The sequence below is a fragment of the Streptosporangium sp. NPDC004631 genome (assembly GCF_053601935.1).
Genome location: NZ_JBSGCR010000025.1, coordinates 1 through 55809, shown reverse-complemented (window position 1 = coordinate 55809; position 55809 = coordinate 1). Strand labels below are relative to the sequence as shown.

The following is a 55809-nucleotide window of genomic DNA, read 5'->3' as shown; positions in this document are numbered from 1 at the left end:
CGCTCGAAGTTGCGCTTGAGCTGCCGCCCTTTTTCGTTCCGGTACCGGACCTGCCAGCGCGCCCCTTGACCGTGCTTGGCGGTCGGCACGCGCTTGTGCTCGGAACACTTCGCCTCTCCGGGATCGGGGTGGGACTTGTGCCACCGGTCGTAGACGGTCATGCCTGCTCCCGCACCCAGGCACGCACATCCTCGGGGAGGTAACGCAGATGCTTGCCGACCCGATGGGCGGGCGGTCCGATCCTCCTGCACCGCCACTGGTAGAGGGTCCCGGCCGGTACTCCGAGATAGGCGGCGACCTCGTCCACCGTCCAGAGGCGTTCGAGCGTCTTCATCGGCGCCCTCCGGGGTCATCCAGAGGAACACCTGTTAATGCGGCGAGAAGGAGCGCGTCACCGGCGGACAGGCCCTTGCCCGCGTACTCCCAGTGAGCGATCACGAGGACGGTGTCGTCGTCGAGCAGGGGCAGGCGGCCGGTGGTGGTCTGGTCGGTGCGGGCGTGGTCGCGGCGTTCGTCGCGGATGGCGCCCATGGTGGTGGAGTAGTGCCGGGACCGGGTGGAGAAGTGGCCGCGGAATCCGAGCATGTGGGCCCACTGGGTCAGGCGCAGGTCGGCCAGTTCGTCGAGGTCACCCAGGCGCATGCATTCGGCGATGAGGCGGCGCGGGTGGTCGCGCAGGCCGAAGGCGGTCAGGTCGTCGAGGGGGTTGATGCGCCGATCCAGGGTGCCGACGCATTCGGCGGCCTTGGTGGCGTATTTGGCGATGTAGCCGGCCACCGCCTGGTCCGACAGCTCACCGTCCATGCTGATCTCGCGGACGTCGAGCTGCCGCCCCCACCGCAGAATCCGGGCGGGTTCGTCGGTGGTGACGGGGGTGGTCGCGGTGACGGCGTGGGCGGCGTGCCGTACGGCGTCGGCCAGCATCTCAGCAGTGGCCCAGGCCGGAGGTGGAGAGTCCGGCCCGTCGGGGCCGTCGAGGCGGATGACGGCGTGGAAGTGCACCACCCCGCGCCGCTGGTACTCGGCGACCTTGGCAAACGAGATCGTGCACTGTTCGCGCAGTTCCCGCAGCGTCAGCCCGGCGGCTTTGGCGATGCGGCGGCGCAGGGCGTCGGTGAAGTACTTCCACAACTGCGGGGCCAGCGCGTTGAACAGCACGCTGCCGGTGTAGTCGTAGCAGTCCGGGCACAGTGGTTCGCCCAGACAGGACTCCTCGGCGCCGTGGCGGACGGTACAGGATATGACCCGCCCGTGCGGGCAGGTTTCGGCGTCGCGGCGGGCGTGGCAGGGCAGGGCCTTGCCGTTCTTCTCCCGGCGGGTGTGCACGGCGCCGAAGGAAGGGGCGGTGAGGGTGACGAACAGGCACGGGTGCGCGGTCACCGAGGCCGGGACGCCTTTGCCGCCGATGAGTCCTGCGCGGATGAGGTGGTAGGTGTCGGCCCGGTAGACCTCGGCGCAGGCCGGGCAGCGGGAGGCCCGCCGGGTCTTGCACGGCAGCCGAAGGACGCCGTCGGGTTCGCCTGCGGTGGTGTAGGAGTGCAGGAGCCGGCCGGTGGCGCGGTCGACGTGCAGGACACGGCCCCGCAGGTGAATGGGCTGGCGGCAGCCACCGGTGGCGCGGAGCCGGGCGGCCCAGCGGGGGTAATTGCGGTCGTTGAGGCGGGTGATCATGCCTGCGACAGCGTGCGGATCAGGGCGGTTTGCGGGCAAGATGGTCTTCTCCTTTCACTCGTTGGGGTGAGGGGGATGGCCCCCGACCTGGCGGGCGTCTTGGCGGATGTACGGCCAGGCCGGGGGCGCCGACGGCCTTCAGCAGAAGCCGAGGCCGTCGCAGTGGGTGCAGGTGGTGCCATGGCTGTCGCTTCCGGTGCCGCCGCAGGTGCAGCACCGCCACCACCGGGGCGGGACCTCAGCCGAGGTCACCGGCTCCTCGGGCGACTCAGAACTCATGACGCGGCTCGGGGATCTCGGGGCCGGCGGTGTTGAGGATGGCGGTCCACTCGACGTGGACGGGGCCGAAGCAGCGCGAGACCGTGTAGTGGCCCAGCGGCAGCAGCCGCGGGTCCACGACGGTGCCGCACAGCGCGGCGATCCGGTCGATCTCGGCGCGCAGCTCCTCGTCGGTGGCCTGCTCGGGGTAGTAGGTGATGATCGCCGGGTCGGTCGGGACGGGCACGGCGGGGTTGGCCTGGAGGAAGGCGGCCAGGTCCCGCAGGCCGTCGATGAAGGCGGTGCGGCGCTGGGTGTCGGTGGACATGGATGGGTTCTCCTTTTTCACGGGGCGTCCGGCGCGGTGCGCAGGGTGCGCAGCAGGTCGGAGGCCAGTTGGTGGGACACACCCAGACGGGCGCGCAGCGTGTCGCGGCTGATGGGCCTGCTGTGCGCGGTCTGGTATTCCTCGGCCACGCGCCGGGCGTAGTCGAGGAGCTCTGAGGACGGCCCGTCCTGCTCACCCGGTTCAGCGGGAGCAGGTTCGGGGACGACGTCCGGGACGGAGGACCGAACCGGGGACGGCTCGGGCTCCGGTTCGGGACGAGGGGCCGAGGTGCGGCGTTCCAGCATGGAGACCGCGATCAGGAACGCCCCTGCCGGAGTGGCGGCGGTGATCCATCCCCAGGGGGACGGTTCGGCCTGGTTGAGGTTGGCGGCCAGCGACAGGACGACCCCGAAGACGAGGACGAGGGTGGGCCAGGAGATCGGGCCGTCCGTCCTGCGGCCGGTGTGCTTGTCACGTTGGCGTTCGCGGGCGGCCATGACGCAGGTCAGGTCGACGCACACCGCCACCGCCCAGGCCATCCACCCCGTCTGACCGTGTTCGGCGGCGGTGTCGCGGATGTGGGTGAACGATCCGGCACCCGCGATCGCGGCCAGGGCCAGGATCGGCCCGGCGTCCAGCAGCCGGCGGATGAGGCGTCGCATCGTGTCCCCCTTTCCTGTAGGTGGGTTAGGCAGTGAGGAGTTCGTCCAGGTCGGCGGGGTCGAACGCGGTCGCCGGAGCGTGGCCGGTGATCTCCGCCCAGGCCGGGGTGAGATCGGCGTACATCCGGGCGGCGTGTTCGGTGGCGGCTTCGGAGACGTGGAAGGAGCGGGCGCGGTACCACTGGCCGTCCTGAGAGGCCACGATCGCCACCCCCGGCGTCTCGGACGGGATCGCCCGCGCCGACGTCAGCGCGGCCGGGTCGAGGTCGCCGAGCGTCATGGTCGCGGTCTCCGGGTCGTTGACCCGGTGGCAGATCCGCCCCGAGCACTGGGCGCGCAGCGCCGTCACTCCTGGGCCGAGGTCGGAGCCGATGCGCTGGCCGCAGCAGAACAGGTAGATCCCGAACGCCCGCCCAAGCTGAGCCACCCGCAGCAGGGCGGTGGAGGTGCGGGCGATCTCGTCTTTCTCGGACTTGTCGGCCATCAGGTACAGCTCGGCCAGCTCATCCACCAGGACCACGACCGGCACCGGCCGTACCGCCGGGGGCAGTTGCCAGAGGTTGCGGGCGCCCGCCGTACGGCACAGCCCCATCCGTTCCAGCATGAGCGCCACCAGGTCATCGAGCAGGCCACTCGCCTCGGTGCGGGTGGTGGCCAGCGCCGACAGCCGGGGCGTGTAGGGGGTGAACTCCACCCCGCCTTTGAGGTCGATGCCGACCAGCGCCACCGGTTGCGGGGCCAGACCGACGAGCAGGGCGTTGGCCAGGTTCGACTTGCCGGACTGGGTGGCTCCGGCGTTGAGCCAGTGCGGCACGGTCCGGAAGTCGATCACCCACGGTGTGCCGGTCTCCAACCTGCCCACGGTGACCGTGAGCAGCTCGGCCGAGGCGGGAAGGTGGTCGACGCGCACCAGCGGGTCACGGATGGTCGCGGCCAGCACGACCCGTCCGGGGCGCGGGGAGGACACCCGTACAGCGTGCACGCCCCAGGAGTGCGCGAGCCGTTCGGCGACCTCGGTGTAGTCGGCCGGGATCTGGCCTTCCAGCAGGTGGACGGTGACGCGCCAGCCGTGCCGGGTCGGCAGCGGGAACCGCATCCAGGGGGTGGTGTCGACGGCGATGCGGCGGAAGCGGCGCCGTACCTTCACGGTGCCGGTGGAGACCAGGGCGCCGGGGGTGAGGGTGAAGGCCCAGCGGGCGCGCTTCTTGGTCAGCCCGCACCCCAGGGCGACCTTGCGCCAGGAGCACCGCACGCCGAGCGCGGTGAGCGGGTAGCCGGCCACCGGCCAGAACGACCGGGGATGAAACCGCCGCCAGGCCGCCAGGACGGCCAGCGCGCAGGCCGCGACGAGCAGCAGCCGCAGCAGGTCAGGCATCGTCGCCCCCGCCGCTTGGTCTGCCGGAGACGGGGACGATGGAGGCGGCCTTGTAGCTGATGCCCCACCGGGGGCCGTTGCTGCTCGGGATCTCCCAGGCGTAGCCGACCATGCCGGTCGGGACGACGTCCTGACCGGGAGCGATGGGCGGTTCTCCGGAGGTTCCCACCTTGACCAGTTCGATCCGGCCCAGCTCGTCCTCGGCGAGCAGGACGGACTCGTAGACCTTGTTGCCCTCCTTGTCGGTCTTGATCTTTCCGGTCTCCTGGTCGACGACGCGGGGGCGGGCGGCTTTGACGCAGGTGAAGCGGAGCCGGTGGACGTCGACGGGGATCGGGATGTTGCGCATGGATGGACCTCCTTGTTCGTCTCGGTCAACATAGTCAACCTAGTTAGCTTGGATGTCAACGTTCTCATGGTTGGCCTGGTCGCGTGTCTGTGCTGAACTAGAGACACCCACGACCGAAGAAGAGGGCGGATGGTCAAGAACACCGGGCGGCCCGGCTACCTGCAGATCGCCGACGACCTGCGCGACCGGATCCGGCGCGGCACCCTCGCGCCCGGCGAGGCGCTGCCCTCCACCACCCAGCTCGCGACCGCCTACGACGCCTCGCTGAGCGTGGTGAAACTCGCCGTCGGCGTGCTACGCAACGAAGGGCTGGTCATCGGCCAGCAGGGCAAGGGCGTGTTCGTCCGCGAGGACGCCGCCCCCGTCCCGCCGGCCTCTGATGAGCTGGCCGAGATCCGCGCCACCCTGCGCGACCTGTCGGCCCGCCTGGAACGGGTGGAGTCGAAGCTCTCCGACGAGTAGCGCGCTCATCCGCGCACGTGACAGCCGGTGACCCGACGGGCCAGGCCCGCCGCCCGGCTCGGCGGCGTCGCACCCAGATGCATCCGCCGGTCCTCCTGGCGCATCCCGACCAGGACGAGCACGTAGCCGACGAACACCACCGCACCCAGCACCAGGCCGACGATCAGCGGGATCACGGTCGCGTTCACGTCCAGATCACCCCCGCCTCAGCGCTGCCGTAGGGGCGGTTGGCCGGACGCCGCACCTGACCGCGCCGCCGGTTCGTCCTACGCCGAGCCACCTGACGGCGGGTCCACCGGTCCCGCGCCCGGCACTTGCGGCAGGCGAACCGCCCCTCCTCCAGCGTCGCGCCGCACGCGCAGGCGGGCGTCTCGTCGATCGGCCGGATGTCGTTGATCACTGCTGTCTCTCCTCTCGTCGCTGCCGGTGATGCCTTGCGATACCGAGAGTGCGACGAAGAGTCAGGACGTGATCACTACAGGATGGGACATGTAGCAGACGTCCGGTCTACGATTGCCACGTCCCTGGACGTCCCGGCTTTCAGGCAGGTGAGATGGCGAACGAGCGGTTACGGGTAGCCCTCCTCGAACACGGCACCACCGTCGACGCGCTGGCCGAAACCGTCCAGGTCGACGCCAAAACCGTGGAGCGGTGGATCACCCAGGGCCGCATACCGTACCGAAAGCACCGATTCGCGGTCGCCAGACTCCTCGGCGTGGAGGAGTCCTACCTGTGGCCGGACGCGCTGACCCCCGCCCAGGCCGCAGCCGTCTCCGAAAGCGAGATCGTCACCGTCTACCCGCACCGCTGGGCCGTCCCCAAGGACGCCTGGGGACGTCTGTTCTCAGCGGCCCGGGAAGAGATCGACGTGCTGGTCTACAGCGGCATCTTCATCGCCCAGGACACCGGCATCGTGCGCACCTTCGCCGAGAAAGCCGACGCGGGCGTACGGGTGCGCATCCTGCTCGGCGATCCCGACTGTGCGGAGGTCGCCCAGCGCGGCGCGGACGAGGGCGTCAACGACGGCCTGGCGGCCCAGATCAGGACGGCGCTCTTCCTCTACCGGTCACTGCGCCGACGCGAGGGCGTGGAGATCCGGCTTCATGACACCATCCTGTACAACTCCATCTACCGCGCCGACGACCAGCTTCTCGTCAACACCCACGTGTACGGCAAGGCCGCCTACGACGCGCCGGTCATGCACCTGCGCAAGGTCACCGGCGGCGACATGGTCTCGACCTACACCAGCAGTTTCGAGGCCGTCTGGGAGCGGGCTGTCCCGGTAGAGTCCTGACCCATGACGGCCCGCCGGATCGACTTCTACGATGACCCCGCCGCCCCCACCCCCAACAGCCTTGTTCCCTCGGTCAACGTCATCGTCGTCAACGACATCGGCGACATCCTGATGATCCGCCGTACCGACAACGACAACTGGGCCGTGCCCGGCGGCGCTATCGACCTCGGCGAGTCCCTGCCGCAGGCCGCCGTCCGGGAGACGCTGGAGGAGACCGGCGTCACGTGCGAGATCACTGGCCTGGCCGGCACCTACACCGACCCCAAACACGTGATCCTCTACACCTCCGACGGCGAGGCCCGCCAGGAGTTCTCCATCGTCCTCACCGCCCGCCCCATCAGCGGGAAGCCGACCCCTAGCGACGAGGCCCGCGAAGTCCGCTGGGTCCCCCGCGACCAGATCGACTCCCTGACCATGGACCGGTCGATGCGGCTACGGCTCGGCCACTTCCTCGGCGGCGCTGCCGGGCCGTACATCGGGTGAACGTTCCCGCGCCAGCGAGCAGTACTACGGTGTGAGGTACTCGCACGTTCCCCTCTCCTGGAAGATGGTCTTATGACCGAGCGCACCCTTACCGATGAGCTGTATGAGGCCGAGCGCCGTCTGCAGGCGGCGATGCTCGCCTCAGACGTCGAGGAACTCGACCGGCTCCTCGATGAGCGGCTCGTCTTCACCGGCCCGCCGGACGGCGCCTGCCACCCGCAGGCCAAGCAACTCGACCTGGACAACCACCGCTCCCGCCGACAGGTGATGACCAAGCTCGTCCAGGACGAGCTCACCGTGGTCGTGGCGGGCACCACCGGCGTCACCTGCTTCCTGGGCCTGCTGGAGGGCACGTTCGCGGGAGAGCCGTTCGCCTCGCAGCTGCGCTACACCCGCACCTGGGTCCACACCGGCGAGCACGGCTGGCGCATCCTGGCCGCCCACGCCAGCCTGGCATAACCTTCACTGCCCCGCGTCCAGCGCGGCCTGCACGGCGTGCACGGCCGCGGTGATGCACGGAGTCGCCTTGGTGATCGACCGGCTGACCAGATGCTCCGGGCCGTACCGGGAGTGGATCTCCAGCAGCCGGGCCTGCGCCTCGACCGGCAGGCCGTCCGGGCTGGTGGTCATGTCGCAGTAGGTCAGCGCCTCGACCAGTTCGGGGCGTTCCTTGTCGAACTCGGCGTTCAGCACGTCCAGCAGGCCGCGCTCGGCCGCCTCGTACTCGGCGCACGTGTGGTGAGCTACCAGCCGGGCGATCGTGTCATCGGCCCGGTGCACGTCGCGCAGGTAGCGGGCGCCGTCCAGCGCGTGGGAGCCCGTGTCGACCAGCGCCGGGGAGTATCCGATGTCGTGCAGCCAGGCCGCCGCGGTCAGCAGGTCGGCCTCCGCGCCGAGGATCGGCGTCAGCGACACCGCCCGCGCTGCCACTCCCTGGGTGTGCGCCCACCGGCGCGGCAGTGGTTCTTCCAGCAGTTGCCGGGCCAGGTCATGAGCCCATTCGGCTTGTCCCATGCGCTTCACCATAGAAACCGTCTTTCGAACCCTTCCAGAGATGAAGGCCAGACGTCCTAGGACGTCTCAAAGCCCCACAGGGCGGACGAAACGTCCCTTGCCATGCTTTGTCACGATCAGCCCCTCACCCTCCAGCTCGGCGAGGGCCTGCCGGACGGTGTTGCGGGATGCCCGGTATTGCCGCCGCAGCGCGCTCTCGCTCGGCAACACCGCCCCCGCCGACAGGGCACCGGTGCTGATCTGCTCACGCAGGTCGGCGGCGATCGCCTGGTAGCGGTACAGCGCGGCCCGGCGTTCAGAACCCTTCACCCGGCGTCCCGCGCCGGGCATCGTGTCGATCAGCCCTTCGGCCTCCAGAACGGCCAGCGCGCGCCGGACCGTGCTGCGGGCCACGTGGAAACGCTGGGCCAGCGCCGCCTCCGAGGGCAGGGCACCGGCCGGGGGATAGTGACCGGAGGCGATCTGCGCGCGGAGCCGTTCGGCGATCCGGTCGTAGATGCGCCTGCCGGTCAGCCACCCGTCGGTGTCGTCGGTCATCCGTCGTCAGCGGCCGTGCGCACCGTGGATGTTGCCCAGGTTGATGCTGAGCGTGCCCTGCTCGCCCTCGCGCCAGCCGCGCCGCACGGCGGCGGCGATGTCCTCGGCGGCCATCGGCAGGTGGATAGTGGAGGTGCGCTCGTCGGGCAGGTCGCCCCAGTAGAACCAGTAAAAGACGACCTGGACGTAGACGCGGCGGGTGCGCGCGTTGTGGTCGGTGATCTCCAGGCAGGGCTGGTCGTTGTGGTCGGCCGTCAGGAAGGTCGGCACGTGCAGCGCGGTGAGGTGACCGCGCAGTTTGGTCAGCAGGTCCCGCTGGTGGGCGATGATCTTCTCTCTGGACATGGGGGTGCTCCCGTCGGCTCACAGGAGCCCGGCGGGGGTGCCGGGCTCGGTGCCAGCGAGTTTTCTGTCCAGGACCGGACACGGGCACCACGACTTGAGGGACGTCTAGGGACGTCTTATGTTAGCGTCGCCGGTACCGACCTGCTCCGGGAGGGAACCAGCCCCGTGAACGAGAACCTCCGCCACGCCCTCATCCGCGCCCGCCTGCAACCCCTCGACGTGGCCACCCACCTGACCGTCGACCCCAAAACCGTCACCCGCTGGCTGGCCGGCCGCACCCCCCACCCCCGCCACCGCCTCGCCGTCGCCGACCTCCTCCACGCCGACGAGAACGACCTATGGCCCGAAAACGCCCGCCGCCGCCAGGGGGCATCGACCGAGATCAAGGCCGTCTACCCACACCGCTGGGCCGTACCCGCCGACATCTGGCGCACCTTCTTCGACTCCGCCCAGGCTGAGATCGGCATCCTCGTCTACAGCGGCCTGTTCCTCGCCGAAGACGCCGGCCTCCTCCGCATCCTCACCCAGAAAGCAGCCGCCGGAGCGCGGGTGCGCATCCTGCTCGGCGACCCTGCCAGCCCCCACGTCGCCACCCGCGGAACAGACGAAGGCGTCGGAGCCGACGTCATGATCTCCCGGACCAGGAACGCCCTCACCCTCTACCACCCCCTCGGCAACGTGGACGGGATCGAGATCCGGCTCCACGACACGATCCTGTACAACTCCATCTACCGCGCCGACAACGACCTCTTGGTCAACCTCCACGCCTACGGCACCCGAGCCCCCGAAGCCCCCGTCATCTACCTCACCCGCAACGACCCCAACAGCACCGCCACCACCTACCTCGACAGCTTCGAACGCGTCTGGACCAGCGCAACACCCGCAGCTCAGAGCGCCTGACAACACGCAGACCAAGATCGAAAGAAACTTATCTACCCGTCATCAAGCCGCCGCCCGCTGGGCGGCGGGTGGCCGGGCGGCTCGGGCGGGCGTGCGGCCTCTTCGGGCCGGTCCCGCCCGACCGCCCCGCCGCTCAAGCGGATACAGGCCAATGACGCATAGAAGCTGATCTGCAGCACAGCAAACCGCAGGTCAGGCACGCGTTCAGCGAAGGGGCTTTTGGCGTTGAGGTGGTCGGGGCGGAGAGTTGCGCGGCATCACTCGTAATCGAAGCCTAAGGAATGGAACAGACTCGTGAGATCGAATTGGGTCGCTAGGTTGAGCCTGCTCCTGCGAGAATCCGATCATGACTTTACCGGAACCACAGTTCGGCGAACGGATGATCGCATGGCCGAACATCTGGTCAGGACTTTACCCAGAGGACCCTTGCGATCCCCATGACGACCATGGTGCTTTCACCATGCAGAGGCTTAGAGGTCTCGTGCTGGCTCAGGCAGCCGAAGTAGAGGATGTCCTCAAAGCCATCTTGAGTCATCTCGATCAGACGAGCGGTCGCAGGCGGAGGACCGCAGGGCAAATTCTGCGATCAATTGAGGCAGGCCTCGATCCAGACGACAGGGACTTTTGGATCGACGAGTTAGACCTCTTTGACCGAGCGATCAAATGTCGGAACCACATTGCACACAATCGCGTCGACATCGGATCGGTGTGGACAGACTATGCAACCGGTGGGGGCGAGTGGACGCCAGTCGTGAGCACCATTGGGGGAGAATTATATGATGAGGTAGATCTCTTGCGTGATCTCAACCTTCAACAGTTGGCTACGCGAGATGCCGTCAGACTGTTCCATTATCTATCGAGTAGAGGCGCTGCCGACACTGAAGCTGACGACGAAGGAGAATAAGCTTGGTCAATTATGCGCACTCGGATAATTCTGCAGATTATGTTCCGGGTTTTATCCTTCATCTGAGGATCAAGGTCGAACGGCATGAAATAAATTGGCTGGGGCCGTGACGATCGCTCACTTCGGTGCTCACTGTTGATAGCTAGGGCGATCGCTGCCGCGGACCGACTTCGTCGGTCCTTGCCATCAGCTTCGAGGGTTGAGATCCGTTATACCGCCTCGCGGTTCTACACCTGCTCGGCGGCCGGGCATGCGGCCTGGGGGCAGTTCCGGCTGTGAGCAGATTTGGCTGTGTACCTTTATGAGACGCCGAAAGGTTCTACGGTGTGCTCATGGAACTGCTTTCGCGATACGGGATGCCCGGCAACGTCGTCCTGCAGGAAGGCTGGAGCAGCGGGTGCAAAGATACCACTGAGACGAGCCATCCTACGTCCTTAACACCAGAGGCGTTGCCGAGTGTCACGCCTTGAGGGCGGTGAGGTACAAGCGGGTTCCCGCTGCGCAGGGTGCGAACTTAGAAGGTTTCCAAGGGGAGCGGCTGGCCAGTCTGTTCGCACAGCGCGTTCAGTTCCGTCGGTGCGAAAACCAAACTGAGCATGATGTAGGTGCCTTCGACGATGTATCGTCGTCTGGGCTCTCTCCGGTCTCTCATACACGAAATGGCCAACATTTATGGACGCGAACTCCAGGCGGAAAATTGTCCGCAATTACATCGCCACGCTAGATGGCGCCAACTTTCAAGCTATGTGTGACCGGCTCGCCGCATTACTCTATCCAGGTGATTATCAGCCAGTACGAGTAGCTGGCGCCCATGGGGACACTAAAAATGACGGGTACTGCCCCAAAGCGCGCACGTTCTTCGCTGCTCATGCCACGCGAGGAGAATCGGCTAAAAAAACGAAGGCGAAGATTCAAAGCGACCTCGAGGGTTGCCTCGCCCAGCACCGGGACGTAAGGACTTGGCGCTACCTGACTAACGATACGCTCACTGGCGAAGTAGACCAGTTCATTGATAATCAACTGCGGCCTGTACACCCTGGCGTCGCCATTGAAATATGGGGGCATGAGCGCCTCACAGACGAAATCTGCAGTCTTCCCCTCAGCGCAATCGAGCAAGTAACTGACATAAATCTAGCGACCGTCATAACAGCCAGCGCCGGCCATAGCCGATTACCGGCGGAAGCCTGGGCGATGAGTCAGGGCTGGCCGCCACTCAACTACGGCAACTCCATCGACTGCCGATCAATTGAGAACCGGAATCCGTTGGAGCTAGGAGTACACGCTGCAGTCCTACCTGCCTCTCATACATATGCTGATAACAAGAGCGATGAAATAGGCCTTACCCCTTATTTCGAGCGTGACCACGACCGCAAGCTGAGAAGAGAACTCGGGCGTGCCATAGATCTCCACCGATCAATTATGGTCGTTTTTGTGGGCGGGTCGACTGTAGGTAAAACGCGTGCGCTATTCGAAACATTACGCACAGTTCCAATTGTGCGCTCATGGCCGATGATTTGTCCCGCGGATACGGATGAATTGAGTTATCTTCTTAAGAATTTACACTTAATTTCAAGCCAAACAAGTGAACCTCCTCACGGCGTGGTGTGGTGGTTAGATGAAACTCAACGATTCTTGTATGGGCACAACAGCTCGCAAGTGGCAAATGTCCTTACGCGCCTTCTGGCGACAGAGTCGAATTTTCAACACGTCATAGCTGGGACACTGTGGCGAGAACCGTACTTCTCCGAACTCACCGCACAAGGTGTTTCTCCGGACACGCACTCTGCCGCCCGCACTCTACTGACGGGACCGCACACCCGTGTAATAAGTGTTCCTGGCCACTTTACTGCCGAACAATGCGAGAGCCTCGCTGAACACTATTCAGACGACCAAAGGCTACTGGCAGCTTTTTCAAGCGCCGGAGATACGGGCAACGTCATTCAAAATCTGGCTGGCGGCCCTGAACTACTCTCGGCATACCTTGAGCAAAGCATATTCACAGCGAGTGAGATAGCCATAACAACTGCGGCACTAGATGCTAGCCGCCTTGGACATCGCCAGCCTTTGCCGATCCGGCTCCTTCAACAGGCAGCAGAAGGATATCTTAAGCCCCAGCATCGACCTCTAGAAGAGGACTGGTCAAGGACAGACGTCATGGCCCTCATTAAGGGGGCAAGACTCGATGGCAGCCGCACCGATATTCGAAAAACGCTTACAGCGATCACTCCATATAAACTGCAGGTCGGTGGCAAGGAACTAGCCTGTAGGCCAGCCGACTATCTCGATCATCAGATGCGGCGAATCCGCGAGGAGAAGACTGGTCCTCCTTCGCTATGGGATGCCTTACTCACTCACACATACGATGGCGATGATTTGAGCAGCCTAGGTGAGGCAGCACATCGTTTTGGATTATATCGATACGCAATTGCACTGTGGCGTCGCGCCGTACAGGCCAGCACTCCACGTGCAGCACTGCATATTCTACGCGTTCTCAAGATCGTGAATCCTGATGCGATCCATGATGCGGCTATGTGGGTTTCAGAAAATGCTTCTCTGATAGATGCTTGCGATAGTTCTCAGCTTCTCAATGAGCTACACGCACTGCAGGATAGCGATGCCCTACAAATTATGCTAGGCCGCCGTCCATCCCTTCAGGTGGAGCTCCATCACGGATATGACATTGCCGTATTGCTAGAAGCCTTCATGACCGTCGGAGCCAAACTGGAAGTTGAAACACTACTCACACGCAGTCCTAATGAATTCATCGATGTAGCAGATGGTGCTGGCGTTGCAAGCCTTCTACGCACATACAGAAAATTAAGCGTCCAGGAGGCGCTTGAGGACTTATCTATTCGCGCAGCGAAAGCCGTCTCATTCAGCGAACCCACGAGCATCGCTGATCTGATCGAAGCTTTTCAGGAGGTAGGGGCGCAAAGCGCATTAGCGCACCTACTCAATCGCAACCCGGCTGAACATGTGATACTGACAGAAGCCTTTGGGATTAGCTACTTATTACAGTCATTTATGAGTATCGGTGCGCAGCGCGAGGCTGATTTTCTGATCGGCCGTCGACCCGGCAGACATGTCTCTTTAGAGGATGCGAACGCGCTCAGCATACTCCTGGCAGCTTGTCCAGCTATCGGAGCCGACTCTATCTCAAACGATATATTGGCACGCGACCCAAGCAAGCATGTGGAGCTTGATGCTTACGGTGTCGCGCAACTACTACACGCGCTACGAGCACTTGGTGCGAAGAATGAGATCAGAAACCTTATCGCACGCGATCCAGAGCGACACGCTTCATCCCATGATAGCTACGGATTCACACACCTCCTCGAGGCTCTCCACTTGGTGGGGGCAAACGAGGCCGTCGCCGAAATGCTATCCCAAAGGCCTGGGCGGCGTATGCCCCTAGATGACTGCTATAAGATCGCCAGCCTGATAGGCGCTGCATTTAAGGTCGAATCGGTGGACCTACTAACCGATATTCTGCGGCGCAACCCAATCGACCACGTGTCTTGCGAAGACATAAGAGCTGTAGTAGTGCTGTTGCGCGTATTGAATGAACACGATCTCAAAGACTTTGCCTCCTCCCTTGCTCGTAAGGCCGTAGATGTCGTTCCACTTACTGACGGCGAGATCGTCATACCACTTTTCCATGCCATCCATGACACGGGCGATAGCGACGCACTGCAGCGGTTGTGCGTGCGCAATCTTACCGAGCACCTAGTGGCAAATAATGGCCGCGAAATCGCGCGCTTTTTGCGCACACTTAAGCAGATAAATGCAAAATCCATTGTTAATGACGTGTTACAGCGTGATCCGGCACGGCATGTCATCTCCAATGACCCGCATGGCGCGTGCGACCTCCTTAAAGCCTTCCACGAGATAGGAGCGCATGCAGAGTTCGCCTCACTTGCAGGCCAACTTCTGAACCATGATCTCCTCAGGGATAGTAGGTTCGCGCACGATGTGCTCTCCACCTTGAGTGAGTGCGGCCAGCAGCATACCGCTTTCGAGGTGTCCAGCCGAATCGCTCAACAGGTTAGTGTCAGCGATATAGGCGCTGTTAGATGCATGCTGTCGGTCTTCAGGGATATTGACGCTGACCAGGCGCTTGAAACCCTAATAGGTCGTATACCGATTCAGCAGCTGGAAGCCGAAAGCAGTGCCATTACAGGGCTTATAGAAGACCTAAAAGCGTCTGGATTCTCAAAAGAAGCCTCTGTGCTCGCTGTTCGGGCGGCACAAAGCGGCAATATTGAGGACGCCTATGCGATATCTCACCTTTTGATTACATTTCGCAGACTTGGGGCACAAAAGGCCATAGATGTCCTACTTGCACGTAGGCCAGCGGCACACTTTGACATTAGCGACAGCTACGCGGCTGCTCACCTGATTCGCACGTTGGGTTCGGTAGGGAATGGGAGCCACGTCGCGGAGATCCTAAACCGAGGTGCTGTAAGGCATATTAACGTTACGGATCCTGGAGTGGTTGCAGAAATGCTGGATGCGCTATACACAGTCAACGCGTATGGTGCTGTTGAGGAACTTCTTCGCCGAGACCCGGCCCGGCATGCCGGCCTCAAAAGCGGTTGGCTCGTTGCCCGTCTTGTCGAAGTGTTACAGGAAGTAGGAGCGGGCGAATCAGCAGAGGCCCTGTTGGACCGTCATCCTGAACGTCATACGATTTTCGAGAACGAGTTGTCGGTCAGTGACCTTCTGCGTGTTCTATGGCAATCCGATAGGATCCAGGCGACATCCACTCTGATCATTCGGGCGATGCAACATGCTGGCCACGATGAAGCTACAGCTGTTACTTTCATACTTGAAGCACTGGCAGAGGCGGATTCCGACGATGATGTTCCAACATACATTTTTGACCACATCGCCGAACGAGTGATCAGCGATGAGGCGCATAAGGCCAGCATCGCTGCCGCGAGCAATGCGCGCGTCGAGCACGGAGACGATGACGAGGAAGCTCATCACCCTACTCAAGGTGATGTACCTCCGCGTCTTGGGCGTAACCCGGATGGCACGGCGTCGGCGTACTGGGATTGGAGTAGCACCCAGTAGTCGCGTGTACGGGGCAGGCGGCGACCAGTCGGGGCTCGGTCGGCCGGGAGACAACTGCGGCGACCCAATGGCCGGATCGATATGCCGATGGTCTGGCAACACCGGCTCGATAGCCTCTAACAGCCCCCCTGACCAGAGGCGGTCCGTGTCGTCATGACGCGCTCCAGGCGATGGAGATCCTGCACAGTGAGTGCTGATCAAGAGGCTGCGCCGCGCTTTGCAGGGAAGGCTGGTACAGCAACACCGTCTTACGTGATCACACTCCATCGAACCGCATCTACCGCCTGACCAGGGCGTGAGCCCTCCAGCCTGAGACCTGCCATTGACTCGTAGTGAAAGGGTCTCGGGGGCGAATTCCGAAGGCGGCTCCCAGAGGAAAGGCCCTCCTGAGTGATCCGGGAGGAGCTTTTCGATCTACGTCCAGCAGTGCCAGCCCATGGTGACGACCTTGGAGGTGTTCAAGAACGCTCAGCTCACCTGAGGGCCACTCGGTGGATCGGGGATCGTGACGGGCTTTCCCTTACTATCGACGACCTTGGCGGTGGCTGCGGGGATGACTTCGACCCGAAGGATTTCCCATGGCGAGGGCTCGGCTTGAGTTGGTCCGCCTGTCAGCAACATATGGCGTACCCATGCACCGACCAGATAGTCGTTTTCGGCGAGGCGGCTGATGTAGTACCCGAAGAGCTTTGCCGCATCTCGCTGCTCCCTGATGGTGTCGAGTTCACTCGCGATGTCGAGGTAATCCTTGATCATATCGAGGAACTCGATCGTCAAATCTTCTGCGGCTTCGGGCTGATGGTCGGCGTAGGCGTACTCGAAGGCTTTTGCCCTGAGGAGCATCTCCCAAAGAGTGTTCCCTGTGGTGATCGGCGTCAGGAGACGCGGTCGTGGAAAGCTGGGATCTGGGACAAGGCGAACAGGGCCGCCATCGGGATTGCCCAGGTGCGCGATCCACTCGCGATGCGACTTCTTGATCTCGTTTAGGCGTTCAACGGTGAATGTCGCGATCTGGTCGTCAATCTGCTTGTGGTGCTCGCTGCACAACAGCAGGAGGTTTGAGTGGTGGTCTATGAGCTCCTCGCCCAAGCCGCCGGCTCTTGGCCCGGAAGCCCCGCGGGCGATGATGTGGCACTCTTCGCCGAAGATCGATGGATCGTCTGTCTTGCTACCTGGAGTCAGGACCTGGCGTCGACAGATGGCGCAACGACCACCCGACTCCACCCAAATGATCTTCCGGGTCCGCTCTGAGATCGCCATGGGGAAGAGCCTAGATTTCACTACCTCGCAGCGCGGTGAGGTAGCAGGATTACCTGAGATCTCCACGTGTGCTGGTCGACTCTTCCACTAGGCCCAGCCTTCGGAGAGCCTGCGAGACCTTCCGCCTGCTCCCTGGCGACAGTCGGTTCACACAGCGGTGGGGGAGGGGCGCGTCTGACGACATGGGCCCTGGGGGCACATCGGGGGCACATGGCGTTGGAAGACGGTGGAGAGCGATGGCAGAGGACGGCAGTGTCCTCGCAGGTCAGATAGTGGATCGCTGAGAGAGTCGCAGGTCAGGGGCGGGCGGAATTAGAACCCGGCCTACAGACCGACTCGTCCGCCTTCCCTCTCTGACCTGCGGCGGAGCTTCTCGCCCTTACGGCAACGTCCCTCGCCTCTGACGATCCGGTGTGGAGCGGTCGCGTAGCGGGAGTCGTGAGCCGACGAGCGATCTGCCGTATCGATCAGTGGATGGGCGATAATTCGATCATGACGTACATGTCCATCGTGCCTGAGCACACCTGCTACATCGCTCCAGCAGCCGGAGGTGTCATCAGCCCGTCATGGTGCAGTTCGGCGTTCGAGGATACGCTCTGCTCGCTTTCGCCGGACATCACCGAAGAGCAGGTCGCCAGTCCCGAGTTACTTCTCTACCGGGACCACAAACTGGAGATCTACTTCGTCCCGTTCGACTGGGTGAACGCCAATGCCCGTGTAATGCTTGTCGGCCTCACACCGGGCCGCCAGCAGATGCATCTGGCTGTGCGGACCGCTGTCCGGGCCCTACGGAGCGGCAGGACCCTCGACGAGGCGCTCAAGGAAGCGGACGAGACGGGAAGCTTCGCTGGTTCCATGCGTACCAACATGATCTCGATGTTGGACGGGATCGGACTCCATGACGCGCTTGGACTTGACAGCACAGCCGGGCTGTTCGCGGACCGCTCCGATCTCCTCGCGAGCACATCGGCCATCTGCCACGCCGTATTCGTTCAGGGAGCGAACTACTCAGGATCTCCTGCGGTTGATCGACACCCTGTGCTTACCGCGTTCGCTCGTCAGGTCCTCGACAAGAACCTCGAAATGGTCCCTGATGCCCTTGTGATCCCCTTGGGCAAGGCGGCGAGTACGGCCGTCGGGCTCACAGCCGTCTCGCGAGAGCGAGTTCTTTCCGGTTTCCCGCACCCCTCCGGGGCCAATGGGCATCGGGCGCGTCTGTACGCTGAAAGGCGCGACGAGATGGCTCGGAGAATCCGCGAATGGGCGAGGTTCTTCTGATCAGAAAACTGGAAGGTCGAACAAAGTCGCGGAATCGTCCGGCGCTCATGCGAAACAGGGGCGCTCTCATCCTTACCTGGTGGGTTCGCTGCAGGCGAGCCGTTCCAGGAAGTCAACTTCGCTGATGACCTCGATGCCGTGACCTTTGGCGAGGAGCTCTTCAGCCTTCTTGCTCTTACCGCTTCGATCGTCGCCTGGCCGGAGCCTGACGGGATCCTGGGTACCAATCACCAAGATGTCGGTCTTACGGGTCACGCCGGCCGCGGGCTGGCCACCAACATCGGCAAGGCGATCATGAGCTTCCTGCCGGGGCATGCTGAGCAGTGTGCCGGTGAAGCAGACTGTCAGTCCATAGAACGGTCCGTCGGGGTCCGCGTCGCGATTCGCTCCTGGCAAGGGGGCGCGTGCGTTGCCATGGGTGCTCTGAGACCCCGACCAGGAGCCCGCCGCAAGTCGCCCCATGTGGATTTTACGGCTGGCGAGCAGGTCATGGAGCGTCGTGACCCCGTGAACACGTAGGGCGCCGATCACGATGTCGGCGGCGGCACGCGCGTCGGCACTCGCCTCGTGATGATTGAGAATCGTGCTGCCCGCGGCCTCGACTGCGTAAGGCAGACCATAGGAGGGGAGGGACCAGGTCTGTCTTGCGATGACGAGGGAGCAGGCATAGTCGATGTCGGGCCAGACGATGCCCGATGCGGTGCAGGCCTCCCGGATGACCCCGAGGTCGAAGGCGGCATTGTGGGCGACCAATGGCCTTCCGTCCGCGAACTCGAGAATTTTCTGGAAGCTCTCCTCCCAGGTGGGCGCGCCCTGCACACTGCTCTCACTGATGCCGTGGAGCCTGACGTTGAAGGGGGCGAACCAGGCGTATTTCGCGGGTGGCTGAATCAGGGTGGTGAGAGTCTCAGTGATTCTGCCCGCCTCGACACCTACCATGCCGACACCGCACGGACTGCCACGGTGTGAATTCGCGGTCTCGAAGTCGATCGCAACCCACGAATCGCTCATCTCGCTCCTCGGGACTTTGCGGGAGATGGACTTATCTTTGATCTTGGATGCTTCCGATCGTGTCGATATCGGCCTCCGACGAAACGGCGAGGTTTGCTGGAGGATACGAAGATGACGCCTCACGGGGGGCTTTGGTTCACAAGCAGAGTGAATTGGAGTGTGTGTGGGTGCCGGACGAAAACTTACACATCGCTGGTATTCCGCAGGTCAGTGATGATGTAGCTCGTCGCTGACCTTTTATCCCGCTTCGAACGCGGGGTCGATTGTGCCTCCCACGAGGGCGTGAGGGTGAGCGCGTCACTAATTCATGGGATATGTCGGATAAGTCATTAATGCCCATATTGGATGGGTTTGGGGTGTGGTGATCGCTTGGCTACGGCCAATACACGCGCCGCAGGTCAACACGACGTGTGCGCTACACACCCGGCCCACGATTTGGTCGCGAGACGGGGCCCGAGAAGAGGCTGGATTGGGAAGTAGTCCCAGATGGCTGAGAAACACGGCGCGGAACACCCAGGTCTACGAGAGGAGCCGAGAACGGCAAGAGGCGAAGGCTCGGGTGGATGTCCGTCTTCTCAGGTGACATTCTTTTGGATCATTGCGGGCGTTGTAAACCGATCAGACCAGGTGGCTGTCCTCCTGTGGCATGTGTTGTGAAGAGCACACGGTCGAGGAGGACGCCCATGATGGAGTACAGGTTCAACTCGGCTCCCGGATGGCCGGTTCCGCCCGTGGGCTGGCGGCCTCCTCAAGGGTGGCGGCCGGATCCGGCGTGGCCGCCGGCGCCGCCCGGCTGGCAGTTCTGGGTGCCCGTACAGGCACCGCCTCCTGCTCCCGTGCCTCAGGTGCCGTCACAACCCGTTCCCGCCCCGGCGCCTGTGCTGCCGGAGCGGAGCGGCGGAGGGCTGTTCGGCGGGAAGAAGAGGCTGGAGGCGGAGAACGCCGAGCTTCGGGCCTGGATCGAGCGGCTGGGCGGCATGGACGCCATGGGCGTCTCCGCGCTGACCGAGAAGTTGCGTGCTGAGCAGGGGCGGTTGCAGACGGCCGTCGCGGACGCCATGCGGCGGCTGCACGAGGTCGAGCGGCAGATCGTGCAGACCGAGGAGACCGTGCTGTTGCAGGAGGCCGGGGTCTATGACTACCGGCATCCGTTGAGCGACGCGGTGGCCTACAAGGAGCGGCTGGCGGAGGTCAGGGCTCGGATCAAGGCGATGGCCAGGGGCGGCAAGGCGGTGCTGGGTTCCACGGGCTGGCAGGTCAACGGGTCGGCGGCCGAGGGGCGCCGGATGGTGCGTGACTTCTCCAAGCTGATGTTGCGTGCCTACAACGCCGAGGCCGACAACTGTGTGCGCACGATGCGTCCGTACAAGCTGCAGTCGGCCGTCGACCGGTTGGAGAAGGCCGTGGAGATGATCGTCAAGCTTGGCAAGACGATGGACATCCACGTCGGTGGCGACTATCACCGGCTGCGGGTTTATGAGCTGGAGCTGACCGCCGACTACCTGGCCAAGCAGGAGGAGGAGAAGGAGCGTACCCGTGCCCAGCGCGAGCGGCAGCGTGAGGAGGAGGCCGCGCGGCGGGAGTTCGAGCGGGAGAAGGCCCGGCTCCGTAAGGAGGAGGCCCATTACCGTTCTGCGCTGTCCAAGCTGATTGCCAAGGGCGATGAGGCCGGGGCGGAGGAGCTGAAGGCGAAGCTGGAGGAGATCGGCGCCGCGGTCAGTGACGTCGAGGCGCGCGAGGCCAACGTCCGGGCCGGCTACGTGTACGTCATCTCCAATGTGGGCGCGTTCGGCGAGGACGTCGTCAAGATCGGCATGACCCGCCGCCTGGAACCCGAGGATCGGGTGCGGGAGCTGGGGGATGCCTCGGTGCCGTTCAGGTTCGACACGCACGCGCTGATCTTCAGTGACGACGCGGTCGGGCTGGAGGGGCGGTTGCACGCCGCGTTGAACGACCGGCGGGTCAACCGGGTCAACCCGCGCAGGGAGTTCTTCCGGGCCACGCCCGCGGAGGTCAGGGATCTGCTGGAGCAGATCGCGGGCCAGCATTTGCTGGAGTACCGGGACACCCCCGAGGCGCTGGAGTGGCGTCAGTCGGTTCACGCGACGGCGGCAGTGGGGGATGGGGAGTCGCACGTCTGACGGCATGGGGCCCGGGGGCACATTGGGGGAACATGGCGTTGGAGGACGGTGGAGAGCAGAGGCAGAGGGCGGCAGTGTTCTCGCAGGTCAGTAGATCGCTGAGTGAGTCGCAGGTCAGGGGCGTGGTCTTGCCCGCACTGCCCGGCGCCATCCGCGACCTGACCGCGGCCCGCGGAGCCGGCCCGATCGGCTCTCGGGCCAGCGCTGGCGCCACCGTCCGTGACTGTCGCACAGGCAGAAGGATGCCAACCGCGCCCACGCCCGCATCCGCGCCATCGGCGAGCGCGCCGTCGCGACCCTGAAGACCTGGAAGATGCTGACCAAGCTGCGCTGCCGCCCACGTCGCATCACCCCGATCGTGCAGGTGATCCTCGTCTTGCAGCTTCTTGAAGAGGGGCGTTACCCAGGATGAAAAGGCTCACTCTGGAAGATCTATTGCGGGTCCGGGGCGTCGGCTTAGAACTCCTAACGAAATGATCTCCGAGGCTGATCCGTCAAGCATCAAGTGACATCGGACATGGTCGGATCACTCCGGGACTGATGATCCGGGGTGCGGGGCGGTTCGGCCGAAGCTCTGGCAAGGCGGCGACGAGTTGTGGGCGGTGCACGCTGAGCCGCGAAGAACTTAAATGCGTCGACAGCGCCCCTCGGCACCCGGCACAGTGGCCACCCGTGACGAGCAGTGAACTGTGGACCCGTGCGACCGCCGACCGCTACGACGCCGAGGAGGCCGAAGCGTCCTCGGCTGCCGTTCTCGGACCGACCCTCGCCTTCCTCGCCGAGCTCGCCGGAGACGGCCGGGCGCTGGAGTTCGCCATCGGAACCGGACGGGTGGGAGTCCCGCTTCGGGAACGCGGCGTGCCGGTGGTGGGCATCGAACTGTCCGAGCACATGGCAGCGGTGCTGCGGCGCAAGGTCGACGAGGGCACCCTCCCGGTAGTCATCGGGGACATGGCCACCACCGTCGTTCCCGGCGGGTTCACCCTGGTCTACCTCGTTTACAACACCATCACGAACCTGCTCACGCAGGATGAGCAGGTCGAGTGCTTCCGCAACGCCGCACGGCATCTGGAGCCCGGCGGCCGGTTCGTCATCGAGCTGGGTGTGCCGCCGCTGCGGCTCCTGCCGCCCGGCCAGGTCGCGGTGCCGTTCGACGTCTCTCAGCAGCATCTCGGCTTCGACACCTTCGACCTGGTCGAGCAGATGCTCGTCTCGCACCACTTCACCCGCGACGGCGACGACGGCCACTACCGCCGCGAAAACTCCCGGCACCGGTACGCCTGGCCGGCGGAGCTCGACCTGATGGCGCGGATCGCTGGGCTCGAGCTGGAACGTCGCGTTGCGGACTGGGACGGGTCTCCGTTCACCCAGGACTCCGCGAAGCACGTCTCCGTGTGGCGCAAGCCAGCCTGAGGTCGGCCACCGGGCCGTCAACGTTGGCCGTGCCTGTCTTGAACTTCTATCGGGAGTTCAGGCGTCGCCAGCAGGTCATGCCCGAGCCGAAGCCGAGTTCCTGCGGCAGATGCCCCCAGGTGATCCCGGTGTGCAGGACGAACAGGATGCCCTGGAACACCAGCCGGTCCGGATGCCGCTTTCGCCCGGGGTGCCGGGGCCGACGTTCCACCTTCGGTAGCAGCCGCTCGATCACCGCCCACAGCTCGTGGTCGACTTCCCACGGCTTCGACCGAGCCACTCCGACCCCCGGATCGTCAGTCCCGGAGTGATCCAACCACCTCGAAGATCATTTCTTTAGGAGTTCCCAGTGTCGTCCGACCATCAGCGAGGCAGGTGAGGGCCTGATCCCGCTGATCTTGCCAGCCGCTACGCGGACTGCTGGAGTTCCCGCAGGGAGTTCTTGATCGCCTGGAGTTCACCCATCAGACGATCCACCGCGGCATCCAGGACGAGGACCGGGTCCTGGGCTGACCAGAACCGGAGCGTTCGCTCCAACTCCTCCTGCCAGAAGGTGGTGTCGTCCTCGACCTTGAGTTTGAGGTTCCGGGCGAGCTCGGCAAAGCCCGGGCCTGGCTCATGCGAGCTCTCGGAGACGACCAGCGCCGAGAGCATCGGTCGGCCGTGCTCGACCTCATACGTGCTGACGTGGCCGAGGGCCGGGAACATCGCCCGGAAGGGGGGTCGGCTCATCCCGGTGTTGATCCCGTCCGGGTCAATCATGAGGCCGAGCGCCTTGTAGCTCAGACAGGCATCCAGGGGCTGCGCCGGGTCGGCAGCCCGACTCCGATCCAGTAGTGCACGGTGGATCGCCTGCTCATCCGGCCCAAGTGTGATCATGAAGACTCCTCGTGGGGAGGTGGCCCGTAGGCCAGGAGGTCCGGAGACGGTGCCACCTGTGGGCGGTGAGCCGACAGTAGGGCCTTAGGCCTGGTCGGCGCCGGGGTTCGGAAGAACGGAAGTCGAGTCCGCCGTCCGGCACGACTGTTCATCATCTGCTCCCTGAGGGCGCGACAATGTGATCAACGATTCTGGATGGTGGAAGCGTCTCCCTCGGGCCTCACCTGTCGTCCGCGACCTGGGCGTGCAGATGCACGTCGTGCCATCCGTCCTGGTGGAGGAGCGCGCTGCGCAGGGTGCCTTCCAGGGAGAAGCCGAGCTTGTCCGCCACCCGGCACGAGGCGGTGTTGGCGACCGAGTGGTGGAGTTCCAGCCGGTGAATTCCCGTCTCGAAAGCCCAGCGGGCGACCTGTTCGGCGGCGCGGGGCGCGACGCCGAGACCGCGTGCGGCGGGCAGCATCCAGTAGGTGAGCTGGGCGATGCCCGCGGCGAGGCTGATGGCGCGCAGTGAGACACGCCCGAGCACTTCGGCGGCACGGGTGACGGCCCAGCAGGCGTCCCTTTCGGCCTGCCAGCGGTCAGGCCACTGGCCGATCCAGGCCAGTGCCTCCCTCTCGGAGGTCATGACCTGCCGGTGCCAGCGCTGAATGGCCGGATCACTGAAGGCTTGGAGTACGGCGGGGGCGTCGCAGGGAAGCCAGGGCCGCAAGGTCAGTTCGTCGGCCCTGAGGACCGGCTGGGCGTTCCTGTTGATGCGACCGGCGAGGACGACCGGTGAGACAGAAGGAGACACCGTCCCATGATGCCTTGAGATTGATCAAGCCGGCCTCTGGTTCTCCGACAGCGGGATGCCGTAACGGCGAATGGAACGGGCCAGGCGGTCGGCGTTGTCGTGCGGCGGGTTTTCGAGCGGAGGGCGCGCTGTGGCGGGGGCCGCTGGGGCCTGGAGAGGGTGATGGCGACGGGGCGTCGGCCGGGCGATGAAGGCCGGGGAAGGCGTATTGGTAATTGTGCACATTCGGCGATTGAACCTTTGGCGCTGAGGCTCCCGTACCCCTGTTCGTCCGCAAGATACTGAGAAACGGGAGAGCATCATGTCCGTCAAGACTCGCGTGGCCACCGCGGCGGCGATCATCGGCGTCACCGGCGCCCTCGGTTTCGGCCTGGCCCCCTCTGCCGGCGCCTCCGCCGCGCAGAACGTGACCGTCACGGTCACCCACAAGGCCAACTACGACGCCACGATCTGCGTCACCGACAACCTCGGCGGCACATGCCGGGAGGTGGCCAGGGGCAAGAGCCGGTCATTCAGCGTGCAGCCGCAGCGCGGCACGCCGGTCAACGTTCGCGTGGTCGCGCGGAGCGGCGGCGTCAACGAGGTCTCGGTCGTGACCGGAGGCTCGTCCCTGAGGTTCGAGACGGCCGGCAGCAAGGCCAAGCCGTCCCTCAGGCGCAGGTAACGGGCGGAGAGTCTCGCTACGTCTCCTTGATCCCGGGGATCGTCGCAGCGGTGGGTCCCCGGGACACGGAAGCCCTCTCCGTCGGACTTCTGTGAGACACATGACAGACGAGTGCTTTTGATCTGAAGCAGGGCGAGACGGGATGGGATAGGCGGCGGCGTTCGGTCTGCGGGATGTGATGTTCGGGATCCGCGAGGATCGGTCGTCGAGGAGCCGTAAGCGCCCGAGCCGCGAGTGACAAGCCCCCGTGAATCCGCCCGTACGGCAGGGCATGGCGACAGGCCCCCTTGGCCAACGCGGCAGGGCGTGGGCGAGCGGGACCCTTTGAGCCGGCGTGGCAGGGCGCGGGTGGCAGGTTCTTCTGAGCCGTGCGGCAGGGCAATGGGTGTACGGGGGGCCACGCGGAGCGGGGATCAACCGCCGGATGGGGGATCGGTGGCGCGGTGGAGGTAACCCATCGGGTGGACGTGTCGGGGCGGTACCGCTTGCCGGGGTGCCGCCCCGGCCGCTTTCTGTGATGAGGGTCGAAGACGGAAGGGGGGACCGGAGGTCCGGAGCCGGTCGAAGCGGCCGGTGAAGGGCGGGTGAGAGGGGGTTTCGCTCTTCACCGGGAGCCGTGGCCCCGCCGGGCCGACCGTGGGGGGTGGTCGGCGGATGCGTTCGGAAGGTGACCGGGAGTGTTCGCGGCCCGCCGATCGGGGCGTTGGCGAGTACACTGGAGATACCGCGGACTTTCCGCACGCTGACGGTCGAGTTGGTGTCGCCCCCGGTTTTTCACCATGACGGCCCCGCATGTGGGCCGAGAGGGGCCGGCGATCATGACGCCGAACCAGTTCCTCATCCCGCAGCCGCCTCTCGCCGCCCCGCCGGTCGAGCCGCCCACCCTACGGCTCCGCCTCGATCGCACGCCGCGCCGCGCCGCCCGCCGTGAGCTGTGCTCGGGCCGAGCCTCGGCCGTTCAGCCGTCCTGACCGATCACTTCCGCGCGACGACTCCGCTCGGCCGCGCAACCCCGACAATTCTCGAACAACGGAGTTTCACCATGAACCCTGCCCCGACTCTGGATATTCGCCCGGGCCTCACCGGCCCGGCGAACTCCGTCGGCTCCGCCCCTGACATTCTCGCGCTCGTCGGCGAGATGGACATCGCCACCACGTCCGTCCTGCGTGAACGGCTCAACGCCGCGCTGAGCGCGACCACGGGACCTCATCAGCAGCTGATCATCGACCTTTCCGGGGTGTCCTTCTGCGACGCCTCCGGGCTGGCCCTCCTGGTCGGTACATACCGCCGTGCCCGGATCGCCGGCGTCTCCCTCCGTCTGGCAGGCCCTCAGCCCCAGATGATGAAGGTCCTGCGCCTCACCGGCCTGGACCGAGGTCTGACCATCTATCCCACCCTCGCCGCGGCCATCGCGTGGCGCCGGCAGGGGAGCGGCAGGTCGCCGCAGCGCGGCGGCTGGGTTGGGCACGCCCGGGTCGGCGGAGATTCGGTGACGGGCGCCATCACCTGGCTCCGAGTCCCGGCCCGAGCCGCCGTACCGGCCCTGCCCGCCGCTTTCGGCAAGGCGAATCCGGTGCCGCCCACTGCTCAGGACCGTCTCGCACCGTGCTGACGAGGTAGGTCCCGTTCCGCGGGAAGGTCGCGGACGGTCAGAGGGTTGAGCTGGGCGAAGAATCGACGGCCGGGTGTGGCCGCGGGGTGGTGTTTACGTGTGGCGGATCGCCCATGCCGCCGCGTCCCAGACGCGGTCCCGCCGTGGGGGTACGAGTTCGATCCACCTCGACCTCGCCGGGGGCCTTGAGTCGAACGTCTCAAGGTCCGCCGCCCTCTCTGCCCGACAGGATCCACCGTCATCTCCGGCCGAACAGTGCGGGGGTCACCCGGACAGGACGGGGTGGTCCAGGCCGACGCCCCGGGCGGCGACTTGCGGCGCCATATACTCTCAGTTGCAAATCATGTGCAATAGAGGGGTGTGGCATGGCGGTGGTGCTCGGGATCGAGACGTCGTGTGACGAGACCGGGGTCGGCATCGTCGCCGACGGCCTGCCTGCCGGGGAGGCGCTCGCCTCCAGCATGGAGGAGCACGCGCGGTTCGGCGGGGTGGTGCCGGAGATCGCCGCGCGGGCCCATCTCGAATCGCTGGTGCCGTGCGTGAGAAAGGCGTTCGCCGACTCCGGGCTGACCCCCTCCGACGTGGACGCGATCGCGGTCACCGCGGGTCCGGGACTGGCCACCGCGCTGCAGACCGGAGTGGCCGCGGCCAAGGCGTTCGCGCTGGCCTGGAATGTGCCGCTGTACGGTGTGCACCACCTGGCCGGGCACGTCGCGGCCGACACCCTGGAGCATGGCCCGCTGCCCGTCCGGTGCGTCGCGCTGATCGTCTCAGGCGGTCACACCTCGCTGCTGCTCCTGGACGACCTGGCCCGTGACCCCATCGTGCACCTGGGCGACACCCGTGACGACGCGGCGGGGGAGGCGTTCGACAAGGTCGCCCGGCTGCTCGGCCTGCCGTACCCCGGAGGTCCCGCCGTGAGCCGGGTGGCGCTGGAGGGGGATCCGCGCGCGATCGCCTTTCCCCGCGCCATGCCCGGCGGCTACGCCTTCTCCTTCTCCGGGCTGAAGGCGGCCGTGGCCCGGCACGTGGAGCGCGGGCCGGTCTCGGTGGCAGACGTGGCGGCGTCCTTCCAGGAGGCGGTGGTGGACGTGCTGACCCGCAAGGCCGTCGCCGCCTGCCGTGACCACGGTGTCGGCACGCTGGTCGTCGTCGGAGGGGTGGCCGCCAACGCCCGCCTGCGAGAGCTGGCCGCCGAACGCTGCGCCCGGGCGGGAGTGGAGCTGAGGATCCCGTCGCCCAGGCTGTGCACCGACAACGGTGCGATGATCGCCGCCGTCGGTGGCCTGCTGCACGAGGCCGGAGAGCCGGCCTGCTCGCTCACCCTGTCCGTGGACCCGTCGGCGCCGCTGCTGCGCGCCGCCCTCCCGCGGAAGGACTGACGCCCGCGTACAGCGGGGGCGTACGGCTCCGGCGGTCTCGCCGCTCACCTGCTCGACACCCGCGCACGGCGCAGGCCGGCGCCAGGCCCGGCGCCAGGCCCGGCGCCAGGCCCGGCGCCAGGTCCGGCGCCAGGTCCGGGCCGACCTGCCCGGCACCCGCGCGCGGCGCGGCGGGTGGCTCCGGCTCAGCCGCCCTGGGACCAGACACCCTCCCAGCCGGAGCATCTGCCGGTGATCCGGACGGACGTGCCGCGGCAGACCTTGGCCTGGGAGGACAGCATGTATCCGGCGTTCACCCGAAAGGAGAGGGTGGACGACCGGGAGCAGTTCTTGAAGGTCGCCACGCGGTACCTCCCCCGATCCGTGAGCCATTTGATCTTCAGCCACGAGCAGGTGCGCGCGCCTCCGGCGTCGTACAGGTCGCCGGAGATCCGCAGGCCCGATCCGGTGCTCTTGATGACGCCCCCGGCCCAGCCCTTGGTGTCCGTGGAGGTGGTCGGTCCCCAGTGCCAGGTTTCGGCCGTGGCCGTCCCGGCTGTCGCGGCGGATGTCCCCGAGGCGGTCACGGCGGCGGAGGCCGTCGCCGCCGGCAGGCCGAGCCCCAGGGTGGTGGCGATGGTGAGTCCGAGCAGGGGGCGAAGGGCGCCACGCATGATTCTCTCTCCCGAAGACGGTGCTTTTCCGGTGCACATCTGCACATCGCAGGACTTTTGTGCACATCAAGAGATAGATCAGCGGGCTTGCAGACGGCTTGGGATCGCTTGCAACGTGGGATCGTCTGCGACGACCTGACCGTGTGGTCCGGCCTCAGCGGGAGGCGGCCGGGGTGTCCTCTCCGGCGGGACGGCCGCCGAGTCCGGTGGGACGGGGGCCGAGCTTGCCCGCGGGGGCCGGGGAGAGTCCCTCCAACGCCATCGCGATGGCGGGGATCTGCCCGAGCGCGTCGTGTACGACCGGGTCGGTGGTCATGAGGAACGCCAGGTGGTGGATGGCGTGCGCGACGACGCTCTCGACGCCGAGATCCTTGGGGGAGGGAGTGGCCGGGGTGTCGCCCCTGGCCACCCGGACGGCGGGCAGTTCGACGGCGGGGGTCTGGACGGCGGGGTCGGGGCAGACCGCGTAGGTCAGCACGACCTGCCCCTCGGGCCGGTAGCGCCAGCTGGTGGAGTGGACCACGGTGGACGACGCTCCGCACGGGATACCGCAGACCCGGCGGGCGGCCTCGTCCGGGCTCTCCCCCCGCAGGAGCGGGGTGACGAGCCGCCGGTAGGACCAGCCGCCATCCAGATTCACCCGAAGAGGCAGAACCTCTACCGAAATCGGGGCCAGAGGGGCAGTCTGGTCTCTCACATCACGTCCCGTTGTGCTCGGATCGGCCTCTCCATCTGCGAACAGTATGCAGGAGCGCCTCTCTCGCATCAGCGGTATTGCCGCGAAGCCCTTCCCATGTATGGCTTGAGCCGTCGGGGACACACAACGGAGAGGTGGAACGCGATGCCGGAAAGGCCCGGGATGCTGGTGCTGATGGGGTCGGGCGAGACGAGCCCGACCATGGTTGAGGTTCACCGCTCGGTCGCCCGGCGGCTCGGCCCCCGGCCCAGGGCGGTGCTGCTCGACACCCCCTACGCATTCCAGGAGAACGTCGCGGACATCTCCTCCCGGGCACGGCGATACTTCGCCCGCAGCGTCGGCCTGACCGTCGAGGTCCGGGCCGAGATCGGCGAGGCGGACTGGGTGTTCTCCGGCCCCGGCAGCCCGACCTTCGCGCTCGACCGCTGGACGGCGACCCCGGTGGCGGGCGCGCTACGGGCCCGCGTCCGCACCGGGGGCGGGGTGACGGTCCTGGCCTCGGCCGCGGCCTGTACGGCGGGCATCGCGGCGATCCCGGTCTACGAGATCTACAAGGTGGGGGCCGAGCCGCACTGGCGCGACGGCCTGGATCTGCTCGGCCCCCTCGGCGTCAGGGCCGTGGTGATCCCGCACTACGACAACGCCGAGGGTGGCACCCACGACACGCGCTACTGCTATCTCGGGGAGCGGCGGCTGGCCGCCATGGAGCGTGAGCTGCCTCCGGGCGCGGCGGTGCTCGGCATCGACGAGCACACGGCCGTCCTGTTCGACCTGCGCACCGGGGCCGTTCAGGTGGCGGGGCGCGGCGGCCTGACGGTGCGCCGCCTGGACCGGCAGACGGTGCTCCCCACAGGGACGGTGTCCAGCCTGGCCGAACTCCGCCGCCTGGCCGAGGGGGGCGACGCCGGATCTCTCCCGGTGCCCTCCCCGGCCGCGACGCCGTCCCTCCCCGGCCGGATGCCGCTCGGCGAGGTCGTCCGTACGTGTGAGCGACGCTTCGACGCCGCCCTCGGCGAACACGACGGCGCCGCCGCCACGCAGGCCGTACTCGACCTGGAGGCGGAGATCACCGGCTGGGCCGCCGACACCGAGGAGGACGAGGGCGGAGTCGACCAGGCCCGCGAGGCGCTCCGGCATCTGATCATCAGGCTTGGAAGCCTGGCCGGCCTCGGGGACCCCCGTGATCGGTTCGCCCCCCTGGTGGAACCCCTGCTCGCGCTCCGCGCTCGCCTGCGGCAGCGGGGCGGATACGAGGTCGCCGACGCGCTGCGCCGGGCACTCGCCGCCGGAGGCGTGGCGGTGGAGGACACCCCGCACGGCCACCGCTGGACCGTCCGCCCCCGCTCCGGCGCGCGCCCCGCCGGATGACCGGCGCCTGGTCGGCCGTTTCCGGCCCGTCCAGTCCCCATCGAGCGGGCTACGCCCACTCCGCCAGCAGCCTGGCCTCCTTCTCCGGGTCGATGCCGTGCCCGCCGATGCCGTGCTTGCCGAAGGAACGCTCCGCCTCGGGGATGTCGCGGAGCCAGGCCCAGGTGTCGCGGACCGTCTCGGCGACGGGACGCCCACGCAGCCCGGCCGCGTGGGCCTTCGCCGACGAGGGCAGCCAGACGCCGGCGGAGCCGGGGTCGTCGGGAGCCCAGAGCGGCAGCTCGGTCCAGGGCCGGACCTCCCGCTCCAGCAGGAACCGGTCCTTCACCCAGACGAACTCGGCGTCGGAGCCCGTCACGGTGCGGCACTCCGCCAGCCAGTCGCCGTAAGTGATGTTGCCCTGTACCCCGCTGGTGAAGAACCGGTCGTTCACCCCCGCCTCCGCCTGGGTCAGGGTGAAGGCGGCGATGTCGCGCGCGTCGATGACCTGCATCGCCACGTCCGGGCTGCCGGGGGCGAGGACCCGCCCGCCCCTGGCGATCCGGGTGAGCCACCAGGGCAGCCGGCCGACGTTCTCATGCGGGCCCAGGATGAGACCCGGCTCGATGATCAGGGCGTTGCCGTCGAAGCCCTGCTCCACCGCGCGCTCGCAGCCCGCCTTGAGCGTGCCGTAGTCTCCGTCCTCGGGTCCGGCGTCCGGGGCGCACTCGAATCGGGGTGAGCTCTCGTCGGCCGGTGCTCCCGGCCAGTCGGCGCAGGCCGAGATGCTGGAGATGAACGCGTAGGTGCGCGCCCTGCCGTTCAGGGCGCGCACCGACGCGCCGACCACCCGGGGGACGTATCCACAGACGTCGACCACGGCGTCCCACTCCCGGCCGTCGACGAGGCGGGTCAGGTCCTCGGAGACCTCTCGGTCTCCCCTGACCGCCTCGACGCCGGGCAGGTCGACGCCGCTCCTGCCCCGGTTGAACGTGGTGACCTCGTGCCCGCGCCGCAGCGCCTCCTCGACGATCGCCCGGCCGAGGAAGACCGAGCCGCCGATAACCAGAGTTCTCATGGGGCCTCATTGTTCGCTCCACCCCCGAGGGACACCATGAGCTTTCACCCGTGGCGGAAGCGGTCCGCTCAGAGCGGATTGAGCGTGACCGGCGGCTGCCGCAGGACGTGGATCCTGGCGGTGGCGATGTCGAAGTAGAGGCCCACCAACTCCAGGCGTCCCGCACGGACGAGCCGGTCCACCCGCCGGTGGGTCCGCAGGTTCTCCAGCTGCTGGATCACGTTGACCCGGCAGAGGCGATCCAGCCGGCCGTCGTCGGTGCCGTCGCTCTCGGTGGTGACGAAACGCGCCAGACTGTGGTGGCCGTGGCGCAGCCACCTGCCGAGCGCGGGCAGATCCGTTTCCTTCTCGTCACCGCTGAGCAGCGCGGCCATGGCCCCGCAGCCGGAGTGACCGCAGACCGTGATGGTCCGGATGTTGAGCGCGCCGGTGGCGTACTCGATCGCGGCCGTCACCGAGTCGTCCGGCGGCACCGAGCCCTGGCGGGGGACCAGGTTGCCGATGTTCCTCACGGTGAACAGGTCTCCGGGGCCGCTGGCGGTGATCAGGTTGGGCACGATCCGGGAGTCCGCGCAGGTGATGAAGAGGTGTGAGGGTTCCTGTTTACGGGCCATCGCGTGCAGGAACGGGCGGACCAGCGGAGCCGTACGCCGGTGGAACTCCCGCGCCCCGGCGAGCAGATCCGGTATGGCGGGATCATGCTGTTCCGGCACCGGCCGGGCGGGTGCGGCGAGGCAGGTGTCCGTCGCCGTGTGGCCGGTCGATACGGTGGGCTCCTCCTCACCCGGCGCGTGCCGGACCGGGACGTCGGAGTCCAGGACCGCGAAGCCGGGAACACGGAGATCCTGGCCCGGGGGAGCGTGGGCCTGGGTGCCGTGGACCGGCGGACTCGGGAGCGTCGGCCGTCCCCGCCCCCGGTGGGCCCAGGGCAGCCACCAGCGGTCCGGTGCCCTGGGCGGTGACTTGGCGGGGAACATCCGGGAGCCGCTGGCGGCCATGGCGTACCACTCGTCGTGGATCTCGTCGATGTCCACGGTGCCGCCGCCTCGCTCGTGGTCGTGCCGCCAGGTGTGGATGGCCTCGAAGGCCGCGTTGTCCATGAAGTCGATGTTCAGATCCAGCTCCACCGCGGCCCCGGCCGGGATGGCGTGCAGTTCCGAGGTGATCCTGGGCACGCCCAGGAAGGTCAGCGAACCGCCGATCAGCACGTGCCAGCGCCCGTCGGACTCGGGCCTGGCCCGTATGGTCACCCAGGTGAGGCGGCGCAGCGCCGACAGCGCGGCGAGGCCGAGGCCGAACAGGATGCCCTCGGCGAGTCCCATCAGCACGACTCCGGCCATGGTGACGAGGTAGATCGGTATCTCCCCGTGGCCGCGCAGGTTACGGAGATGTCCCATGTTGACCATCTGGACGCCGATGAAGATCAGCAGGGCGGCCAGAGCCTCCATCGGGATCAGCGCGATCATCCATCCCAGGAAGACGGCGAACACGAGGATCCAGACACCGTGCAGGACCGTGGACCAGCGGCTGCGGGCTCCGGCGCGGATGTTGGTGGTGCTGCGCACGACGACCCCGGCGATCGGCAGCCCGCCCATCGCGCCGCTCACCAGGTTGGCCACGCCCTGGGCGGTGAGCTCCCGATCCAGATCGGACCTGCGGCCGTCGTGCAGCTTGTCGGTGGCCACCGCGCAGAGCAGCGACTCCACCCCGGCCAGCAGCGCCACGAGCATCACCGACGTGATGATCCCGTGCCAGTCGCCCTGAGGCCAGACCGGCGTGACCCACTCGCCCAGGTCCGTCGGCAGCTCGACCCGGGTGACGTCCCAGCTGAACGCCATGGCGGCCACCGAGGCGACGAGCAGGGCGGCCAGCGGTGCCGGGACGGCCCGGAACGGCTGGGGCAGGCGGGTCCAGCCGATCAGGACCGCGATGGTGAGCAGGCCGGCGAAGACCGCGTGGCTGTGGTTGTCGACGATCTGCCCGGGCAGTTCGACCAGGTTCTCGACCGCGGAGCGCTGTGGTCTGCCGCCGAGCACCACGTGCAGTTGGGCCAGCGCGATCACCACCCCGACCCCGGCCAGCATGCCGTGGACCACGGCCGGGGAGACCGCCAGCGCCGCCCGGGCGACCCGGGCCGCTCCCAGAAGGAGCTGGAGGACCCCCGCCAGCAGGGTTATGGTGCAGGTCGCCCGCCAGCCGTATGTCGCGACCAGCTCGGCGACCACCAGGGCGAGTCCCGCGGCGGGCCCGCTCACCTGCGCCACGGAGCCGCCCAGCAGGCCCGCCACCACGCCGCCGATCACACCCGCGGTGAGCCCGGCCACCAGTGGTGCTCCCGAGGCGACCGCGATGCCCAGTGAGAGGGGCACCGCCACCAGGAAGACCACCAGGGAGGCGGGCAGGTCGTGCCGCAGCACAGACGTGATGTTGCTTGTAGTGATCTCTCTGTCGCTCTTCGTGTCCGTCCCCATGAAGGAGACGGTATGTCGTCGAAGCCTCGCCGTTAAGTGATTACCGAACCCTTTTTACAGAGGCCGGAGGGAAATCAGCGGTAATAATCGGGATAGTCCGGATCCTGCGCCCGGTGATGGTTGCCCCGGGAGCTCCCGCGCCCCGACCCGTCAGGGGTGGCGGCCACTTCGGGGCCGTTGCCGTAGAGGTCGTCGTAGGTCGGCCAGGCCGGGGTGCCGCCCTCGACACCGCCGGAGGCGGGCTCCGGCCAGGCCGCGGGGGAGGCGGGCGTGGCCGGGGCGGGATCGTAGCCGTAGCCTCCGGCGGGCCTGGGAGCCGTCCGCGGGCGCTCGTCACGGGGCGAGACGGTCCTGGAAGGGCCGGTAGGGGTGGAGACCGCCGGGGTCGGGCCGGTGACGTCGTCGTCGATGGTGGCCCAGCCGGAGCTCACCTCGTAGGAGGCGGAGGCGGCGGGCGGCCCGTTGTACACCGGGGTCTGGTACGAGTCGTAGGACGGCGCCGGATCGTCCAGTATGTCGGCGGTGTTCGCCGTCTGCCAGCCTCCGGAGGCGGGGGAGGTGGCCCGGGCCCAGGGGTTGTCGGAGACGGGCTTGGGCGGCTCGGGCGCGGCGCCGGCGCCGTACGGTGCCGCGAGTGGGCCGGCACCCGGCGCGGCGGGAAAGCCGCCGCTGGTGGTGGGGCCCATCGGGGGGAGCGCTCCCGAGCCGGGGACCGGGGCGGGAGCCCTGCCGGTCGTGCCTCGGGCGGGGGCGGGGCCCCGGGCGGGCGTCGAACCGGTGCCGCGCGGGTAGGAGCCGCTCAGCGGGTCGTTCAGCGGGTCGGGGCGCGCCGAGGGCAGCGGGTCGGGGCGGGAGGGGGCGCCGGTGGCGGGGGTGCGCCCACCGCCCCGGCGGGAGCTCGACCGCGGGGTACGACCCTCGCCGAAGGCGCCGGGCGTGGGTGCCGCGAAGGTGACCGTCTTCTGCTCGGCGAGCGGGGCGGAGGTGGGAACCGGGTTCGGCTGAACCGGCTCGACCAGGTCGGCCAGGCCCGGGGGTGGCGAGGCGGAGGCTGCGGCCGCAGCGGGCCGGGGCGTCGCGGACGGCGGCACGGGTGCCGAGGCGGGCACGGACCGGGACGGCTGCGGCCTGGTCGGCAGCGGCGCCTGCATGGTCACCGCGTCGGCGTCGGCCTTCGGGGATCGGTCGTTCCGCCCTGTGGGGCGGCTCGCGCCCATCCGGGCCGCCAGGGACCCTCCGAAACCGCCCTCGTCGGCCTGGAGCCGCGTCCAGTAGTCGTCGTCGTAGTCGTCGGCCTCGCCGAACTCGTTCACGCCGCGTTTACCGCGTGAACCCGCGGGCCGGGGCTGCCGGGGCGGCTTGGGCTCGTCGAACGGGGTCAGGTCAGGGCTGAAGTGGTTCATCTTCGGCTCACGCGTCGCGAAGTCGTCGATGGACAGAGCAGGCGTCTGCGCCTCCTTCTCCGCCATCTCGCGCAGGCGTTCCGCGGGGAGTGCGCTCTCCCTGCGGCTCATCGACCGCATTCCCAGTGCCACGACGACGAGCACGAGGAGCACGACGGCGACCAGGCTTACTACGACCGCGATCATTGCACCACCCTCAAGGCCATGGCCTTCCAGCGGCGCCGGTGAGGTCGCGCGGCCATCGACGCGACCTGCCCCCTTGCATCACCTGCGCTCGGACATTGGATCTGATTGTGTCGGACCACTATGAGCGTTGTCACACCCTAAGTGAAGAATCGGTAACCATTACTACCTCCGGTGTTTGGCCTGTCACTGGATGTGGGTCGTATCGAGGCGTCCCCAGGCGATCGTCTTCTCCGCGATGCTCTTCAAGGTCCTGTCGAGGGAGGCGCCCTTGGCGAGGTCGACCTTGGAGTCGAGAGCGTAGACGGTGAAACGATAGTTCTCCCGGGGGCGGCACGGAGGGGCGTATCCCACCTTGCCGCTGGTCGTTCTCCCCTCCACGGCCCCCACAGGGACGCTGCTCTCGGCCACCTCGTTGGTGCGCGGGTCGATGTCGAACACGACCCAGTTCACCTCTCCACCGGTGCGTGAGTTGCCGTCGACCACGATCGCGACCGACTTGGTGCTGTCCGGAACACCCGACCAGCGCAGCGGCGGGTTGCCCACCGACCCCTCACACGAGTAGTCGGACGGCAGGAGGGCCCCGTCTCGCAGCCGGGGACTCGAAACGCTGATCGGCTCCAGGTGCAGCCGGTCGGCGGATGTGTAGTTGCCCACCATCCCGCAGCCTGAGGATACGACGACGAACGCCGCGGCCAGTGCCGTTCCGACGGCCTGCCGCGGGCGGCGCGTAGACGTGTTCGGCTGCCCCATGCCCGATGATGCTACGCGGGTCTGGAAGATGCGCCGACCGGATCGCAAGGTTCCATGGCGGGGAAATATGTGGGAATCGGACAGAATCGGAAGATGGAGAGAGTGAGGTTGGACACGTAGATCGGCTTCGCGGTCCTCGGCGGTCCGAGGATCCGCCGCCGGGGTGGAGGCGCGGAGGTCGGGGGCCGCCCGTCTCTGCCTGCTGCTTCTCGGCGCCCGCCGGGCCTGTGCCGCCCGCCCGGCCGCCGCGTCCGGTGGAAAGAGCGCCTCTCGTCCGGCCCTCCGGGGGACCGCCGCGGAGTTTCCGCGCGAAACTGTGATCCGCGGGGAACACCCGCTTTAAGACTCCAGCGGGTGGAGAGACCGGCGCCCCGGCGGCCTACCCGCCGCCCAGCTCCCGGTAGGGCCTTCTGAGCAGGTCGACGAGCGGGATGTGCCGCACCTTCACCGGCGGCGGTTCCAGCATCCGCAGCAGCAGGTCCGACGGGGCCGCCGCGTCCGGCCCGGGCCGCAGCCGGCTCAGCGAGACGCCGGGAGAGTAGAAGTCGGCCGTCCGCTCCTCGAACGGCACGTCCCCGGTCCGGGCCGGCTCCATGTCAGCTCACCGCCAGGGGACCGAGCCGCAACAGCTCGCGCAGCCGCTCGGTGGACAGGCCCGCGATCCAGTCCTCGCCGGTGCCGACCACCCTCTCGGCGAGCGACCTCTTCCCCTCGATCATCTCGTCGATCCGCTCCTCCAGCGTGTCCAGGCAGATGAACTTTCTGACCTGGACGTTCTTCGTCTGGCCGATCCGGAAGGCCCGGTCGGTCGCCTGGTCCTCCACCGCGGGATTCCACCACCGGTCCACGTGGATCACGTGGCCCGCGGCGGTCAGGTTGAGGCCGGTGCCCGCGGTCTTCAACGACAGCAGGAACAGCATCGGCTCCTCATCACGCTGGAACCGCTCCACCAGCTCCTCACGCCTGCTCTTCGACAGCCCGCCGTGCAGCCACAGCACCGGCCGGTCCAGCAGGGCGGCCAGGTAGGGCTGGAGGAGGGAGCCGAACTCGGTGTACTGGGTGAAGATCAGCGCCTTGTCCCCCTCCTCGACGATCTCCGCGGCCAGTTCCTCCAGCCTGGCCAGCTTCCCCGAGCGGCCGGCCAGTCGCGAGCCGTCCTTGAGCAGGTGGGCGGGGTGGTTGCAGATCTGCTTGAGCCGGGTCATCGTGGCCATCACGTTGCCGCGCCGCTCGATGCCGTGGAAGCCGTCGATCCTGTGCAGCATGTCGTTCACCACGGACTCGTACAGTTCGGCCTGCTCCGGGGTGAGCGTGCACCAGACCTTCATCTCCAGCTTCTCCGGAAGGTCGGAGATGATGGATCGGTCGGTCTTGAGCCGCCGCAGCACGAACGGGCCGGTGGCCCGTTTCAGCGCCGCGGTGGCGTCCTCGTCACGCCGGAGCTCGATCGGCTCCTGGTGACGCCTCCGGAACCGCACGGCGGGACCGAGCAGCCCGGGATTGCAGAACTCCATGATCGACCAGAGGTCGGAGAGGTGGTTCTCCACCGGGGTGCCGGTCAGCGCCAGCCGGGTCCTGGCCGGAATCGACCGTACCGCCCGCGACTGCAGCGTCGCACTGTTCTTGATCGCCTGAGCCTCGTCGCAGACCACCCTCTCCCACTCCAGGGCGGCCAGCGCCCCCAGGTCGCGCAGCACCGTGCCGTAGGTGGTGACGACCAGGTCGGCCCCCCCGTACGGCCGAGGCCAGCTCGTCGTCCCGCTTACGGGTGCCGCCGTGGTGGACGTGGACCCGCAGGGAGGGGGCGAACCTGGCCGCCTCCTTCTGCCAGTTGCCGACCAGTGACATCGGGCAGACCAGCAGCGTCGGGCCGGGCCTGCCGCTCTCCCGCTCCGACAGCAGCAGGGAGAGGGTGGAGACGGTCTTCCCCAGTCCCATGTCGTCGGCCAGGACGCCGCCCAGCCCCAGCCCGGACAGGAAGCTCAGCCAGGACAGGCCGCGCTCCTGGTAGGGGCGGAGCGTCCCCCGCAGGTCCCGGGGTACGCGGACCGGGGTGAGGCGGCGGTCGGCCTCGCCGGACAGGAGGTCGCCGAGAAGGCCGTCGGCGTCCACCGCGATCAGCGGCAGCTCCTCGTCGCCCCCCTCCACGACCTCGCGGATCACCTCGCCCACGGTCCTGTCTCCCCCGCCGTGCCGCTCGACGACCGCCAGCGCCGCCTTGAGCTGCCGATCGTCCAGCTCCACCCACCGGCCCTGGACCTGGATCAGCGGAATCCCGAGCCCGGCCAGCCCGGCCAACTCCGCCGGGGTGATCGTGTGATCGCCGACGACCACGTCCAGCCGGACGTTCACCCGGTCGTCCAGGCCGAGGTCCTCACCGCCGGTGACCGCGCGCGTGGTCAGTTTCAGCCCCAGCCCCTGGCGTCCCGTCCAGGCGGGCAGCCGCACGCCGTACCCGGCGGCCCTGAGCGCCGGAGCGCCGTTGCGCAGGAAGGAGAACGCCCAGGCCGTCTCGACCGTCAGACCGGTCGGCTCGGGGTCGCGCAGCGCGCTGTGCAGGTCGGGGTGGAGGCGTACGGCCCGCGCCAGGTCGGTACGGAGGATTTCCATCGGCCGTTCGGGCAGCCAGGGCGCCCGCTGCCCGGCGCGGATCCGGTCGGCGGGCAGATAATCGGCCACCGGAGAGGCCGAGGGGCACCCGGCGGCGGGAGCCGGTGGGGAGCGGTCCGCGCCTGGAGCGGGCGAGGCCTGACCTGGAGCGGAGGTGAGCGAGGGGTGCCCCGGGATGGGGGCGAGCCCGAACTCCACCCTCCAGGGACCGCCGTCCCGGACGGGTTCGATCAGCTGGAAACAGGCCCGCACCGGCCCGTCCAGCTGGTGCGCCGAGGCGGACCAGCCGTCGAGGGCGTCGCCGAGCGCCGCCACCTCGGCGGGCCTGCCGGCCGGAAGCGCGGCGTCCTCACCGGTCAGCGCGTACAGCCAGCGGTCGGGCAGGGGCGCTCTGAGCCCCGGCCGCTGGCCCACGATGAGCCGGTCGGGCAGCGACAGCCGGGCCGCGCCGTCCACCAGGCCGTTCAGCGTCTCCGTCAGCACCTCCTCCGACGGCCGCTCCTCGGAGACGGCCCTGCAGACCGGCGGCATCGCGGCTGCCACCGCGCGCAACGCGACCCGGTCGGCGCCGGTGAGCACGGGCCGCCATCGGGCCGCGGGGACGCCGTCCTCCACGACGAGCCCGGGCAGGACGCGGCCACGCCGCACCAGGCTCCGCGCGTGCTCGGCGACCACGGAGAGGTAACGGAGGGACAGACCCGGCCCCCACTCGGGTCTGCCGGTGTTTCCGGACGCCTCGTCGTCGGCACTCGGCCAGGAGCGCCCCCCGCCCGTCTCCGCGTTCACGCCCACGCCCGTGTCCGGACCGGTTAGGGCGCCGAGCAGGTGGAGCGCGCCCGCCGGGGGGAGCAGCAGCGCGGGGACGCGCCAGGTGAGGATCCTCGGACTCCGGGCACGGCTCGCCAGGCCGGACTCGGGAGAGGGCAGCGGGCCCCTGGCCGAACCGGGCAGCCTGATGGTCAGCTCGCGCTCCTTGGCCCCCGCCACCGGACCGGCCGGGGCCCCCGTGGAACCCGTCCCGTCCGTGCCGGACCCGCAAAGCGCCTCCGCCAGCGTGGTGGCCGGGGCCGCGAACGGATGGGGGCGGAGCGCGGCCCGCGAGGCCCGCGAGGCCGGGACGGCCCCGCGGGCGGTGTCCTCCGCCCAGACTCCCAGCCGCCCGTCCACCCATGCGCCGTGGACCACCAGCACACGACCACCCCGTTCTCGTCCGTTCCCACCGTTTTCGCCGGGCCGCCCCGGTCGCGGCCGGACCACGCGAACGTCGCCGTTCCCGCCTTCCCGGCCGTTCACGTTGTCCCGTTGGCCCGCCCCGGTCGTGGCCGGGTCGCGCGGACCTCGCCGTTCCCGCCCTCCAGACAGGTTAGATGCGGCTGCGGAACGCGCGGATCGCCAGCGGAGCGAAGACCACGGCGAACCCGGCGGCCCAGAGCAGCGAGATGAGTGAGGCCCCGGCGATCTCACCGCCGATCAGCAGGCCGCGGATGGCGTCGGCCAGATGGGTGACCGGGTTGACGTTCGACCAGGTCCTCAGCCAGCCGGGGAAGGTGTCGGGACTCACCAGCGCGCTGCTGGTGAACGTCAGCGGCATCATCGCCGAGAAGGCGATCATCTGCACCTTCTCCGGGCTGGACGCCTTCAGACCGATCAGGACCGACATCCACGACATGGCCAGGGCGACCACCACCAGCAGCGCCAGCGCGCCCAGCACGCCGGCCACACTGGTCTGCACCCGGAATCCCAGGATCATGCCGAAACCGACGAGAAGAACGAACGCCCACACCTGCTTGAAGGTGTCGGCGATGATCCGCCCGGACAGCGGCGCGGTCCGGGCGATCGGCAGGCTCCTGAGCCTGTCGAACACGCCCTTGGTGATGTCGGTGTTAAGGCCGATCGCGGTGGACAGCGTGTAGAAAAGGGCGTTCTGCACCAGGAGCCCCGGCAGGGCGAACTGCAGATAGTCACCCGTCGACCCCGAGATCGCCCCGCCGAACACGTAGGTGAACAGCAGCAGGAACATAATGGGCTGGATGCTCAGGTCGAGCAGCTCCCACGGGTTGTGCTTGATCTGGACCAGGCTGCGCCAGGCGAGCGTCATGGTCTGCTGCGCCGTGGTCAGCGGGCCGATGCGCCTGGTCGTGACCGGTAGGGCCGTCGAGATGGTCATGCGAACGTCTTCTCCTTCGCCGTGGCTCCGGTGTCCGCCATGCCCTCGACGTCCTCCGAGGCGGGCCCGTCCTGCGGCAGATGGCCGGTGATGGCCAGGAACACCTCGTCGAGGCTGGACTTGCGCAGCGCCAGCTCGGTGGCGACGACGCCGAGCTCGTCGAGCCGCCGTACGACGGCGGGCAGGACCGCCGGGTCGCGCACCGGCACCACGGCCTTACCGCCGTTCAGCTCCGGAGAGATGCCGACCACGTCGGAGACGACCTGGACGACCAGCTCCAGATGGTCCGCCTGAAGCGGCCTGACCTCCAGGATCTGCGCTCCCGTGGTCGCCTTCAGCTCGTCGGAGGTGCCCGAGGCGATCACCCTGCCGTGGTCGAAGACCACGATGTCATCGGCCAGCTGGTCGGCCTCCTCAAGGTATTGGGTGGTCAGCAGGACCGTCACCCCGTCGGCCATCAGGCCGCGCACGACGCTCCACAGCTCGGTACGGCTGCGCGGGTCGAGACCGGTGGTGGGTTCGTCGAGGAAGAGCACCTGCGGCCGCCCGACCAGGCTCGCCGCGAGATCCAGACGGCGGCGCATACCGCCCGAATATGTCTTGGCCGCCCGCCCGGCGGCGTCCGAGAGCGCGAACCGCTCCAGCAGCTCGGCGGCCCGCCGCCTGGATTCGGCTCTGGGCATGCCCAGCAGGCGGCCGATCATCACCAGGTTCTCCACCCCGGTGAGCATCTCGTCCACCGAGGCGTACTGCCCGGTGAGGCCGATCAGCGACCGCACCTGGTGGGCCTGCCGGATCACGTCGAACCCGCCGACCGAGGCCGTGCCCCCGTCGGGCCGGAGCAGGGTCGCCAGGATCCGCACGGCGGTGGTCTTGCCCGCGCCGTTCGGCCCGAGCACGCCCAGCAGCCGCCCCTGTGGCACGGCGAGGTCGACCCCGTCGAGCGCGACGGTCTCGCCGTAACGCTTTACCAGGCCCTCTGCCTGGATGGCATATCGCATGATCAACGCCCTCTCTATCGTCGTTCCGGCCCAGGATGCCGGACCCCACCGACACTTTCGGCGCCGCCGGCATCACAGGGCCGCCCGAGAGGGGCCCGAGGAGGGCCGGAAGGGGGCCGGAAGAGGCCGGAACGATCCGCCGGTGGACCGGCACCGCGCGCTCCGCCCGCCTGGGGCAGGGCTTCCGCCCTGTCCGGAGGGGAACGGATCCCGGCACATGACGGTTCGCCCGGTGCGGCGGGGCTTGCGCCCTCCCGGAGAGAAAACGATCCCCGTACACGACAGCCCACCCGCCGGGACAGGACCCTTTAGGCTGACAGCGTGAGAGACCACGCCAACAAGGACGGAAACGCCCCGGACGGGACCACGGCCGTGGGCCGGGTGGGTGACCGAGCCCTTGGGAGGGACCGCGTGCCGCTGCGTGATCCCGCCAACCGGGTCTCCCGTAAGGCCGTCGCGCTCTGGCTGCTGGAGCAGTTGTTCTGGTCCGCCGTCCTGATCGGCGGCTCGTTCCTTCTCGCGCGGTGGATCGACGGCGACCGATGGTCCTGGCTGCCCGGCTGGGTGTCCGGTCACATCTGGTGGTTGCCTGCGCTGATGACGGTGCTCGTGCTCCCGGCCGCGATCGCCGAGCCGTTCTGGCGTTACGCCGTGCACCGCTGGGAGCTCAGCGGGGACGTGGTCTACGCGCGTTCGGGGTGGATCAGCAGGGAGTGGGCGTTCGTTCCGGTCAGCCGGATCCAGACGGTCGACAAGGCGCAGGGCTGGTTCGAGCGGATCCTGGGACTGGCCACGGTCGAGATCCGTACCGCGTCCCACGCGGGATCGTCCACGATCAAGGGTCTCGACTACGAGGTCGCGGCCGCCCTGGCCGAGGGGCTGGCCCGGCGGGCCGAGGAGCTGAGGGACGACGCGACGTGACCGATCCGGCCCAGTCCCCGCACTTTCCCGCGTCTGCCGGAGACCCGGGTCCCGAGCCGTTTCCCGCGGACTCCCCGCCGTCCTCCGGGCCTCTGCCCGGAGGCTCTCCGGAGGGCTCCCAGACGGTCTCCCCGGATCCTTCGCCGGACTCCGGAGACCTCGTGGAGCCCGGCGCCCAGGCGCCCGACGCCGGGGGGCACGGGCCGCAGCCGACCGGGCCGCCGTTGCGGCTGAGCCCCAAGGTGCTGCTGACCGACCCGATCCGGATGCTGCCCTCCCTCTTCCTGCCGCTGGCCGGTGTCCTGTTCATCGGCGGGTTCTCGCCCGGATCCTTTGCCTGGGCGGCCTTCGGCGTCATCGGCTCCGTCGCCTACAGCGCGGTCCGCTGGGCCACCTTCACCTACCAGATCACGGGCGACAGGCTGGAGCTCACCCGGTCACTGATCAGCAGGTCGGTACGGACGGTCCCGCTGGAGCGGATCCGCGGTGTCGACGTCAGCAACCCGCCGCTGCACCGCCTGCTCGGCATCGCCGTGCTCAGGATCGACACCGGCGCGGGTGGTGAGGACAAGCAGGAGGGTGAGCTCGACGGCGTGACCGTCGCGGAGGCGGAGCGGCTCAAGGCCGTGCTGCTCTGGCACGCGCGCGCCCGGATGGCGCGGCGTGCCCAGGTGAGAGGCGCCGCGGCGGCGCCGGGGGAGGCCGGCCCCGCGATTTCGGCGACCGGCCGGGCTGCCGGGTTCCCGGCGGTCGCCGGTGGGCCCGCGGCGGCCGGGGGTTCCCCGACGGTCCGTCACGAGGTCGGCGAGACGACTCCGGAGCGGGTGTTCTTCGTGATACCGCGCGGGTGGCTCGCCTACGGCCCGCTGTCGGGGTCCTACCTGCTGACCCCGTTCGCGCTGGTGGCCGGTGCCGTGGGCCTGGCGTTCCAGTGGGGCAGGGAACTCAGGATCGACGGACGCGCCGTGGTGGGGGCGGGCGAGTGGCTCTGGGGCCATCCGCTCCTCCTCGTGGGCCTTCTGGCGCTGCTGGTGCTCGCCATGCCGGTCGCCGGTGCGATCATGTACGCGGTGTTCAACTGGAACTTCACCCTGCGCGGGCGGGAGGGGTACCTCGTCGCCGAGCGTGGCCTGATCACGCGCCGGAGCGTGTCGCTGGAGCGGCGCAGGGTGCGCGGATTCGAGCTGGTCGAGGGGGTGGCCGAGCGCTGGGCCGGGGTCGCCCGAGCCTGGGCGATCGTGACCGGCCTCGGAGACTCGCAGACCCGGGGTCAGCTGATGCCGGTGGTGCCGCGCGCCACCCTGCTGGACGTGGTGGGCGAGGCGGTCGGCCCGATCGCCACCGGCCTGCGGGCTCACCCGGTGGCGGCGCGCAGACGCAGGCTGTTTCGCGCGGTCTTCCCATGGCTGCTGGTCGCGGGCTGCGCGCTGGCCGCCGCCCTGACGTGGTCCCCGCTCTGGTGGGGGCCGGTGGCGGTGGCTCTGCTGCTGGCGGTGCTGGGCGTCCCGCTCGGCCTGGACCGCTACCGCTCCCTGGGGCACACCTACGACGGGGCGCGTCTGTCGGTCCGGTCGGGTTCGCTGCGCCGCTCCCAGGCCGTGGTGGAGGAGCGGGCCGTGGTCGGCTGGAAACTGACCCAGACCCTGTTCCAGCGTCAGGCGGGCCTGCTGACCGTGACCGCCGGGGTGGGCGCGGGCAGTGGAGGGTACGACGCGGTCGACGTCGGGGCGGCGGCGGGGGTGGCCTTCGCCGCCGAGGTAACCCCCGACTGGCTCGCTCCGTTCGTCGAATCCCGGTGAGCGTGGAGACCTCCGCCTCGGGCGGGGAGGGGAACGCCACGCGGTGACCGGCGGTCCGGCGGGGTGTCCCGTGGTGGCGGCGACCAGACCGCCGGACGCCTGACCGGCGACATTCCGGCGGGTCCGAGTTCACCGTTGGCTCCGGGCTCTCGCGGCTCCGGGTTCGCCGTGCGGCCCCAGGGACGGCGAGGCGGGGGCGACCGGTGTCCCGGTCTCACCCCGCCTCGCGGAGTGTCGTCAGTCCTGGCGGCGGGCGCCGAACATGATCTCGTCCCAGGTCGGTACGGACGCGCGCCGTCCCCGGGCCTTCTTCGCCGGGCGGGCCGGAGCCGGGGCCTGCTTGGGCGGTTCCGCCGGTTTGTCGGGCACCGGTTTGGCGGCCTCCGTCTCCTGCGCCGCGACGGCCGCGGGAGCCTCCTCCCTGACCGGTTCCGGCTGGGCCGGCTCGTCCACGCTGACGCGCGCCGCGGGCACCGCTATCGGCGTTTCCTGGGCCGGTCCCGGCGCGGGAGCGGGGGCCGGGGGGTGCTCGCGGGCGGGCTCCGGCTTCACCTCGGCCGGTTCGGCGACGCTCGCGGCGGAGGGGGACTCGGAGACGCGGGGGACCTCGGCCTCCTCCGCGACGGCCGGTGCGGGCGGGGAGCCGGCCTCGGCCCCCGCAGAGGAGGCGGCCGGTTCGGCGACCGGGGGGGCGGCGGGTCCGGGCTCTCCGGTCGCCTCGGCGGGTCCTGCGGGCCCAACGGCGGCGGGCACGACGGGCGCGGGCACGGCTGACCCCGCGATCGCGGCCGGTTCCGGCGCCCTGACCGGTTCCGGCGCCGGGGCCGGCCTCTCCGAGGCGCCGGGCTCCGGGGCGGCCACGGGGCCGGCGGGGACTGGAGCCGGTTCTGAGGCCCTGATCCGGGTGACGGGCTCGGCCGCCCTGGCCACCTCGGGGGTCCTGATCGGCTGTTCGTAGGGGACGGCGTCCGGGGCGCGCAGCGGCGGCACCGTGGACCTCGGCGGCTCGTATCCGGCGGGGAGCGGCGGCATCGGAGGCTGGACGTAGGCCGCGGGCGGCGCGGGTGGCACGGTCTCCGCCTGGGCCGCGGGAAGCTCGGGCTCGGCGTGGACGGGCCGGGGCTGGACCGGCTCGTGCCGCAGGACCGAGGGGAACGACACCGGGGGCTGGTTCAGCGGCTCCGGTGCCAGGGGCGGCACCGGTGCGAGCTTGGCCACCCGGGGCACGAACGGGGTGACCGTGGTGTCCTCGACCGGCTCGACGTACTCGCCGGCCGACAGGCGCATGGCCTCGTCGTCGTGTGGCGTGATGTGCCGCCGGCGCGGATCGAAGACCCACTCGGCGTTGCGGCTGTGGCCGTTCCACACGAAACCGAGCTTGATCCGCCACAGGTTGTCGTCACGTTTCGCGGAGTCCCAGTCGATCTCGTCGGCGGGTACGCCGCGCCGGGTCAGTCGTTCGGCGACCAGGTCACCGAGGGTGGGACCGGGAGCGGAGTCGCCCGGCAGCCGCACGGCGCACCGCTGCGCCTGCTGAGCCATGTACTCACGTTCCTGGAGCACGGGGCCCTCGAACCATCGCACGCGCTCGACCGGGATGCCCGCCGTGGCGGCGATCTCCTCCGCGGTCTCGCCGGCACGGATCCGGGCCTGGATCTCCTTGGGGCGCAACGGACTCTCCACTTCGATCTCGTACTGGCCGAGACGGGAGAAGTTGCCGCGGACGGCAGCACGGAGCCGGTCGTCGACGGGCAGCGTGAACCGGGTACCCCGGCCGGCCGTCGCCAGCACGAGATAGGTCCCGTCCTCACTCACCGCGACGAGTCGGAGCTCCTGCATGCGAGTCCCTTCGTCGTCGTGCTCAATCTTCCCCCGGACCCTTGAGTCTCTCGCGTGTGCCGGTTGCCTGCCAGCACCGTACCCGGCATGTCCGAACATCGCCTTCCTGGATGGGGCTCGCAGCGATGTGACGCCCGTCACATTTACTCCATCCATCTACTTATCGGGCACCGGTGCGGAGCAGTACGTTCGGAGTCCTCGACGGATTCTCCCCAATAACTCTGGGTGCCGTCGCGGACTTGGGACAAGAGCCGGGAGACGGTGACGGGGCCGGCCCGCTGGTCTCGGGGCGAAGTGCCGCCGGCGCGGTGTGCGGCGGCGGGCCTGGACGGCGGGAGAAGGTCATCTCCGGCGGACTCCCTTGGGGTTGAGCGGCGCAGGGCGTCTGCGAATCTGCCCGCCGTACCCGCCGTCGTAACGGTGGGACACGCCGATGCGTCATTCTTCGAGGGAGGCTTTACGCACGCCTTTACCGGAGGCCTGTGACACGGGGCCGATTCGGGGAACGGGCGGCGAGCGCCGGCTCGGCGGGGGAGCCCCCGGAAGTCCGGTGGATCGCGGGGCGCGCCCGGCCGCGAGGGCCTCCCCGCGGCACCCCTCAGCCCAGCACCGTGCCCAGATAGTCGTTGGCGAACACCCGTCCGGGGTCCAGCCGGTCGCGCAGTGCCCGAAAGTCCGCGAACCGGGGGTAGACGGTGGACAGGTAGGCCGCGTCACGAGTGTGCAGCTTGCCCCAGTGCGGGCGTCCGCCGTACCCGATCATGATCTCCTCCACGCCCTCGAAGTACGCCGGGTTCGGGGTCGGCCGGTAGACGTGGCAGGCGATGTAGGCCGAGTCCCTGCCGTAGGCGGTGGACAGCCACGCGTCGCTGGGCGGGGTGACCCGCACCTCGATCGGAAACGTGATCTTCCAGCCCCGCCGTTCCATGAGGTCGCGGGTGTCCCGGAGGGCCTGGCCGAGGTGCTCGCGCGCGATGGCGTACTCCATCTCCAGAAACCGTACGTCCCGCACACTGGCGAAGATCTTGTAGGAGGTGTCGGTGTGGGTCGAGGCCGACAGCGCCGCCGCCGAGATCGCGTTCAGCCGGGGGATCGCGCCCGGGAGGCGTTCGCCGATCCCGCACACCGCGCCGAACAGGGTGTTCTCCAGGAACCTGTTGTCCAGCCAGCGCCGGAACGCGCTCGGCGGGTTGGCCGGCCCCGCGCTCCGGTTGTTGCGCTTGGTCAGGCAGGTGTCGGTGTGCGGCAGCCAGAAGAAGTCCAGGTGCTCGTTGTCCGAGGTGATCGTGTCGAGCGAGTCGAGGATCTCGGTCAGCCTCATCGGCTGCCGGGTGCTGCGCAGCAGGAACGACGGCTCCACCCGGAAGGTCACCGCGGTCACCACGCCGAGCGCGCCCAGCCCCACCCGGGCCGCGTCGAACAGGTCCCGCTCGCTCACTCCGTCGCGGATCCTCCCGGTGCCGCCGCCGGACACCGTGACGACCTCGCCGTCGGCGAGCACCAGCTCCAGCCCGAGCACCTGGTCGGCCAGCCCGCCGGCCTCCCTGCCGGTGCCGTGGGTGCCGGTCTGGATGGCCCCGGCCAGGGTCTGGGCGGTGATGTCGCCCATGTTCGCCAGGGCCAGGCCCATCCGGTCGAGTTCCTCGTTGAGCACGCCGAGCGGCGTCCCCGCCGCCGCCGTCACCCAGCCGTCGCCGACCTCGCGGATCCCGGTCAGCGCGTCCGGCCGGAGCAGCAGGCCGTCGGTCAGCGCGACCCCGGTGAAGGAGTGACCGGTGCCGACCATGCGCACCCGCAGCCCCGCCGCGGCGGCGTCCCGCACGGCCCGCGCCGTCTCCGCCGTGGATGAGGGGGTGCGGACCTGCGCCGGGGTGATGGACTGGTTCCCGGCCCAGTTGCGGAAGGTGTCACGCATGCTTGCTCCCTGACTGTCGGCGTCACGAAGCACGCATGGTTCGTCCGTGGGGCCGGTTCACACTCACTTCGCCGCAAATATGAACAATACTCATGATTGCTGCTGCGGGACAGGGGACCGGAGCCAGGCGGAGCCGGTGACTCCGATGATCATGGCCAGCAGGGCGGAGGCGAACGGGAGGGCGTAGGCGTTGGAGGCGCCGAACGTGTCGGTGAGCCGCCCACCGGCCCAGGCGCCGAGCGCCACGCCGAACCCGACCGAGGTGGAGAGCCACGACATGCCCTCGGTGAGCAGGCGGGCGGGGACCAGCTGCTCGATCAGCGTGTAGCCCGTGATGATCGTCGGAGAGATGGCCAGACCGGCGAGGAACATCGCCGCCGCCATGATCCTGACGTCCCCGATCAGTGTGATCGGGGTCAGACCGGCCGCGAACACCCCGAGGGCGCGGACGAACCGGCTGCGCAGGGAGATCCTCCACCGCCGCGCGCCGTACCAGAGCCCGGAGACCAGGCTCCCGCTCGCGATCGCGGCGAGCAGCAGCCCCGCGGCGGCCTTGGCCCCGCGCTCCTCGGCGAACGCCACGGTGATCAGGTCCAGTGAGCCGAACACCGTCCCCATCGCCAGGAAGACGCACGAGAGCAGTGCGATCCCCGGGATGGTGATCGGGCTGCCCGGGTGCCTGCCGTCCGGTTCGGTCGGCGGCTCGGTGCCGCGCTGCATCGCGAAGGCGAGGGTGCCCGCCAGCGTGCACACCAGGGCGACGATCAGGCCGGCGTACGGGTTGACCAAGGTGGCCAGGGCGGTGACCAGCGCCGGTCCGGCGACGAAGATCATCTCATCGGCGACCGACTCGAAGGAGAAGGCGGCGTGCAGGTCGTCCGATCCCGTCAGCAGGTGGGACCAGCGGGCCCGCACCAGTGAGCCGAGCGAGACCGCGCTCACCCCGACCAGGACACCGGTGGCGAACAGCGTCCATATCGGCGCGCCGAACTCCCCGCAGAGCATCAGCCCCGTCAGTGCGGCGCCGTGCGTCAGGACGAGCGGGACGATTACCCTGGCCTGGCCGAACCTGTCCACCAGGCGTCCGGTCAGGGGGGCGGCGACGGCGTAGGAGACGCTGACGGTGGCCGCGACCGCGCCCGCCATGGCATAGGAGTCGGTGAGCGCCTGGACCAGCAGCACGATGCCGATGCCCAGCATCGACATCGGCATCCGCCCGAAGAACCCTGCGACGACGAATCCCTTGACGCCGGGCCTGCTGAACAGCCTCCGGTAAGGCCCGACCACTGGAAGTCCCCTTTCGGGCGGTATGGGCGTGGATCGCATCGACGATTCCGTACCGGTCCGCCACTCGGCAAATCGTTTTTCATGCGACTTCTTACGCAATGCCACACATCATGGTCACCTGGGGCTAACGTGAGCGCAGTGTGGCATCTTCCCAAATTAGGGGTGTTCGTCACGATACTGGCCGTGATCGCCTTCGTGGCCATCGGGGGCGCGGTGCTCATCGTCACCCGTCCCGCCGACTCCCCCACGGCCACCGTCGCCGATTCCGTCGCCGACCCCGACGTCCGGGACCTGACGAGGCTCGTCCCGCAGGCCGAGCCGGTACGGGCCGACCCCACTCCGGCCGGTACGGCGCCGGCGGAGCCGGCCCCCGAGACCTCGGCGTCCCCGGTCACCGGCGGCCCGGGAGTCACCCCCACCCCGCCCCGGCTGCTCGTGGTCTCCCAGTCGACGCTGCCGGAGCGGACCAAGGAGGACATCTCCCGGCTCAGGCACGTTCAGAAGATCGACTCCTTCGACGGCGGGGCGGTCAGGGTGTCGGGGGCCGGGCTCAACCTGCTCGCGGTCGATCCGGTGAGGTTCCGGGCCTGGGTCCCCGAGGCCGTCGCCGGCCATCCGGAGGTGTGGAGCGCGCTGGCCAGGGGGGAGTTCGTCGCCGACGGCTCGGCGGTGCGCCGCCTCGGGCTGGTCCTCGGCTCGCAGTACCAGGTCGACGGCGGCCCCCGGCTCCGGCTCGCGGCGTCGGCCTCGTTCGGCCTGCCCGGAGTCGACGGCCTGGTGGGCACCGAGACCGGGCGGCGGCTCGGCCTGCTGCCCGGTGTGGCACTGCTGGTGCACGGTCCGGAGGAGGCGACGGCCGCCCTGAGCACCGGGGTGCGCAAGCTGCTGAGTTCGGGCGCGCAGGTGGTCACGGTGGGCGGGAGCCGTACCGCGAAGGCCACCGCGGACGGAACGGCGGCCGGGACCGGGACCGCGGCCGGGGACGGGATCGGTGCGGGGGAGAAGGCCGGGGACGGGACGGGGAAGGACGGCAGCGCGACGGGGACGGCCGACGGAGGGGAGGCGCGCCCGGCCCGGCGGGCCACGGTCGGGCGGCCCGGCAGCTATCTGGAGCTGTACCGCAGGTCGGCGGCCGTCTGCCCCGGCCTGTCGTGGACGGTGCTGGCCGCGATCGGCCAGGTGGAGAGCTCACACGGACGCAACAACGGGCCGTCGTCCGCGGGGGCCCTGGGGCCGATGCAGTTCATGCCCGCCACCTGGAAGGCCTACGGCGTCGACGGTGACGGTGACGGCGCCGCCGACATCTGGAGCGCCTACGACGCCGTCCCCTCGGCGGCCAGCTACCTGTGCGCCAACGGCGCGGGCCAGGGCGGGACGAAGCTGGAGAAGGCCGTCTGGTTCTACAACCACTCCTGGTCGTACGTCGGCAAGGTCATGTCCATCGCCCGGGCCTACGCCTCGGCCTACCCCTGACGCCCGCCTGTGACGCCCGCCCTCGACGCGCGGCCCCTGGCACCCGCCCGCGGCGGCTACCTGTGACGGCGGGGCAGGGCCGGGCAGCAGGTGGCCGCGCACGGGACCGGCTCGGGCTCGGCGAGCAGCTCGCCGACCATCGAGACGAACCGGGGGTGTGTGCCGGCGGTCGCGGCCCTGGCCAGCGGCAGGCCGATCCTCGCGGCCAGGTCCGCGGCCTCCACGTCGAGGTCGTAGACGACCTCCATGTGGTCGGAGACGAAACCGATCGGCACCAGCACCACCGCCGGGGCGTCGAGCCCGCGCAGGTGGTCGCAGACGTCGGGCTCCAGCCACGGGATGTGCGGCGGGCCGCTCCGGCTCTGCCAGACCAGGTCCCACTCCCGCCCACCGCCGAGCCCGGCGGTGACCGCCGAGGCCGTCCGCAGCAGCTGCTCCCGGTACGCCCCGCCGCGCGGCCCGGCCGTGTCGGCCATCGAGACCGGGATGCTGTGCGCGGTGAAGACGAGCCGCGCGGCGTCCCTGTGCTCGGCGGGCAGCCGCTCCAGGGCTTCTCGGGTGTGGTCGACCATGGCCGCGACGAAGCCGGGGTGGTCGAAGTAGTGACGGAGCTTGACGACCTCGGGGGCGCCCTCGACCGCGGCCCTGGCCAGCGCGATGTCGTCGATGTACTGCCGGCAGGCCGAGTAGGAGCTGTAGGCGGCGGTGACGAAGGCCGCCGCCCGGCGCACGCCGTCGGCGGCCATCCGGCGCAGCGTGTCCTCCAGGTAGGGGTGCCAGTTGCGGTTGCCCCAGTAGACCGGCAGGTCCACGGTCGGCTCGACGGCGGCGATCAGGTCGCGGCACTGCTGGTTTATCGGGCTGTGCCCGCCGAAGCGCTGGTAGTGCGCCTCGACCTCCAGCAGCCGTTCGCGGGGGACCTCCCGGCCCCGCACCACGTTCTCCAGAAACGGCATCACGTCGTCCGGCTTCTCAGGTCCCCCGAACGAGACGACGAGCAGTGCGTCGTAAGTCCCCATGGCACTCATCAAACCGCATGCCGGGACGTTCTCCCGCCCGGTCACCGCGGCTCATTCGAAAAGCGGGCCTTTCCCGAATACGTGATCGGAGAAGACACGCGGGGTAGGTTCGGAGCGTGACGCCATTTAGCGACATCCGCGACTATGTCGGCTTACCGCGGGTGACATCCCTGCGGCTCTCCCCCGATGGCACTCGCCTGGTCGGTGTGGTCCAGGCACTGAACCCCGACGGCAAGTCCTACGGGACGTCCCTGTGGGAGATTCCCCTCGACGGCGGCGCGCCGTACCGGCTCACCAGGTCCGCGCAGGGTGAGGCCGGGGCGGAGTTCACCGCCGACGGTGATCTCCTGTTCTGCTCCCGCCGCCCCGACGCGACCGTCAAGGACCCCGACGACGACGTCTCCGCGCTCTGGCTGCTCCCGGGAACCGGGGGCGAGGCCAGGCAGATCGCCTCCCGGCCCGGCGGGGTGACCGGGTTCGCCGTCGGCGGGCCGAGCGTGGTCTTCGGCTCCGACGTGCTTCCCGGTGACGAGGCCACCGAGGCCGAGCGGCGCGCGAACCGCAGGGACGGCGGGGTCGGCGCGATCCTGCACGAGAGCTACCCGGTCCGTCACTGGGACCACGACCTCGGCCCCGGTGAGGCCCGGCTGTTCGCCGGAACCCTCGGGGACGACCGGCTGACCGAGGTCAGGGACCTCACCCCGCAGCCGGGTCGGGCGCTGTTCCACTCCTCCTACGACGTCACGCCGGACGGCGCCACGGTCGTGACCAACTGGGCGGTGCAGCTGCCCGCCGGGGAGCTCGGCTGGCGGCTGGTGGCGATCGACACGGCCGACGCCGGCACCCGGCGGATCCTGGGGGAGCCCGACGGGCACGACTTCGAGGGGCCGGTCAGGATCTCTCCCGACGGGCGCCTGGTCGCGTGCGTGCGCACCAGCCACGCCGACACCGTCCGGATCCCCGAGGTCACCCTGTGGATCGCGGACCTGGCCACGGGCGAGGGGCACGCCGTCGGCGGCGAACTGTGGCCGGTGGACTTCGCCTGGGCGCCCGACTCCCGGTCGCTGTACCTGGCCGCCGACCACCGGGGCCGCCGCCCGATCTTCCACGTCCCGGCAGACGGCTCGGAGCCGGTCAGGCTCACCCCCGACGACGGTTCCTACCTGTCGCTCAACGTCGCACCCGACGGCGCCGTCTACGCGTTGCGCGGCGCGATGGACCGTGCTCCCCGGCCGGTCCGCGTCACCGCCGCCGGTACGGTCGAGGAACTGGCCTCCCCGGCCCCCGAGTACGAACTTCCCGGAACCCTGACCGAGGTCACCGCGACCGCCGACGACGGCGCGACGGTCCGGGCCTGGCTGGTGCTGCCGCGGGACGCCTCGGAGGAGAGCCCGGCCCCGCTCCTGCTCTGGGTTCACGGCGGTCCGCTGTCGAGCTGGAACGACTGGTCCTGGCGGTGGAACCCGTGGATCATGGCCCAGCACGGGTACGCCGTACTGCTGCCTGATCCGTGCCTGTCCACCGGTTACGGCCCCGAGATGATCCGGCGTGGCTGGGGTGACTGGGGGCCCCGCACCCACGCCGACCTGATGTCCGTCACGGACGCCGCGCTGGAGCTGCCCGGGGTCGACGCGGCCAGGACCGCGGCCCTGGGCGGCTCGTTCGGCGGCTACATGGCCAACTGGATCGCCGGGCACACCGACCGGTTCAGGGCGATCGTCACCCACGCCTCGCTCTGGAACCTGGATCAGTTCGCCGGCACCACCGACGCGGCCATGTACTGGCAGCGCGAGTTCGGCACCCCGGGAGGCGAGCTGTACCGCGCGCTCTCCCCGCACCTGTCGCTGGACGACATCCGCACGCCGATGCTGGTCATTCACGGAGACCGGGACTACCGGGTACCCCTCGGCGAGGGGTTGCGGCTCTGGTGGGACCTGCGGCGTACGGGGGTGGAGTCGAAGTTCCTGTACTTCCCCGACGAGAGCCACTGGGTGCTCAAACCCGGCAACGTCGTGGTCTGGTACGAGACCGTGCTCGCCTTCCTGGCCCAGCACGTCCTCGGTCAGGAGTGGAAACGGCCGGAGTCGCTGTCGTGAGGCCGGGGGGACCGGGGGCCGGTGGGCGACCGGCGACGCGGGCGCGGATCCTCACGCGGGGTGGGCGAGCGAGCGGAGGGGGACGGTCGTGGAGAGCGTCGTGACCCTCGTCCGGCTGGCCGAGGAGATCTCCAGGGAGGCCGGGGAGATGCTCCTGGCCAAACGGCCCGCCCGCCCCGAGGTGCTGGCGACCAAGTCCAGCCCCACCGACGTGGTGACCGCGCTCGACCGGGCGTCGGAGCGGCTGATCCGCGACCGGATCAGGGAGGTCAGGCCCAAAGACGCGATCCTCGGCGAGGAGGGCGGCCTGACCGGTGACGGCAGGGTCCGCTGGATCGTGGACCCGATCGACGGAACGGTCAACTTCCTGTACGGCCTGCCCGAGTGGGCGGTCAGCATCGCGGTCGAGGTCGACGGCGAGGTCGTCGCGGGCGTGGTCAACGCGGTGCCCCGGGGCGAGGTCTTCACCGCGGCCAGGGGCGAGGGCGCCTGGCTGGCCGGGGAACGGCTGCGCTGCAACACCGGGGTGCCGCTGGACCGGGCGCTGATCGCCACCGGGTTCGGCTACGGGACCGGCCGGCGGAAGGTCCAGGCCGAGGTGCTCGCCCACGTGCTGCCGCGTGTCCGTGACATCCGCCGCGGCGGCTCGGCGGCCCTGGATCTGTGCTCGGTGGCGGCCGGGCGGGTGGACGGCTTCTACGAACGCGGCCCTGAGTACTGGGACTACGCGGCCGGCGGTCTCATCGCCGTCGAGGCCGGGGCCAGGATCGGCGGGTTGCGCGGCAGGCCGTACAGTCCCGAGCTGACGATCTGCGCGGCACCGGGGCTCTTCGCGGAACTGCACGAACTGCTGGTCCCGCTCGACCCCGAACGCGACGCCTGACCCGCGCGGGCGCCCGGCGCGTGGAAACACACCCGGTGTGCGGCGGGGGCGCCCCGCAGCCCCGCCCCGGTGCGGTGGCTGAGGGCTCGCGGGGCCTGTACATCACCCGTGTGTACAGCACAA

General features: G+C 68.7%; 50 protein-coding genes and 3 pseudogenes (1 of these 53 only partly in view). 20 read left to right on the top strand and 33 right to left on the bottom strand.

Annotated features, from left to right (window positions below):
• The 8 genes from ACWEF2_RS23145 to ACWEF2_RS23110 form a co-directional block, all read right to left on the bottom strand.
• Nucleotides 1-161 carry the beginning of a tyrosine-type recombinase/integrase gene (locus ACWEF2_RS23145; protein ID WP_453818327.1) on the bottom strand. Its footprint begins 982 nt before the window's first position, so 161 of the gene's 1143 nt are visible here — the first part of the coding sequence; the start codon lies at nucleotides 159-161; its stop codon lies off the left edge, out of view.
• Nucleotides 158-334 carry a helix-turn-helix transcriptional regulator gene (locus ACWEF2_RS23140; RefSeq protein ID WP_362775360.1) on the bottom strand — a complete coding sequence of 59 codons (177 nt, stop codon included), beginning with the start codon at nucleotides 332-334 and terminating at the stop codon, nucleotides 158-160. Before ACWEF2_RS23140 ends, ACWEF2_RS23145 begins: the two co-directional genes overlap by 4 nt.
• Complete coding sequence (locus ACWEF2_RS23135) at nucleotides 331-1671, bottom strand: replication initiator (protein ID WP_453818324.1); 1341 nt, start codon at nucleotides 1669-1671, stop codon at nucleotides 331-333. Before ACWEF2_RS23135 ends, ACWEF2_RS23140 begins: the two co-directional genes overlap by 4 nt.
• Nucleotides 1672-1809: 138 nt before the next feature.
• Nucleotides 1810-1950 (bottom strand): hypothetical protein, encoded by a 141-nt coding sequence (locus ACWEF2_RS23130; protein WP_453818322.1) that lies wholly within the window; start codon nucleotides 1948-1950, stop codon nucleotides 1810-1812.
• Complete coding sequence (locus tag ACWEF2_RS23125) at nucleotides 1940-2257, bottom strand: hypothetical protein (RefSeq protein WP_453818320.1); 318 nt, start codon at nucleotides 2255-2257, stop codon at nucleotides 1940-1942. Before ACWEF2_RS23125 ends, ACWEF2_RS23130 begins: the two co-directional genes overlap by 11 nt.
• A gap of 17 nt (nucleotides 2258-2274) precedes the next feature.
• Nucleotides 2275-2919, bottom strand: a complete 645-nt coding sequence (locus ACWEF2_RS23120) for a DUF2637 domain-containing protein (RefSeq protein ID WP_453818318.1) — start codon at nucleotides 2917-2919, stop codon at nucleotides 2275-2277.
• 25 nt (nucleotides 2920-2944) lie between these two features.
• Nucleotides 2945-4294 (bottom strand): FtsK/SpoIIIE domain-containing protein, encoded by a 1350-nt coding sequence (locus tag ACWEF2_RS23115; protein ID WP_453818316.1) that lies wholly within the window; start codon nucleotides 4292-4294, stop codon nucleotides 2945-2947.
• The gene (locus ACWEF2_RS23110; protein ID WP_453818314.1) at nucleotides 4287-4643 is read right to left on the bottom strand and encodes an SCO3933 family regulatory protein; all 357 of its coding nucleotides are present in this window, start codon (nucleotides 4641-4643) and stop codon (nucleotides 4287-4289) included. The genes ACWEF2_RS23115 and ACWEF2_RS23110 overlap by 8 nt, the downstream gene beginning before the upstream one ends.
• Before the next feature lie 129 nt (nucleotides 4644-4772).
• Here ACWEF2_RS23110 and ACWEF2_RS23105 point away from each other — a divergent pair, with 129 nt between their 5' ends.
• Nucleotides 4773-5105, top strand: coding sequence for a GntR family transcriptional regulator (locus tag ACWEF2_RS23105; RefSeq protein WP_453818312.1), 333 nt, complete (start codon nucleotides 4773-4775; stop codon nucleotides 5103-5105).
• A 5-nt stretch (nucleotides 5106-5110) separates the two neighbouring features.
• Here the strand turns inward: ACWEF2_RS23105 and ACWEF2_RS23100 are convergent, their stop codons facing one another.
• Complete coding sequence (locus tag ACWEF2_RS23100; RefSeq protein ID WP_453818310.1) at nucleotides 5111-5293, bottom strand: hypothetical protein; 183 nt, start codon at nucleotides 5291-5293, stop codon at nucleotides 5111-5113.
• On the bottom strand, nucleotides 5290-5505 hold the full coding sequence (locus ACWEF2_RS23095; protein WP_453818309.1) for a hypothetical protein: 216 nt from the start codon (nucleotides 5503-5505) through the stop codon (nucleotides 5290-5292). Before ACWEF2_RS23095 ends, ACWEF2_RS23100 begins: the two co-directional genes overlap by 4 nt.
• 153 nt (nucleotides 5506-5658) lie before the next feature.
• On the opposite strand from ACWEF2_RS23095, the gene ACWEF2_RS23090 reads away from it, so the two are divergent.
• From ACWEF2_RS23090 to ACWEF2_RS23080, 3 genes are all read left to right on the top strand, one after another.
• Complete coding sequence (locus ACWEF2_RS23090) at nucleotides 5659-6399, top strand: DUF5919 domain-containing protein (protein ID WP_453818307.1); 741 nt, start codon at nucleotides 5659-5661, stop codon at nucleotides 6397-6399.
• Between the two features lie 3 nt (nucleotides 6400-6402).
• Complete coding sequence (locus ACWEF2_RS23085) at nucleotides 6403-6882, top strand: NUDIX hydrolase (protein ID WP_453818305.1); 480 nt, start codon at nucleotides 6403-6405, stop codon at nucleotides 6880-6882.
• A 72-nt stretch (nucleotides 6883-6954) separates the two neighbouring features.
• Entirely contained in the window at nucleotides 6955-7341 is a 387-nt protein-coding gene (locus tag ACWEF2_RS23080) for a nuclear transport factor 2 family protein (protein ID WP_453818303.1), read from the top strand.
• A gap of 3 nt (nucleotides 7342-7344) precedes the next feature.
• On the opposite strand, the gene ACWEF2_RS23075 is transcribed toward ACWEF2_RS23080, so the two are convergent.
• From ACWEF2_RS23075 to ACWEF2_RS23065, 3 genes are all read right to left on the bottom strand, one after another.
• Nucleotides 7345-7896, bottom strand: coding sequence for an HD domain-containing protein (locus ACWEF2_RS23075; protein ID WP_453818301.1), 552 nt, complete (start codon nucleotides 7894-7896; stop codon nucleotides 7345-7347).
• A gap of 66 nt (nucleotides 7897-7962) precedes the next feature.
• The gene (locus ACWEF2_RS23070) at nucleotides 7963-8433 is read right to left on the bottom strand and encodes a GntR family transcriptional regulator (RefSeq protein WP_453818299.1); all 471 of its coding nucleotides are present in this window, start codon (nucleotides 8431-8433) and stop codon (nucleotides 7963-7965) included.
• 6 nt (nucleotides 8434-8439) lie between these two features.
• Nucleotides 8440-8778: a hypothetical protein gene (locus ACWEF2_RS23065; RefSeq protein WP_453818297.1), complete on the bottom strand. Its 339-nt coding sequence runs from the start codon at nucleotides 8776-8778 to the stop codon at nucleotides 8440-8442.
• A 165-nt stretch (nucleotides 8779-8943) separates the two neighbouring features.
• Here ACWEF2_RS23065 and ACWEF2_RS23060 point away from each other — a divergent pair, with 165 nt between their 5' ends.
• Both ACWEF2_RS23060 and ACWEF2_RS23055 read left to right on the top strand, forming a co-directional pair.
• The gene (locus ACWEF2_RS23060) at nucleotides 8944-9678 is read left to right on the top strand and encodes an XRE family transcriptional regulator (RefSeq protein ID WP_453818295.1); all 735 of its coding nucleotides are present in this window, start codon (nucleotides 8944-8946) and stop codon (nucleotides 9676-9678) included.
• 1576 nt (nucleotides 9679-11254) lie between these two features.
• Nucleotides 11255-15658, top strand: a complete 4404-nt coding sequence (locus ACWEF2_RS23055) for a hypothetical protein (RefSeq protein ID WP_453818293.1) — start codon at nucleotides 11255-11257, stop codon at nucleotides 15656-15658.
• Between the two features lie 468 nt (nucleotides 15659-16126).
• Here the strand turns inward: ACWEF2_RS23055 and ACWEF2_RS23050 are convergent, their stop codons facing one another.
• Entirely contained in the window at nucleotides 16127-16918 is a 792-nt protein-coding gene (locus tag ACWEF2_RS23050; RefSeq protein WP_453818291.1) for an HNH endonuclease signature motif containing protein, read from the bottom strand.
• 492 nt (nucleotides 16919-17410) lie between these two features.
• Between ACWEF2_RS23050 and ACWEF2_RS23045 the strand changes: the two genes are divergently transcribed.
• Nucleotides 17411-18196 (top strand): uracil-DNA glycosylase family protein, encoded by a 786-nt coding sequence (locus tag ACWEF2_RS23045; protein ID WP_453818289.1) that lies wholly within the window; start codon nucleotides 17411-17413, stop codon nucleotides 18194-18196.
• Between the two features lie 72 nt (nucleotides 18197-18268).
• Here the strand turns inward: ACWEF2_RS23045 and ACWEF2_RS23040 are convergent, their stop codons facing one another.
• Complete coding sequence (locus tag ACWEF2_RS23040) at nucleotides 18269-19207, bottom strand: exonuclease domain-containing protein (protein ID WP_453818287.1); 939 nt, start codon at nucleotides 19205-19207, stop codon at nucleotides 18269-18271.
• Between the two features lie 683 nt (nucleotides 19208-19890).
• Here ACWEF2_RS23040 and ACWEF2_RS23035 point away from each other — a divergent pair.
• From ACWEF2_RS23035 to ACWEF2_RS23025, 3 genes and pseudogenes are all read left to right on the top strand, one after another.
• Nucleotides 19891-21348 (top strand): DUF4041 domain-containing protein, encoded by a 1458-nt coding sequence (locus ACWEF2_RS23035; protein WP_453818285.1) that lies wholly within the window; start codon nucleotides 19891-19893, stop codon nucleotides 21346-21348.
• Between the two features lie 131 nt (nucleotides 21349-21479).
• Nucleotides 21480-21760, top strand: a pseudogene (locus tag ACWEF2_RS23030) (transposase family protein); the annotation flags it as partial.
• Nucleotides 21761-22020: 260 nt separating this feature from the next.
• Nucleotides 22021-22761, top strand: coding sequence for a class I SAM-dependent DNA methyltransferase (locus ACWEF2_RS23025; protein ID WP_453818283.1), 741 nt, complete (start codon nucleotides 22021-22023; stop codon nucleotides 22759-22761).
• A gap of 58 nt (nucleotides 22762-22819) precedes the next feature.
• Here the strand turns inward: ACWEF2_RS23025 and ACWEF2_RS23020 are convergent.
• From ACWEF2_RS23020 to ACWEF2_RS23010, 3 genes and pseudogenes are all read right to left on the bottom strand, one after another.
• Nucleotides 22820-23041, bottom strand: a pseudogene (locus ACWEF2_RS23020) (transposase); the annotation flags it as partial.
• A gap of 128 nt (nucleotides 23042-23169) precedes the next feature.
• Nucleotides 23170-23640: a hypothetical protein gene (locus tag ACWEF2_RS23015; RefSeq protein WP_453818281.1), complete on the bottom strand. Its 471-nt coding sequence runs from the start codon at nucleotides 23638-23640 to the stop codon at nucleotides 23170-23172.
• Nucleotides 23641-23860: 220 nt separating this feature from the next.
• Nucleotides 23861-24433, bottom strand: a complete 573-nt coding sequence (locus tag ACWEF2_RS23010; protein ID WP_453818279.1) for a GNAT family N-acetyltransferase — start codon at nucleotides 24431-24433, stop codon at nucleotides 23861-23863.
• Between the two features lie 301 nt (nucleotides 24434-24734).
• Here ACWEF2_RS23010 and ACWEF2_RS23005 point away from each other — a divergent pair, with 301 nt between their 5' ends.
• The 4 genes from ACWEF2_RS23005 to tsaD all read left to right on the top strand — a co-directional run bounded on the left by ACWEF2_RS23005 (nucleotide 24735) and on the right by tsaD (nucleotide 28091).
• On the top strand, nucleotides 24735-25097 hold the full coding sequence (locus ACWEF2_RS23005) for a hypothetical protein (protein ID WP_453818277.1): 363 nt from the start codon (nucleotides 24735-24737) through the stop codon (nucleotides 25095-25097).
• 818 nt (nucleotides 25098-25915) lie between these two features.
• Entirely contained in the window at nucleotides 25916-26068 is a 153-nt protein-coding gene (locus ACWEF2_RS23000) for a hypothetical protein (RefSeq protein WP_453818275.1), read from the top strand.
• Between the two features lie 71 nt (nucleotides 26069-26139).
• Nucleotides 26140-26709 (top strand): STAS domain-containing protein, encoded by a 570-nt coding sequence (locus ACWEF2_RS22995; protein ID WP_453818273.1) that lies wholly within the window; start codon nucleotides 26140-26142, stop codon nucleotides 26707-26709.
• A 365-nt stretch (nucleotides 26710-27074) separates the two neighbouring features.
• On the top strand, nucleotides 27075-28091 hold the full coding sequence (gene tsaD, locus ACWEF2_RS22990; protein WP_453818271.1) for a tRNA (adenosine(37)-N6)-threonylcarbamoyltransferase complex transferase subunit TsaD: 1017 nt from the start codon (nucleotides 27075-27077) through the stop codon (nucleotides 28089-28091).
• A 185-nt stretch (nucleotides 28092-28276) separates the two neighbouring features.
• Here the strand turns inward: tsaD and ACWEF2_RS22985 are convergent, their stop codons facing one another.
• Together ACWEF2_RS22985 and ACWEF2_RS22980 are read right to left on the bottom strand one after the other, a co-directional pair.
• Nucleotides 28277-28744 carry a hypothetical protein gene (locus tag ACWEF2_RS22985; RefSeq protein ID WP_453818269.1) on the bottom strand — a complete coding sequence of 156 codons (468 nt, stop codon included), beginning with the start codon at nucleotides 28742-28744 and terminating at the stop codon, nucleotides 28277-28279.
• Nucleotides 28745-28898: 154 nt separating this feature from the next.
• Nucleotides 28899-29384 (bottom strand): hypothetical protein, encoded by a 486-nt coding sequence (locus ACWEF2_RS22980; RefSeq protein WP_453818267.1) that lies wholly within the window; start codon nucleotides 29382-29384, stop codon nucleotides 28899-28901.
• Nucleotides 29385-29585: 201 nt separating this feature from the next.
• Here ACWEF2_RS22980 and ACWEF2_RS22975 point away from each other — a divergent pair, with 201 nt between their 5' ends.
• Complete coding sequence (locus tag ACWEF2_RS22975) at nucleotides 29586-30809, top strand: CysS/YqeB C-terminal domain-containing protein (RefSeq protein WP_453818265.1); 1224 nt, start codon at nucleotides 29586-29588, stop codon at nucleotides 30807-30809.
• Between the two features lie 49 nt (nucleotides 30810-30858).
• On the opposite strand, the gene ACWEF2_RS22970 is transcribed toward ACWEF2_RS22975, so the two are convergent.
• The 9 genes and pseudogenes from ACWEF2_RS22970 to ACWEF2_RS22930 all read right to left on the bottom strand — a co-directional run bounded on the left by ACWEF2_RS22970 (nucleotide 30859) and on the right by ACWEF2_RS22930 (nucleotide 42454).
• Nucleotides 30859-31866 carry an NAD-dependent epimerase/dehydratase family protein gene (locus tag ACWEF2_RS22970; protein ID WP_453818263.1) on the bottom strand — a complete coding sequence of 336 codons (1008 nt, stop codon included), beginning with the start codon at nucleotides 31864-31866 and terminating at the stop codon, nucleotides 30859-30861.
• A 68-nt stretch (nucleotides 31867-31934) separates the two neighbouring features.
• On the bottom strand, nucleotides 31935-34337 hold the full coding sequence (locus ACWEF2_RS22965; protein WP_453818261.1) for a SulP family inorganic anion transporter: 2403 nt from the start codon (nucleotides 34335-34337) through the stop codon (nucleotides 31935-31937).
• A 74-nt stretch (nucleotides 34338-34411) separates the two neighbouring features.
• The gene (locus tag ACWEF2_RS22960; RefSeq protein WP_453818259.1) at nucleotides 34412-35926 is read right to left on the bottom strand and encodes a hypothetical protein; all 1515 of its coding nucleotides are present in this window, start codon (nucleotides 35924-35926) and stop codon (nucleotides 34412-34414) included.
• A 183-nt stretch (nucleotides 35927-36109) separates the two neighbouring features.
• Nucleotides 36110-36676 (bottom strand): YbhB/YbcL family Raf kinase inhibitor-like protein, encoded by a 567-nt coding sequence (locus ACWEF2_RS22955; RefSeq protein ID WP_453818257.1) that lies wholly within the window; start codon nucleotides 36674-36676, stop codon nucleotides 36110-36112.
• Nucleotides 36677-37055: 379 nt separating this feature from the next.
• Nucleotides 37056-37271 carry a hypothetical protein gene (locus ACWEF2_RS22950; RefSeq protein WP_453818255.1) on the bottom strand — a complete coding sequence of 72 codons (216 nt, stop codon included), beginning with the start codon at nucleotides 37269-37271 and terminating at the stop codon, nucleotides 37056-37058.
• A 1-nt stretch (nucleotide 37272) separates the two neighbouring features.
• Nucleotides 37273-38373 (bottom strand): DEAD/DEAH box helicase, encoded by a 1101-nt coding sequence (locus ACWEF2_RS22945; protein ID WP_453818253.1) that lies wholly within the window; start codon nucleotides 38371-38373, stop codon nucleotides 37273-37275.
• Between the two features lie 121 nt (nucleotides 38374-38494).
• Nucleotides 38495-39286: pseudogene (locus ACWEF2_RS22940) on the bottom strand (SNF2 helicase-associated domain-containing protein); the annotation flags it as partial.
• A gap of 1363 nt (nucleotides 39287-40649) precedes the next feature.
• Nucleotides 40650-41453: an ABC transporter permease gene (locus ACWEF2_RS22935; RefSeq protein WP_453818251.1), complete on the bottom strand. Its 804-nt coding sequence runs from the start codon at nucleotides 41451-41453 to the stop codon at nucleotides 40650-40652.
• On the bottom strand, nucleotides 41450-42454 hold the full coding sequence (locus ACWEF2_RS22930; RefSeq protein ID WP_453818249.1) for an ATP-binding cassette domain-containing protein: 1005 nt from the start codon (nucleotides 42452-42454) through the stop codon (nucleotides 41450-41452). Before ACWEF2_RS22930 ends, ACWEF2_RS22935 begins: the two co-directional genes overlap by 4 nt.
• Nucleotides 42455-42775: 321 nt before the next feature.
• On the opposite strand from ACWEF2_RS22930, the gene ACWEF2_RS22925 reads away from it, so the two are divergent.
• Nucleotides 42776-43375, top strand: coding sequence for a PH domain-containing protein (locus ACWEF2_RS22925; RefSeq protein WP_453818247.1), 600 nt, complete (start codon nucleotides 42776-42778; stop codon nucleotides 43373-43375).
• Nucleotides 43376-43536: 161 nt separating this feature from the next.
• Nucleotides 43537-45174 (top strand): PH domain-containing protein, encoded by a 1638-nt coding sequence (locus tag ACWEF2_RS22920; protein WP_453818245.1) that lies wholly within the window; start codon nucleotides 43537-43539, stop codon nucleotides 45172-45174.
• A gap of 237 nt (nucleotides 45175-45411) precedes the next feature.
• On the opposite strand, the gene sepH is transcribed toward ACWEF2_RS22920, so the two are convergent.
• The 3 genes from sepH to ACWEF2_RS22905 all read right to left on the bottom strand — a co-directional run bounded on the left by sepH (nucleotide 45412) and on the right by ACWEF2_RS22905 (nucleotide 50215).
• Nucleotides 45412-47013, bottom strand: coding sequence for a septation protein SepH (gene sepH, locus ACWEF2_RS22915; protein ID WP_453818243.1), 1602 nt, complete (start codon nucleotides 47011-47013; stop codon nucleotides 45412-45414).
• A gap of 598 nt (nucleotides 47014-47611) precedes the next feature.
• The gene (locus ACWEF2_RS22910) at nucleotides 47612-48928 is read right to left on the bottom strand and encodes a D-arabinono-1,4-lactone oxidase (RefSeq protein WP_453818241.1); all 1317 of its coding nucleotides are present in this window, start codon (nucleotides 48926-48928) and stop codon (nucleotides 47612-47614) included.
• Nucleotides 48929-49018: 90 nt separating this feature from the next.
• Nucleotides 49019-50215, bottom strand: coding sequence for an MFS transporter (locus ACWEF2_RS22905; protein WP_453818239.1), 1197 nt, complete (start codon nucleotides 50213-50215; stop codon nucleotides 49019-49021).
• A gap of 129 nt (nucleotides 50216-50344) precedes the next feature.
• On the opposite strand from ACWEF2_RS22905, the gene ACWEF2_RS22900 reads away from it, so the two are divergent.
• Complete coding sequence (locus ACWEF2_RS22900) at nucleotides 50345-51688, top strand: lytic murein transglycosylase (RefSeq protein WP_453818237.1); 1344 nt, start codon at nucleotides 50345-50347, stop codon at nucleotides 51686-51688.
• Nucleotides 51689-51744: 56 nt separating this feature from the next.
• Here ACWEF2_RS22900 and ACWEF2_RS22895 read toward each other — a convergent pair whose 3' ends face one another.
• Complete coding sequence (locus ACWEF2_RS22895) at nucleotides 51745-52707, bottom strand: ferrochelatase (protein WP_453818235.1); 963 nt, start codon at nucleotides 52705-52707, stop codon at nucleotides 51745-51747.
• A gap of 116 nt (nucleotides 52708-52823) precedes the next feature.
• Here ACWEF2_RS22895 and ACWEF2_RS22890 point away from each other — a divergent pair, with 116 nt between their 5' ends.
• Nucleotides 52824-54803 (top strand): prolyl oligopeptidase family serine peptidase, encoded by a 1980-nt coding sequence (locus tag ACWEF2_RS22890; RefSeq protein WP_453818233.1) that lies wholly within the window; start codon nucleotides 52824-52826, stop codon nucleotides 54801-54803.
• Nucleotides 54804-54891: 88 nt separating this feature from the next.
• On the top strand, nucleotides 54892-55686 hold the full coding sequence (locus tag ACWEF2_RS22885; RefSeq protein WP_453818231.1) for an inositol monophosphatase family protein: 795 nt from the start codon (nucleotides 54892-54894) through the stop codon (nucleotides 55684-55686).
• The last annotated feature ends 123 nt before the right edge of the window (nucleotides 55687-55809 follow it).

What these genes read in the sequence shown, in the direction of transcription:
- ACWEF2_RS22970 (WP_453818263.1), bottom strand. Translation starts at nt 31,866, where the DNA reads ATGAGAACTCTGGTTATCGGCGGCTCGGTCTTCCTCGGCCGGGCGATC.
- ACWEF2_RS22950 (WP_453818255.1), bottom strand. Translation starts at nt 37,271, where the DNA reads ATGGAGCCGGCCCGGACCGGGGACGTGCCGTTCGAGGAGCGGACGGCC.
- ACWEF2_RS22910 (WP_453818241.1), bottom strand. Translation starts at nt 48,928, where the DNA reads ATGCGTGACACCTTCCGCAACTGGGCCGGGAACCAGTCCATCACCCCG.
- ACWEF2_RS22895 (WP_453818235.1), bottom strand. Translation starts at nt 52,707, where the DNA reads ATGGGGACTTACGACGCACTGCTCGTCGTCTCGTTCGGGGGACCTGAG.
- ACWEF2_RS22930 (WP_453818249.1), bottom strand. Translation starts at nt 42,454, where the DNA reads ATGCGATATGCCATCCAGGCAGAGGGCCTGGTAAAGCGTTACGGCGAG.
- ACWEF2_RS23125 (WP_453818320.1), bottom strand. Translation starts at nt 2,257, where the DNA reads ATGTCCACCGACACCCAGCGCCGCACCGCCTTCATCGACGGCCTGCGG.
- ACWEF2_RS23130 (WP_453818322.1), bottom strand. Translation starts at nt 1,950, where the DNA reads ATGAGTTCTGAGTCGCCCGAGGAGCCGGTGACCTCGGCTGAGGTCCCG.
- ACWEF2_RS23135 (WP_453818324.1), bottom strand. Translation starts at nt 1,671, where the DNA reads ATGATCACCCGCCTCAACGACCGCAATTACCCCCGCTGGGCCGCCCGG.
- ACWEF2_RS22960 (WP_453818259.1), bottom strand. Translation starts at nt 35,926, where the DNA reads ATGATCGCGGTCGTAGTAAGCCTGGTCGCCGTCGTGCTCCTCGTGCTC.
- ACWEF2_RS23110 (WP_453818314.1), bottom strand. Translation starts at nt 4,643, where the DNA reads ATGCGCAACATCCCGATCCCCGTCGACGTCCACCGGCTCCGCTTCACC.
- ACWEF2_RS23085 (WP_453818305.1), top strand. Translation starts at nt 6,403, where the DNA reads ATGACGGCCCGCCGGATCGACTTCTACGATGACCCCGCCGCCCCCACC.
- ACWEF2_RS23090 (WP_453818307.1), top strand. Translation starts at nt 5,659, where the DNA reads ATGGCGAACGAGCGGTTACGGGTAGCCCTCCTCGAACACGGCACCACC.
- ACWEF2_RS23005 (WP_453818277.1), top strand. Translation starts at nt 24,735, where the DNA reads ATGTCCGTCAAGACTCGCGTGGCCACCGCGGCGGCGATCATCGGCGTC.
- ACWEF2_RS23075 (WP_453818301.1), bottom strand. Translation starts at nt 7,896, where the DNA reads ATGGGACAAGCCGAATGGGCTCATGACCTGGCCCGGCAACTGCTGGAA.
- ACWEF2_RS23070 (WP_453818299.1), bottom strand. Translation starts at nt 8,433, where the DNA reads ATGACCGACGACACCGACGGGTGGCTGACCGGCAGGCGCATCTACGAC.
- ACWEF2_RS23035 (WP_453818285.1), top strand. Translation starts at nt 19,891, where the DNA reads ATGATGGAGTACAGGTTCAACTCGGCTCCCGGATGGCCGGTTCCGCCC.
- sepH (WP_453818243.1), bottom strand. Translation starts at nt 47,013, where the DNA reads ATGCAGGAGCTCCGACTCGTCGCGGTGAGTGAGGACGGGACCTATCTC.
- ACWEF2_RS23140 (WP_362775360.1), bottom strand. Translation starts at nt 334, where the DNA reads ATGAAGACGCTCGAACGCCTCTGGACGGTGGACGAGGTCGCCGCCTAT.
- ACWEF2_RS23120 (WP_453818318.1), bottom strand. Translation starts at nt 2,919, where the DNA reads ATGCGACGCCTCATCCGCCGGCTGCTGGACGCCGGGCCGATCCTGGCC.
- ACWEF2_RS22955 (WP_453818257.1), bottom strand. Translation starts at nt 36,676, where the DNA reads ATGGGGCAGCCGAACACGTCTACGCGCCGCCCGCGGCAGGCCGTCGGA.
- ACWEF2_RS23000 (WP_453818275.1), top strand. Translation starts at nt 25,916, where the DNA reads ATGACGCCGAACCAGTTCCTCATCCCGCAGCCGCCTCTCGCCGCCCCG.
- tsaD (WP_453818271.1), top strand. Translation starts at nt 27,075, where the DNA reads ATGGCGGTGGTGCTCGGGATCGAGACGTCGTGTGACGAGACCGGGGTC.
- ACWEF2_RS23050 (WP_453818291.1), bottom strand. Translation starts at nt 16,918, where the DNA reads ATGGCGATCTCAGAGCGGACCCGGAAGATCATTTGGGTGGAGTCGGGT.
- ACWEF2_RS22975 (WP_453818265.1), top strand. Translation starts at nt 29,586, where the DNA reads ATGCCGGAAAGGCCCGGGATGCTGGTGCTGATGGGGTCGGGCGAGACG.
- ACWEF2_RS23040 (WP_453818287.1), bottom strand. Translation starts at nt 19,207, where the DNA reads ATGAGCGATTCGTGGGTTGCGATCGACTTCGAGACCGCGAATTCACAC.
- ACWEF2_RS23015 (WP_453818281.1), bottom strand. Translation starts at nt 23,640, where the DNA reads ATGATCACACTTGGGCCGGATGAGCAGGCGATCCACCGTGCACTACTG.
- ACWEF2_RS23065 (WP_453818297.1), bottom strand. Translation starts at nt 8,778, where the DNA reads ATGTCCAGAGAGAAGATCATCGCCCACCAGCGGGACCTGCTGACCAAA.
- ACWEF2_RS22995 (WP_453818273.1), top strand. Translation starts at nt 26,140, where the DNA reads ATGAACCCTGCCCCGACTCTGGATATTCGCCCGGGCCTCACCGGCCCG.
- ACWEF2_RS22935 (WP_453818251.1), bottom strand. Translation starts at nt 41,453, where the DNA reads ATGACCATCTCGACGGCCCTACCGGTCACGACCAGGCGCATCGGCCCG.
- ACWEF2_RS22985 (WP_453818269.1), bottom strand. Translation starts at nt 28,744, where the DNA reads ATGCGTGGCGCCCTTCGCCCCCTGCTCGGACTCACCATCGCCACCACC.
- ACWEF2_RS23115 (WP_453818316.1), bottom strand. Translation starts at nt 4,294, where the DNA reads ATGCCTGACCTGCTGCGGCTGCTGCTCGTCGCGGCCTGCGCGCTGGCC.
- ACWEF2_RS23055 (WP_453818293.1), top strand. Translation starts at nt 11,255, where the DNA reads ATGGACGCGAACTCCAGGCGGAAAATTGTCCGCAATTACATCGCCACG.
- ACWEF2_RS23080 (WP_453818303.1), top strand. Translation starts at nt 6,955, where the DNA reads ATGACCGAGCGCACCCTTACCGATGAGCTGTATGAGGCCGAGCGCCGT.
- ACWEF2_RS22965 (WP_453818261.1), bottom strand. Translation starts at nt 34,337, where the DNA reads ATGGGGACGGACACGAAGAGCGACAGAGAGATCACTACAAGCAACATC.
- ACWEF2_RS23045 (WP_453818289.1), top strand. Translation starts at nt 17,411, where the DNA reads ATGACGTACATGTCCATCGTGCCTGAGCACACCTGCTACATCGCTCCA.
- ACWEF2_RS23105 (WP_453818312.1), top strand. Translation starts at nt 4,773, where the DNA reads ATGGTCAAGAACACCGGGCGGCCCGGCTACCTGCAGATCGCCGACGAC.